General features: G+C 61.8%; 41 protein-coding genes and 3 pseudogenes (1 of these 44 running past the window's edge). 19 read left to right on the forward strand and 25 right to left on the reverse strand.

Going from position 1 to position 57,671, the window contains the following annotated elements:
- The 6 genes and pseudogenes from BRAO375_RS37695 to BRAO375_RS27550 all read right to left on the reverse strand — a co-directional run.
- Positions 1 to 183 (reverse strand): annotated as a pseudogene (locus BRAO375_RS37695) (histidine kinase); the annotation flags it as partial.
- Positions 184 to 341: 158 nt separating this feature from the next.
- Positions 342 to 1,349 (reverse strand): HWE histidine kinase domain-containing protein, encoded by a 1,008-nt coding sequence (locus BRAO375_RS27530; RefSeq protein ID WP_035642601.1) that lies wholly within the window; start codon positions 1,347 to 1,349, stop codon positions 342 to 344.
- Positions 1,350 to 1,676: 327 nt separating this feature from the next.
- A complete protein-coding gene (locus tag BRAO375_RS27535; RefSeq protein WP_175345374.1) occupies positions 1,677 to 2,543 on the reverse strand; it encodes an FkbM family methyltransferase in 867 nt (288 codons plus the stop codon).
- A 315-nt stretch (positions 2,544 to 2,858) separates the two neighbouring features.
- Positions 2,859 to 3,545, reverse strand: coding sequence for a Crp/Fnr family transcriptional regulator (locus BRAO375_RS27540; RefSeq protein ID WP_035642604.1), 687 nt, complete (start codon positions 3,543 to 3,545; stop codon positions 2,859 to 2,861).
- 565 nt (positions 3,546 to 4,110) lie between these two features.
- Positions 4,111 to 6,303, reverse strand: coding sequence for a hypothetical protein (locus tag BRAO375_RS27545; RefSeq protein ID WP_009030710.1), 2,193 nt, complete (start codon positions 6,301 to 6,303; stop codon positions 4,111 to 4,113).
- Position 6,304: 1 nt separating this feature from the next.
- Positions 6,305 to 7,318 (reverse strand): WavE lipopolysaccharide synthesis family protein, encoded by a 1,014-nt coding sequence (locus tag BRAO375_RS27550; RefSeq protein ID WP_083842548.1) that lies wholly within the window; start codon positions 7,316 to 7,318, stop codon positions 6,305 to 6,307.
- Positions 7,319 to 7,515: 197 nt separating this feature from the next.
- Between BRAO375_RS27550 and BRAO375_RS27555 the strand changes: the two genes are divergently transcribed.
- The 4 genes from BRAO375_RS27555 (at position 7,516) to BRAO375_RS27570 (ending at position 12,270) form a co-directional block, all read left to right on the forward strand.
- Complete coding sequence (locus BRAO375_RS27555; protein ID WP_139031489.1) at positions 7,516 to 9,207, forward strand: hypothetical protein; 1,692 nt, start codon at positions 7,516 to 7,518, stop codon at positions 9,205 to 9,207.
- Positions 9,208 to 9,311: 104 nt separating this feature from the next.
- A complete protein-coding gene (locus tag BRAO375_RS27560) occupies positions 9,312 to 10,292 on the forward strand; it encodes a glycosyltransferase family 2 protein (protein ID WP_175345375.1) in 981 nt (326 codons plus the stop codon).
- A gap of 2 nt (positions 10,293 to 10,294) precedes the next feature.
- Positions 10,295 to 11,566 carry a glycosyltransferase gene (locus BRAO375_RS27565; protein WP_052536151.1) on the forward strand — a complete coding sequence of 424 codons (1,272 nt, stop codon included), beginning with the start codon at positions 10,295 to 10,297 and terminating at the stop codon, positions 11,564 to 11,566.
- Positions 11,567 to 11,691: 125 nt separating this feature from the next.
- The gene (locus BRAO375_RS27570) at positions 11,692 to 12,270 is read left to right on the forward strand and encodes a DUF2939 domain-containing protein (protein ID WP_009030716.1); all 579 of its coding nucleotides are present in this window, start codon (positions 11,692 to 11,694) and stop codon (positions 12,268 to 12,270) included.
- Positions 12,271 to 12,415: 145 nt separating this feature from the next.
- On the opposite strand, the gene BRAO375_RS27575 is transcribed toward BRAO375_RS27570, so the two are convergent.
- From BRAO375_RS27575 to BRAO375_RS38740, 3 genes and pseudogenes are all read right to left on the reverse strand, one after another.
- Entirely contained in the window at positions 12,416 to 13,900 is a 1,485-nt protein-coding gene (locus BRAO375_RS27575) for an aldehyde dehydrogenase family protein (protein WP_035642609.1), read from the reverse strand.
- 33 nt (positions 13,901 to 13,933) lie between these two features.
- Positions 13,934 to 14,362, reverse strand: a pseudogene (locus BRAO375_RS38735) (zinc-binding dehydrogenase); the annotation flags it as partial.
- A gap of 12 nt (positions 14,363 to 14,374) precedes the next feature.
- Positions 14,375 to 14,884, reverse strand: coding sequence for an NADP-dependent oxidoreductase (locus BRAO375_RS38740; RefSeq protein WP_009030719.1), 510 nt, complete (start codon positions 14,882 to 14,884; stop codon positions 14,375 to 14,377).
- A 167-nt stretch (positions 14,885 to 15,051) separates the two neighbouring features.
- On the opposite strand from BRAO375_RS38740, the gene BRAO375_RS36620 reads away from it, so the two are divergent.
- The 7 genes from BRAO375_RS36620 (at position 15,052) to BRAO375_RS27610 (ending at position 23,617) form a co-directional block, all read left to right on the forward strand.
- Positions 15,052 to 15,453, forward strand: a complete 402-nt coding sequence (locus tag BRAO375_RS36620) for a molybdopterin cofactor-binding domain-containing protein (RefSeq protein WP_009030720.1) — start codon at positions 15,052 to 15,054, stop codon at positions 15,451 to 15,453.
- Positions 15,443 to 15,601, forward strand: a complete 159-nt coding sequence (locus BRAO375_RS38745) for a hypothetical protein (protein ID WP_244423320.1) — start codon at positions 15,443 to 15,445, stop codon at positions 15,599 to 15,601. Before BRAO375_RS36620 ends, BRAO375_RS38745 begins: the two co-directional genes overlap by 11 nt.
- A gap of 72 nt (positions 15,602 to 15,673) precedes the next feature.
- Positions 15,674 to 16,891 (forward strand): zinc-dependent alcohol dehydrogenase, encoded by a 1,218-nt coding sequence (locus tag BRAO375_RS27590; RefSeq protein WP_009030722.1) that lies wholly within the window; start codon positions 15,674 to 15,676, stop codon positions 16,889 to 16,891.
- 220 nt (positions 16,892 to 17,111) lie between these two features.
- Positions 17,112 to 18,002, forward strand: a complete 891-nt coding sequence (locus BRAO375_RS27595; RefSeq protein ID WP_175345376.1) for an outer membrane protein — start codon at positions 17,112 to 17,114, stop codon at positions 18,000 to 18,002.
- Positions 18,003 to 18,768: 766 nt separating this feature from the next.
- Positions 18,769 to 21,033, forward strand: coding sequence for an ATP-binding protein (locus tag BRAO375_RS27600; protein ID WP_009030726.1), 2,265 nt, complete (start codon positions 18,769 to 18,771; stop codon positions 21,031 to 21,033).
- The gene (locus tag BRAO375_RS27605; RefSeq protein WP_009030727.1) at positions 21,030 to 21,488 is read left to right on the forward strand and encodes a response regulator; all 459 of its coding nucleotides are present in this window, start codon (positions 21,030 to 21,032) and stop codon (positions 21,486 to 21,488) included. Before BRAO375_RS27600 ends, BRAO375_RS27605 begins: the two co-directional genes overlap by 4 nt.
- Positions 21,485 to 23,617: a PAS domain-containing protein gene (locus BRAO375_RS27610; RefSeq protein ID WP_009030728.1), complete on the forward strand. Its 2,133-nt coding sequence runs from the start codon at positions 21,485 to 21,487 to the stop codon at positions 23,615 to 23,617. Before BRAO375_RS27605 ends, BRAO375_RS27610 begins: the two co-directional genes overlap by 4 nt.
- 220 nt (positions 23,618 to 23,837) lie before the next feature.
- On the opposite strand, the gene BRAO375_RS35755 is transcribed toward BRAO375_RS27610, so the two are convergent.
- From BRAO375_RS35755 to BRAO375_RS27655, 7 genes are all read right to left on the reverse strand, one after another.
- The gene (locus BRAO375_RS35755) at positions 23,838 to 25,160 is read right to left on the reverse strand and encodes a polysaccharide biosynthesis protein (RefSeq protein WP_009030729.1); all 1,323 of its coding nucleotides are present in this window, start codon (positions 25,158 to 25,160) and stop codon (positions 23,838 to 23,840) included.
- Between the two features lie 40 nt (positions 25,161 to 25,200).
- Entirely contained in the window at positions 25,201 to 25,998 is a 798-nt protein-coding gene (locus tag BRAO375_RS35760) for a Crp/Fnr family transcriptional regulator (RefSeq protein ID WP_009030730.1), read from the reverse strand.
- Between the two features lie 575 nt (positions 25,999 to 26,573).
- Positions 26,574 to 27,260: a Crp/Fnr family transcriptional regulator gene (locus tag BRAO375_RS27630; RefSeq protein WP_009030731.1), complete on the reverse strand. Its 687-nt coding sequence runs from the start codon at positions 27,258 to 27,260 to the stop codon at positions 26,574 to 26,576.
- A 65-nt stretch (positions 27,261 to 27,325) separates the two neighbouring features.
- Complete coding sequence (locus BRAO375_RS35765; RefSeq protein WP_175345377.1) at positions 27,326 to 28,531, reverse strand: acyltransferase family protein; 1,206 nt, start codon at positions 28,529 to 28,531, stop codon at positions 27,326 to 27,328.
- 14 nt (positions 28,532 to 28,545) lie between these two features.
- Positions 28,546 to 29,694 (reverse strand): glycosyltransferase, encoded by a 1,149-nt coding sequence (locus tag BRAO375_RS27640; RefSeq protein ID WP_009030733.1) that lies wholly within the window; start codon positions 29,692 to 29,694, stop codon positions 28,546 to 28,548.
- Between the two features lie 418 nt (positions 29,695 to 30,112).
- Complete coding sequence (locus tag BRAO375_RS27650; RefSeq protein WP_009030735.1) at positions 30,113 to 31,051, reverse strand: glycosyltransferase family 2 protein; 939 nt, start codon at positions 31,049 to 31,051, stop codon at positions 30,113 to 30,115.
- A 51-nt stretch (positions 31,052 to 31,102) separates the two neighbouring features.
- Positions 31,103 to 31,807, reverse strand: coding sequence for a sugar transferase (locus tag BRAO375_RS27655; RefSeq protein WP_009030736.1), 705 nt, complete (start codon positions 31,805 to 31,807; stop codon positions 31,103 to 31,105).
- Between the two features lie 273 nt (positions 31,808 to 32,080).
- Here BRAO375_RS27655 and BRAO375_RS27660 point away from each other — a divergent pair, with 273 nt between their 5' ends.
- Entirely contained in the window at positions 32,081 to 33,391 is a 1,311-nt protein-coding gene (locus tag BRAO375_RS27660; protein WP_009030737.1) for a hypothetical protein, read from the forward strand.
- Between the two features lie 11 nt (positions 33,392 to 33,402).
- On the opposite strand, the gene BRAO375_RS27665 is transcribed toward BRAO375_RS27660, so the two are convergent.
- Positions 33,403 to 34,236, reverse strand: coding sequence for an aldo/keto reductase (locus tag BRAO375_RS27665; protein WP_009030738.1), 834 nt, complete (start codon positions 34,234 to 34,236; stop codon positions 33,403 to 33,405).
- Positions 34,237 to 34,324: 88 nt separating this feature from the next.
- Here BRAO375_RS27665 and BRAO375_RS27670 point away from each other — a divergent pair, with 88 nt between their 5' ends.
- On the forward strand, positions 34,325 to 36,022 hold the full coding sequence (locus BRAO375_RS27670) for a GMC oxidoreductase (protein ID WP_009030739.1): 1,698 nt from the start codon (positions 34,325 to 34,327) through the stop codon (positions 36,020 to 36,022).
- Positions 36,023 to 36,033: 11 nt separating this feature from the next.
- Here BRAO375_RS27670 and BRAO375_RS27675 read toward each other — a convergent pair whose 3' ends face one another.
- Together BRAO375_RS27675 and BRAO375_RS27680 are read right to left on the reverse strand one after the other, a co-directional pair.
- Positions 36,034 to 36,942, reverse strand: coding sequence for a glycoside hydrolase family 26 protein (locus BRAO375_RS27675; RefSeq protein WP_175345378.1), 909 nt, complete (start codon positions 36,940 to 36,942; stop codon positions 36,034 to 36,036).
- A 103-nt stretch (positions 36,943 to 37,045) separates the two neighbouring features.
- Positions 37,046 to 38,290 (reverse strand): polysaccharide biosynthesis/export family protein, encoded by a 1,245-nt coding sequence (locus BRAO375_RS27680; RefSeq protein WP_009030741.1) that lies wholly within the window; start codon positions 38,288 to 38,290, stop codon positions 37,046 to 37,048.
- A gap of 182 nt (positions 38,291 to 38,472) precedes the next feature.
- On the opposite strand from BRAO375_RS27680, the gene BRAO375_RS27685 reads away from it, so the two are divergent.
- The 3 genes from BRAO375_RS27685 to BRAO375_RS35770 are packed head-to-tail and all read left to right on the forward strand — an operon-like array spanning position 38,473 to position 42,446.
- Positions 38,473 to 40,335, forward strand: coding sequence for a Wzz/FepE/Etk N-terminal domain-containing protein (locus tag BRAO375_RS27685; RefSeq protein ID WP_083842552.1), 1,863 nt, complete (start codon positions 38,473 to 38,475; stop codon positions 40,333 to 40,335).
- 48 nt (positions 40,336 to 40,383) lie between these two features.
- Entirely contained in the window at positions 40,384 to 41,394 is a 1,011-nt protein-coding gene (locus BRAO375_RS27690; RefSeq protein ID WP_175345379.1) for a Gfo/Idh/MocA family protein, read from the forward strand.
- Positions 41,391 to 42,446 (forward strand): NAD-dependent epimerase/dehydratase family protein, encoded by a 1,056-nt coding sequence (locus BRAO375_RS35770; RefSeq protein ID WP_009030744.1) that lies wholly within the window; start codon positions 41,391 to 41,393, stop codon positions 42,444 to 42,446. The genes BRAO375_RS27690 and BRAO375_RS35770 overlap by 4 nt, the downstream gene beginning before the upstream one ends.
- 10 nt (positions 42,447 to 42,456) lie before the next feature.
- Here the strand turns inward: BRAO375_RS35770 and BRAO375_RS27700 are convergent, their stop codons facing one another.
- Positions 42,457 to 43,113 carry a Crp/Fnr family transcriptional regulator gene (locus BRAO375_RS27700; RefSeq protein ID WP_175345380.1) on the reverse strand — a complete coding sequence of 219 codons (657 nt, stop codon included), beginning with the start codon at positions 43,111 to 43,113 and terminating at the stop codon, positions 42,457 to 42,459.
- Between the two features lie 344 nt (positions 43,114 to 43,457).
- Between BRAO375_RS27700 and BRAO375_RS27705 the strand changes: the two genes are divergently transcribed.
- Both BRAO375_RS27705 and BRAO375_RS27710 read left to right on the forward strand, forming a co-directional pair.
- Positions 43,458 to 44,798, forward strand: coding sequence for an efflux RND transporter periplasmic adaptor subunit (locus BRAO375_RS27705; protein WP_009030746.1), 1,341 nt, complete (start codon positions 43,458 to 43,460; stop codon positions 44,796 to 44,798).
- Position 44,799: 1 nt separating this feature from the next.
- Positions 44,800 to 47,949 carry an efflux RND transporter permease subunit gene (locus BRAO375_RS27710; protein WP_009030747.1) on the forward strand — a complete coding sequence of 1,050 codons (3,150 nt, stop codon included), beginning with the start codon at positions 44,800 to 44,802 and terminating at the stop codon, positions 47,947 to 47,949.
- A 66-nt stretch (positions 47,950 to 48,015) separates the two neighbouring features.
- Here BRAO375_RS27710 and BRAO375_RS36625 read toward each other — a convergent pair whose 3' ends face one another.
- Positions 48,016 to 48,723, reverse strand: coding sequence for an NAD-dependent epimerase/dehydratase family protein (locus BRAO375_RS36625; protein WP_009030748.1), 708 nt, complete (start codon positions 48,721 to 48,723; stop codon positions 48,016 to 48,018).
- A gap of 1 nt (position 48,724) precedes the next feature.
- Between BRAO375_RS36625 and BRAO375_RS27720 the strand changes: the two are divergent.
- Positions 48,725 to 49,033 (forward strand): annotated as a pseudogene (locus BRAO375_RS27720) (NADH-quinone oxidoreductase subunit D-related protein); the annotation flags it as partial.
- A 196-nt stretch (positions 49,034 to 49,229) separates the two neighbouring features.
- Here the strand turns inward: BRAO375_RS27720 and BRAO375_RS27725 are convergent.
- The 4 genes from BRAO375_RS27725 to BRAO375_RS27740 all read right to left on the reverse strand — a co-directional run.
- The gene (locus BRAO375_RS27725) at positions 49,230 to 50,519 is read right to left on the reverse strand and encodes a tyrosine-type recombinase/integrase (RefSeq protein WP_009030750.1); all 1,290 of its coding nucleotides are present in this window, start codon (positions 50,517 to 50,519) and stop codon (positions 49,230 to 49,232) included.
- A 355-nt stretch (positions 50,520 to 50,874) separates the two neighbouring features.
- Entirely contained in the window at positions 50,875 to 51,435 is a 561-nt protein-coding gene (locus tag BRAO375_RS27730) for a DUF4399 domain-containing protein (RefSeq protein WP_009030751.1), read from the reverse strand.
- Between the two features lie 286 nt (positions 51,436 to 51,721).
- Positions 51,722 to 53,191: a formylglycine-generating enzyme family protein gene (locus BRAO375_RS27735; protein WP_064742424.1), complete on the reverse strand. Its 1,470-nt coding sequence runs from the start codon at positions 53,189 to 53,191 to the stop codon at positions 51,722 to 51,724.
- 37 nt (positions 53,192 to 53,228) lie between these two features.
- Positions 53,229 to 57,671, reverse strand: partial view of a DEAD/DEAH box helicase family protein gene (locus BRAO375_RS27740; RefSeq protein ID WP_502688970.1) — the 3' portion only. The gene runs 315 nt beyond the window's last position; the window shows 4,443 of its 4,758 coding nt (coding positions 316-4,758); its start codon lies beyond the right edge, outside the window; its stop codon occupies positions 53,229 to 53,231.

The raw sequence follows: 57,671 nt of genomic DNA on the forward strand, positions 1-57,671 counted from the left end.
ACCCCAGAGGATGCTCGCAGGGCCGGGCATCGCAAGGATCATGTCCAGGGCTGTCCGCAGGCTTTGCGGCCAATTGTCGATCGGGCCGAGCGGCGTTATCGCCCAATGATGGGCGCGGATGCGCTCCGCCATTTCGCCGTCTCCTGCCGGCCAGACTGCCAATTGCCGCAGTGCCTTCTCCATTTTTGGACTCCGAGACTGGTGTGAACCAACGCCCTGCATCTCAGGAGTTCCAGTAGGAGTGGACAGGCCGTCACCTCGTCGGTGAGGGCCACAACAGAACTCGTCCCATCTGCCGCCACGAGCAACTGCCCTGCGCCCGATCGTTACCTTCAAGCTCTTCAGCCTGCCTCAAGAGGCATCGCGATGGGGATGAGGAGCGTTGCTCGCAGGCCATCCTGCTGAAATCTGAACTCGGCCTCGCCGTGCAAGCTGAACTTGGTCATCTCCGCGATGATCAGCGTTCCAGTCCCCGTCCGGGCGGGTGAAGCGATAGGCTCAGGGCACCTCTCTCGCCATACGAAGCAGAGACAGGGGCGATTGGAGCAGTCCGAATTGATCTGCCAGCTCACCTCGACAGTGCCACGGCGTTGCGCGAGTGCCCCGTACTTGAAGCTGTTGGTCGCGAGTTCGCTCAAGATCATCGCAACCGGCACCACCTGATTATACGGCAGTGAAAAGGGCGGTCCTCCCGAAAAGACCAGCTGCTCGTCTTTCAAGGATGACAACACCTGCGGCAACAGACCAGCCAAATCGATTGATGAGCTGCCGGCAGCCATGATCGACTGAGCCTTGGCCAGGGCGTGAACGCGCGCCAGAAACGTTGCCTTGTAGTCTTCGGCCGACCTGTCTTCAGTCTCGATCTGGTTTGCGATAACCTGCACGACTCCTAAGAGATTGATGAGCCGGTGACGGAGCTCTGAATATAGCAGCGAGCTCTCACGCTCCTTGGTGCGTCTTTCCGTCACGTCCGTGAAGACGATGACGAGATGCGTACTATTGTTGTCAGGCCTGGATAGGCGCCTTGCTGTGATCAAGAATGTGCGAGGGCCAATGGCCGGGAAGTCGTGGGCGACCTCATAGTCGATCACTGCAGCGGACCTAGGGATGACCTCCGAGATCAAACGCTTGAGTTCGGGAATATTCCACTGGCCGTTGCCGAGGCGATCCAAAGAAACGCCGATGGTGTCGTCCCGCTCCGCGAGAAAAGTGACGAAGAAAGCGCGGTTGGCCTCGATGACAGCGCCACTTTCGTCGAGCACGAGAAGCGGCTCGTCGATTGTATCGACAATTCCTTGGGCTTGAACATGGCTGGTTCGGAGAAGTCGATACAAATCTTCAAGGTTCATCGTAGAAGCTGCGAATACGCAGCTCTATTCGACGACGCGCGCTCTCGCACCCGTCGCACTGCATGTACGGCAGTGTGCGTCAAACATGTCCGATATGCAACAGCGAGACCGCTTAGCGCGGGCATCGCTTAAAGCATTGAGCGGATCGCAGAGCATCGCTGCCTGAGTGATCGAAAATGGGCCCCGCGATCAATCCGGATCGCCTGGGTCACCTTCGAGTTCACGATCCAGGCGCTACTAGCGCTGCGTCCAGGACGATTGCACGGGACGGCGCCAAAGAGTGAGATCCGACCCAGATCAATACTGTTAGAAAATGATAGTGCCCGCTTAGCGTGGATAGCAGATCACGTTGAACAGATCTGGAAATCTCGATTCATCCCGTAATAGACTCGCCTGGACGACTGCCCCTGCTTCGTTCGGTTCGAACCAACGGACCTCATAATCATAGGAGTTCCAAAGATCTACATACTCCTCGGCACTCGAAGAACCTGCATTGCGAAGTGCGGCAGGGAAGACTTCGCTCGTGGCGATGGGGCGGTACTTTCGAAAGAAGCTCCTGCCGCCGCGCAGGACCTTGGTCTCGAAACCTTCCACATCGATTTTCAGAACGTCGACCGTCTCTCCGAAATCGATCTCATCCAAAGTTGTGAGCACAATGCTTTCGTCTTCTGGGCTGGTATCTTCGAGCACGAAGCTCGCGCCCGGATTGAGATCGAAGTGTCGCATCCTGCCCAAGGATTCCTTGTCGCTTAGACCCTTATTGAAAATGACGCAGCGGTCTGCCAGACTGTTTTCCTCGATCGATCTACTCAGCATATGGAATGTATCGACGCGTGGCTCGAAGCAGAACACTCGTCCTTCGGATCCGACGTGTCGAGCGACCCGTAACGCATGGGCGCCGACATTGGCACCAATATCGACATAGACACCGCCCGTCTTGAGCTGCTTGGCAATGATCGCCAGGACCTCATTCTCATAATGCCCTTCAAGAATCGTCCTGGCGATATAGTTGTCGTGCAGATTGATCCATATCCTCAGGCCGTCGAGGTCCGTTGCCACCCATTTGTCAGACGGCCAGATCGGCACCAGCTGTCGGTCCAGATCAAGCCGCGCCTTGATGTCCCGGAAGCCGTTGGCAATCTCATGTTCGATCGATTTCTGACATCTCGCCAGTTCATTGATCTCCTCGGCCAACCTCTGAAGACTCAAGAACGATCGCAAGGCCCGAAGCAAACAACTCTCCTTCCGTACTATTTTCAGCAGTTTCGGGCATGTCCGCGCGCTCCAGCTGGCTGTCGGGGCGACGAAGTATCAATCCGTCAGAACCCTTCTGCCTGCCCCACCGGTCGCTCCATGGACGGAGCCCGGCGCGCTCAACGCGCAGAGCGTGACGGGCGCGTTCTGGGCTAGCACATGGCCCCATGTCCCTGATGTGGCTGATCTGAAGCGGCTCACAGATGCCGATCTCAAGCGCTCAGCGACAGCTCATCCCCGCAATGGCGGAACGGATCAGCTGCTCAAAAGGCGGCTGTATTGCAGTTTGACGGCTGTGTAGCATTCACATGCGCACTCTTCGAGTGCCTCCAGATCGAGTATCGTTATACTGCCTCGGGCATACCGAATCAGGCCGGCCTCCTGCATCAGGCGGGCTTCGGTGGTCACGCTGGAGCGCGTCACCCCGAGCATCACCGCGAGATATTCATGCGTAAACTGAAGGTTGCGATCGCCTGAGAAGTCGCGGGCCCGTAGCAGCCAACGGCACAAACGGGCCTGAACGCTATGCGTTGCAGAACAGGCGACGGACTGCTGAGCTTGCGCATAAACAGATTGATCATGCCGTATGAGTAGGGACATGACCTGAGCGCTATTCATTGCGACCGTTCTCAGGTCCGCGACGTCGCAGACGAGCACGTCTCCAGCGAGCTTGACGACGCCACGGCTTAGCGCTCCCGCGCCGCTCAGAGCTGAGGTGGCCCCGACTGCTCCATCCGATCCGACCATGGCTGCTTCGATCGTTTCGCCGGTTGCAAGTTCCGCAACCAACGAGATGACTGCGCTGATAGGAAAGTAGACGACCTTCATAGGCTGGTCAGGGTGGAACAGGACCGTGTGCTGCTGTACCGATTGATACTTCAAAAGAGGCGCCAATTTCGCCAACTCGGCTGGCGGAAGCTTGCTCAAAAGGGCGTTTTTCATACCATGCTGTCGGCCAGGGGGAGGCGCCCCCTTACGAGGGGCGCCAGAACAAAAAACCGGGAAAGCGGCCCCAGCTCTCAAAGTGATGATCCCCGCGTGGCAAGCTACATGAGCATGATACCTCGCCTTGATTCCGCCGCCATAACGCAAGTTAAACGCCAGATTGTATTATTGAGCGCCCCTCGCAGAGGACGATGAGGATCGAACGCTCGATATGAGTCCGGCTGCATCTAGCACCGATCCTGGATCCCCGGGGTCGCTAGAAGAGCGGGCAAATCAGTTGTTAGAAGTTGCAGCAATGTAGGCTCGTAGTCCCTCGAGGGGAAGTTCCGATGTCCTGCGAAGTTCAGTTGGAATTGTCAGTGCACAATTCCCTATCAAGGCCGCGCCGTGCGACGAAACGTCGCTCGTTGATGATCGTGACAGCGCCCTGGCGCGCGATGCTGTCCGCAACGGTCCGTTGTTGCCAGCCAGCGCTAGTAGCATCGCGGTGCTGTCGGTGTAGGGCGCCCGACTAGACCGGCACGGTCACCTTGACGAGAACAAGGCTCTAAGCTCGTTTAACTCAAGGAACGGGGCGGCTTACCAGCCTTGCGTAGCGCGATCCCACGCGCTTCAGGCGCCGCAATACACGGACCATATCGGCCCGGACCGATTTGGCCACTTCAGTGATAATGTAGGCCGCGCGGGCCAGACCGCGGCTGGGCGCTCGCGCGGAGGGAAGGAGCCCCGAAATGGCCTCACGCCGAAAGCGTCGACCATCATAGTGCCAGCGTGCGAGATGGAATCCGGATGGAGTCTTGGACAAGAAGTTGAAAGTTCTGGCTTGCTTCACGGACCACCCCGGTGCTCGAAAGACCGGCCAATGGAGTCCAGCAATCTGCTTGAAGTCAATTACGCGGGCATCTGGGTTGTAGTCCTCGATCCAGGCCTGACCGACGTAGGGAGCTGATGATGAGTGCTCGAAGACCAGGGAATTTGGGATCACCTTTCGCAGAATGCCCTCGGCTGCGGCCAGCTTGTCGGAAAAGAATGCCGTAACGTCGACCAGGACCGGCAGTTGATCCGTGCGCGACCACCATATTCCTTCCTGATCATGGAGGTGATGGTGGACGGAATCGATCCTGAAGGGCTCGTCTCGCATCAGTGCGTAGGGCATGTCGAGCAAAGCGATCTGCGCGCCGTTTTCCAAAAGGTTACGCAGCAGCACCATCTCAGGATTGAAGGCCAGCTTGTCGATATTTTCGAGAATGAAGTCGAACGTCCGGAAGTATGTCCTCATAACCTCGTGCCCACCCAGCGCGAACTGATCATTCAAGCCCTTGGACTGGAAGCCGCGCGGCACATACACTGCGTCGGGAAGGAAGTCGCCATGATCGCTGATCTCGAACATCAGCTCCTTGAGCGAGCTGTTGCAGCAGATGTCTGGGCGGATGCGCACGATATGGTCATAGTCCGCAGTATTTTCGATCAACTCGAAGCAACGCTGCATCCCATAGAACATCGCCAGGGAGCCCTCGTCGCGTCCTGGCTTGAGCTTCTCCTCGTGGACGGTAATCCGGCCGGCAATGGCTGCAAAGCATGGCCTGGGCTCGAACAGCCACGCTTTCGGCTGCAATTCATGGATGATTGCCGCTTCGCTCGTATTGCACCAGCCGTGCACGTAAATGTCGCAATCGACCCCCGCCAAAAATCCGGCGAGATGACGGAGATGGTGTTCTGGGGTCCGGTGAACCGAATGACGGAACTGCCCACTGACGCAGATCGCGACCCGGCCCTTGAGCCACATGAAGTGATGTGAGGACACCGTGGCGACGAAACTGGGAAGCTTCTTGAGCTCGATGATGTACCGGTGATCCAGGAACGGTGGTTCAAGTCTTACGAACGGCAGCCGGTACTTTGCGAACAATGCGCCAAGGAACTGTACCTCCTCAGGGCGGAGAATATTCAAGAGGTACTCATTCCCGAACAGTGCAAACGGCAGCTCGCTGAGCACCATACGGCCGCTAATCTCCGGCGGGAGGGTCTCCTGGACCAGAGCATGGAAGTCGATGAATTGATACTCGGCCGAGTGATGCTTCTCGAGAAAGAGATAGAAGAGGATATTTTCGAAAAGATCGCCTGGCGTCCCCTGCCTGATCGCTCGCCAGCATGCCGCAGACAGTCGATGATCGACCAGCTCACGCACCTTGTCGATCTCGTAGAACCAATGAAAGTATTCCATGTACCAGCGGTCGCCGCCGCTCGCCGAGATGGCTTCTGCACAATTCCGGGTCACCGCGTGCCCGAGCGAGTCCCTCCAGCGCGCTCCGCGCGGATCCGTCTCAGTGAAGAAGACATATCTTTGCCCGACGTAGTCGGCCAACAGGGTCGCGGCTGAGAAGGGCTTGTGAAACAGCGTTTCGCTGTCCATCACGAGCGCCCATTCATCCTGCACTCGCAGCAGGCCTCCCAATTTCTTCATCGTTTGAAAGGTGAACTTTCCGACACGATTGAGGAAGGCCGGCGAAGAATCCGGAATCTCAAAGCTGTCGAGAATGGCCTCGGTAGTCACCAAACGAATGCGAACAGATGGGTGCCGCGTGCATAAACTGGAGAACAGCTCCCGATTGACGGTTTCAATGACGACCAGCAGCGTCAAGAAGCTCTTATCTAGGCAGAAGCTGTCGATACTGGCGACGAAGCGCGCGAATTGCTGATAGTGCTTCTCGTAGCTTGGCGTAACGATCGTGAGGCCACTGAGGACTTCTGGGCGCATCTTACCACCCTGTACGCATGATAGCGGCGGTGAACTTCTTCATGGGGGTGCGATAGATAATTCCGCCCATGGGGTCGATAGCTCGGCTGATCGTCCGGAAAAGCCACTTTTTAGCGCGGCGACGGCGCCCGCCCGCTGGTGGGCTGGCCAAGTCGAGGTTCATCCGCCAGTCCAGATGGCTTACGCAATTCAGATTCTGAAATCCCGAGCGCACGGCCCAGTCGTATTTGGGGAAGTCGAGTTTGATGTCGGCAGCGTCGAGTACGACCACACGCTCGCGCAGGAAGCGATCATGATCGCGCATGACGTGCGCAGATGTGTCGTTATGGAAGGCCGGAATCCTGTACCCAAGACGCGCGGCGTAATGTGTGGCAATCGACTGTTCGACGGCCAGGCGGCACCTGAACTTGCGATCCATATAGCTTGAATGCGCAGCGAAAGGCTGACGTTCGTAATATGTCGCGTCCTCCAATGTCACGAACGGGCAATCCCAGAGCTTTCGCAAGGTGTCGGTTCGTCCGAATTGAAACCAATCGCTGATGTGAAAAGGCAGCTGCTCGAACATGCGCGGGTCTACCGTGAACAGGCTACACACGACGATCGCATCCCGGCTCAGCACGTCACCGCGCCACGCCAAGAAGCCAAGATCGGACAACCCGCAATCGGAGCGCAGCTTAACGGCCAGCGGTGTAACAACCGCTGCCATACCGGCGGCGGTGCTCCGGATCTGTCGGTTGACATTGTTATCGGCGCTTCCCGCAAGCCGGATGTCAGGAAGGGCGGCCACGTCGTCGGACTGTACAACGAGGTCCACATCCAGCTCCGAGGGGACAATGGCGGATCTCCACGTGCTGAAGATGATAGTGCACCCAGGGCAAAGCCTGCGAAGGTTCTGCACCGTGACGCGAAGTCGAGTCTGTCCCGTCGAGGGAACGCTTCCCTGCAAGACAAAAGTGATGTCCGATCCGTTGCAGGTGATGTCTTGCGCCAATTGCGTCCGGCTCCGAGTTGGCAACCTGTCGAACGTCTACGTGATCGATGCGAGCGACTCCATCGAAAATTATGGGTTCCTTTGTCGGCTACTAAGCAGACGACGGCGGCCGCAATATTCTACTGATGGAGTGAGTTATTCAGGGGGCGGATGTGAGCACAGAGAGGCCGTCGAGAACGGTGCTGGTGGTACTTGCCGCTGGAGTCGTTACGCATGACTTCGTGTCCGTGTTCAACGCGACGACGCCAGTGCTGCTTCCTTACGAGGGACGACCACTGATCTACCGAGTCGTCGTTAACTACCTGAAACGCTTCGGTGGAGAGGTCGTCGTGGCGGTTCGGGAAGGGGAGACCCGTGTGGAGGAGTTTCTTCGCGCCGCCTTTGGCGGGCGCGTCGATTTGTTCATCACGCGTGTTGCATCGGCAGAAACAGCGTCTCCGACTGACACGCTGAAATCTGCGCTGCAAGACTATTCGTCAAAGCGGCCTCACGACGGTGCTGTTCTGATCGTTCATGGAGACATCTATTTCGAGGATATTGCGGAAGCCCTGCCGCGGGAACCTACAGCCTACGTCGCTCCGTTCATCGAATCCGACAAATATTCGTATTTCAGGGTCGATGGCGATGGTGTGACGCACTGCAATCTTAGTCGTGATGAAGTGACTGACGCAGGTGAACCGGAGCTAAAAACCGATATCGGGGCCTACTGGGCGCCCTCGATCGCAACTCTGAAAGCAGCGCTCACGTCGTCCGACAAGCCGTCGACCGTAGGTGGGCTATTTGCGAGGACGTTTCCCGCTCTGAAGCTCTGCGATCAGGTTGTCTGGTGTGATCTTGGTCATCTTGACACGGCGACGCAGATCCGTACGCGACTGATGGGGACGCGAGAGTTCAATTCGTTGACCATAGACGAGCGGCGCGGGCTTCTGACGAAGAAGTCCACGCGCAATACGAAGCTGATGCAAGAGATCAATTATTACGCGCAGTTGCCGCGGCCGCTCTCGATATATTTTCCGCGCATGCACGAGTTTTCCATCGGTAACTCGATCTCATACAGCATGGAGTTCTATAGCTACCGGACCCTGTCGGAATATCTCGTCTTCTTCGATCTCCCGGAGCGCATCTGGCACCGCGTGCTTCAATCGGTCCTGGAGATTCGGAAGGAGTTCACCGCCTATGCAGGCGAAACCGTGAGCCTGAATGATCATGTTCAGTTCTATATCGGGAAGCTCAACGCCCGGATGGGGCAGCTCGATCCAGAAAGCCGCATCCACGAGATCGTCAGTCGTGAAGCAGTCATCGTCAACGGGCAGGAGCGCCGTGGATGGAGAGCTTATCTCTCTGAGATCGAGGAGATCATCGTCGAGATGGGCGCGGATTATCGTGCCACGGTTGTTCATGGCGATCTCTGTTTCAGCAACATTCTCTACGATCCGCAGACCAGCATCTTGAAGCTGATCGACCCCCGGGGCGAATTCTTCCGCGAAGGGTGCTTCGGAGATCCGCGGTATGATCTTGCGAAGCTGCTGCACTCCTTTCACGGCGGATACGATTACATCGTCCACGAGATGTACGAGTTGTCGGTTGAGCCCTGCAACATCGCGTTCACGCGTTTCCAGTCGCGGCAGTCCGCGCAGCTTGGACAAAGCCTGCTCGCGTGGGTTGCGCAAAAAGTGGAATATCCGATCCGGGATCTGCTGGTGCTCGAAGCCATGCTGTTTCTGAGCATGCTGCCGCTTCACGGCGACGATGAGAAGCGTCAGATCGCGCTGTATCTGACAGGCATAGAGATCTTGAACGAGGTGTTGCCGTGCGGCTCTGCATCGATCTGGACGGGACCATCTGCGAGTTCCGAGCACCTGGCGCATCCTACGGCTCGGTCCGGCCACTTCCAGGCGTCTCTGCTTTCCTGAAAGCCCGCCGTCGCGAAGGGCATACAATCATCATCCATACCGCCCGGCACATGAAATCGTGCGGCGGTAATGTCGGTCTGGTGCAGGCCCGCGAAGGAGCGTCGTTGCACGACTGGCTTCGGGCGCACGACATCGAATTCGATGAGCTCGTATTTGGCAAGCCGCACGCGGATGTCTACATCGACGACAACGCGCTTCAGTTTCAGGGCAACTGGCCGCAACTTGAGACATCCGGTGGGTGGCGGCGAACTCCAATAGAAGCCTCTGGGTTGATGAACATCGTGATCACGATGGCCGGTGAAGGGCGCCGGTTCGCAGATGCAGGATTTGCGGCTCCCAAGCCGTTGATTCCGGTTCTCGGCGAGCCGATGTATCGTCATTCGGTGCGATCGTTACCGTTGCACCGGAGCGCAAAGCTGATCTTCGTTATCCTTCGCGACCGGCATACGGAGCGGCTGCGAACGGATATCGAGGAGGCGTTCGCGGTCTATAGGCCGGAGGTCGTCGAGCTGGATCGGGTGACGCGCGGACAGGCAGAGAGCGTTCTCGGCGCGCGCAATTGCGTCGCGTATCATCATCCGACACTGGTCCACAATGCCGATAGCGCTTTTGTGAGCGGAGGCGCTGACGGCGATATGTTCGGCGGCGTCGAGGGAGCGCTCCTTGTTTTCGACTCGGCTGAGAGACGCTGGAGTTACGCGAGAACCGACGAAGCCGGACGGGTTCAGGAAGTGCGCGAGAAAAGCGTCATCTCGTCGCATGCGTCCACCGGAACCTATTACTTCCGGTCGACCACACAGCTCTTCGCGCTGATCGATCGCTCAATTGAACAGCAGGACATGGAGGGAGGCGAGTTCTATATCGCGCCACTTTACAACAGGATGATCGCAGCGGGTCAGCATATCTCGATCGTCCCGGTCGCTCAATTCATGTGCTTCGGAACGCCGTCCGATCTCTCGGCGACCTTGGCGAATCCGGAGACAACGCTCGCGCTGGAGGGTCTCAGGCGGTGTCCCGGCGGCCAGAGCGGCGCAAGACTGCAGCCTCATCTCAGGCGAGACGTACGCCCTCGCCAACGAGCCTGATCATGAGTGCAGCGCGGCGCATCAAGGTTGTTCAGGCCTACAAGGTCTACCCACCAGATGTCGAAGGCGGGATCCCGTCCGTCATCCGCAATATCGTGAACGCATTGAGTGACAAGTGCGAATGCCACGTCGTGGTTGCTCGTACGGCTGGTCGGTACGTCAAGGAGATCATCAATGGCGTGAAGGTGCATCGGATCGCATCTCTTGGCACCCTGTGGTCTCTGCCAATATCGCTGTCTTGTCCGTTTGCTCTTTTCCGACAGGTGAGAGACGCCGATGTTCTCGCGCTGCACGAACCATATCCGTTGGGTTCGATTGTCGCCGCATTCGGTCTGAAAAGATCGACGCGGCTTGTCGTGCATTGGCACTCCAACATTGTCAAACAACGGGTGCTGTTGCCGCTTCTCCGGCCACTGCAGGAGAGAATGTTGAAGCGCGCTGACGCGATCGTCATTGCAGACGGCAGCTTGATGGAGGAGTTTCAGGCCTTGGCACCGCACCGCGATAAGGTGCGGATCATTCCGTTCAGCGTGGATGTTCAGCGCTGGTCGTGGCGAGATCAGGACCAGCTCGGCGCTATCGCTGCACTGAGGCGATTGCACCCACGGCTGATCGTCGGCGTAGGTAGGCTCGTCGGATACAAGGGGTTCTCGGTACTCGTGGAGGCGATGGCGTCCGTCGATGGTCATCTTGTGCTGTGTGGCGCTGGACCGGACGATCGTGAGCTGCTCCGCCAGATACGTGAAAGGGGACTTTCGGATCGGATCACCCTTGCGGGTTCGCTCCCGTTCAAGCAGCTGCGGTCGCTGATACAAGCCGCCGATGTATTTGTGCTTCCATCCGTCACCACCGCTGAGACGTTCGGGCTGGTTCAGCTCGAGGCGATGGCGTGTGGTGTGCCTGTCGTCAACACTCTGCTCCCGACAGCTGTGCCGCATATCTGCCGAGATGGATTCGAAGGACTAAGCGTTCCGCCGGGTGATGCAGGCGCGCTTGCGACCGCCATCAAGATGTTGCTCGATGATCCCATGCTGGCGAGTCGTCTCGGCAAGGCCGGAAGAGTGCGGGCACAAACGTGTTTTACGACAGAGAAATTCGCCGAACGTATTTGGCATTGCTACGTGTCAGAGCGTGGCGGGTCGGAAGGGTCCATCGCAAGAGGCGACGCAGGTCCCCATGAACTTGTGCCAGGTGAAGCCGCAGCTTCGGCCATGTCTCTCGTCGTTGATGCCCGTCATGACCGGAGTCCGCCGGCAGAAGCCCGGAGCGCTTAACTCTCATCGGCAGAAGCGCAGAGGGTTTGACGCGATGCTGCGCAGTCTGAGATGGAGAGGTTCGACATTAACGCGACGTCACCATGCTCTTCCAAGGGAGCCTCATAAGGACGAAGAACGTATTCATGCGCTGGATGCTGTCTATCCTTGTCATTGTCGTGTTTGGAACAGGTATCTATGTCGGATCCGCTGTGGTGTCGTTGGTAGGCCTCGCGGAGGCGGTTCGCATCGGTGATGGGACCGCAGTGCTTGATCGCACCGACGTTCCTCGTCTTCGGCGGTCGTTGGTCGAGCAGGTGGTTGGAGCTTATCTAAAGCGGGTTGGCGCTAATCGCACCGTTCGGCCGCTCGAGCGGTTGGCCGCCAATACATACGGGGCGTCGATCGCCGATGCATTTGTCGATCGACTTATCCAAGAAGGGCAGCTTAACCGGTTACTGAAGAGTGGCGCGCTCGTCCTGGATAATGACGAGCTTGGTGCGATGCCGAGCCTCGGAGATCTCGATACATCGAAGTGGTTGGCGTTGCTGGGGCGCTTCCAGCCGATCAAGCTCGTCGAGTTCAGGATCCGACTCGGAAGCAAGGAGGCCGACGGGGGGATCGTCATGCACTTCGAAGGTCGCGAATGGAAGCTCTCAGGCATCCAGCTGCCTTCAGCTCTGACCGATCACGTCGCTAGCAGGCTCATGAACAAGGATCGATGAGGACGAAGACTGCATAAGGGCAGGGGGCTAGAATTGGAATAGGAGGTCTTTTGTCCCAGGCGTCACAGACGCGAGCGTGACATAGCCGATGCTGGCACGGCTGCTGTCGCGCGCAGCCTGAGAGCATGAGAGCGTCTGCATGATTTCATTGAGTGGCCGTGTCGGACGGATAGGTTCGCGGCAGGTGCTGCACGGTGATCCATTGATCTGTCGTAAAAGCCGCGACGGCCCACTTGCCGCCGAAACGGCCGATGCCGGAATTCTTGACGCCGCCGAACGGATTGTTCGGCAGATCGAGGACAGGCTGGTCATTCACGTGAGCCATGCCCGCTTCCATCCGCTCGGCAAAGCGAGCACCGCGTGCGAGATCCCGGGTAAACACAGATGCGCTCAAGCCCTGTGTGGTTGCATTGGCGGTCCGCAGCGCATCCTCCTCATCGCGTGCGTGGATGAGCGGTGCGACAGGTCCGAAGATCTCGTTCGCCGCGATCTCCATGTCGTTGGTGACATCGGCGAAGACGTGCGGCGGGATCACGAGACCGTCCGGGTCGCCTCCCACGAGCTCCCGGGCGCCGCTGGCGCGGGCCGAGGAGATCAGCTTGTTGACGGCCTCGAATTGGCGAGGGTTGATGATCGGGCCGATCATCGTGTCGGGCTGCTGCGGATCTCCGACCTTGAGATGGCGGACCGCCGCGGCAAATCGCTCAGAGAATTCGTCGTAGACAGCGTCGACCACAATGAAGCGGTTCGTGATCATGCAGATCTGCCCCTGGTGGAGGAACTTGCCGAACACCGCAGCCCGCACCGCCAGGTCGAGATCGGCGTCGTCGAGTACGACGAACGGACCGTTACCGCCAAGCTCCAGTTCGACGCGCTTGATAATGTCGGCCTCTACCATTGCCAATTTGGCGATGCCGCGGCCAACGCTGGTGGAGCCGGTGAACGATATGACGCGTGCGGCCGGGTTCTTGACCAGGGCAGAGCCGATCCGTCCGCCCGAGCCCACCACGACGCTCAGAAGACCGGACGGCAGGCCGGCCTCCTCATAAATCTTCGCAAGCAGGATGCCCCCGCTGACCGGCGTGTCGCTGGCCGGCTTGAGAACCACTGCGTTGCCGACCGCCAAGGCCGGGGCCACGCTGCGGTTCGAGAGCTGCAGCGGCCAGTTCCACGGGCTGATCACGCCGACGACCCCGACGGGCTTGCGGTAAACGCGACATTCCTTGCCAGGGATATCGGCGGGCAGGATCGCTCCCTCCACCATATAAGGCATCGATGCAGCAGCAAGCATGACGGCCTGCGCCGCCTGCCATTCCAGATTCGCCTTCAGCCGGGTCGAGCCGGCCTCGCGGATGAGCCAGTCAACGATCTCATCGCGGCGTTTGACCATGACGTCAGCCGCGCGCTGCATGACCGTAGCGCGTTCGGAGGGCAATGCGGCAGCCCAGTCGCGTTGAGCTGTGACGGCGGCCGAGTAGGCGGCCTGCACGTCGGATTCGTCAGCTTCAACGATCTCCAGCAGCGTGTCGCCCGTGAACGGATCCTTGTCTGCAATGCGATCCGTCCCGTTTCCGGCGCGCCACACACCGCCGATCAGCATACGGTCGAGTTCATTAAGATTGGCTGTCAACGGGAGTCCTCCGGAACCGATCTGTCGCGGGTGTCACTGACGTGAACGTGCTATCTCGCCCGCGACCTGCAACACGACCTTACCGTGCACATGCTCGTGTTCCATGTGCTCGTGTGCCTTGCCGACGTCCTGCAGAGGAAAGATCGAGTCGATAACGACGGTCACCTTGCCCGTCTCGAGCAGGCGCGCGATCTCCGCGAGCTGCGCTCCGCTCGGCTCGGCCATGTAGTTGGTCGCACGGACGCCGCGACGCTCGGCTTCGTCCGGATCGGGCTTCTGCAATGTCGAGACCAGGACGCCACCGGGCTTCAAGACCGCCCAGGACCGGTCCTGAGTGTCGCCTCCGATCAGGTCGAACACCAGATCGATGTCCTCAACCAAGTCTTCGAACTGTTCGTTTCGATAATCGATGGCCTTGTCCGCGCCGAGCTTGCGCACGAGCTCGACATCTGGATCGGAGACCGTGGTTGCAACTCATGCACCGGCGTTCTTGGCAAACTGGATGGCGAAATGCCCAACGCCACCCGCTCCGCCATGGATCAGCACCTTCTGGCCAGCCTCAAGGTGGCCATGATCGAACAGGCCCTGCCACGCCGTCAGCGCAGCAAGAGGGACGGCCGCGGCCTCGATGAAATCGACGCCATCGGGTACTTTAGCAGCATCACCCTCATGGATGCGCACAATTTCGGCGTAGCCGCCAACGTCGCGATCGAGCATGGCGAACGCAGCATCGCCGGTGCGAAATCGTGTGACGGTTCTGCCGATACGCTCCACAACTCCGGCCACGTCCCGTCCGAGGACCTTCGGCAACTGCTCCTGTGTGACCGCCGGGTAGCTACCGGAACGAGTTTTGTAGTCGACCGGGTTGACGCTCGCTGCCCGCACGCGGACGAGTACGTCGCCTTCGCCGGGCTCAGGCATCGGAATGTCATCCCACACCAACTCCGAGGGGCCGCCGAACGTGTGGATACGGATCGCGTGCATGATCGGAAGCTCCTCGACGGATAACCGACAGGTTCTGGGGCCCAATGAGCCGGAGTTGAAGCCGTTCCTAACCCTTCGAGGGCCGGCGCTGATCCGCACGCCCTTCGCTCGCAGCAGGGCAGGCTGATCGGACAGGCAGAGCGAGCGAACAGCTGTCGGACGCCCTGATGCGGTTGAGCCCCGGCGCGCTCGAGGCCTGTGCCGAAAACACCCTGATAGGTATAAAGCCCGAAGCGCTCGATCAGCTCTATAGTGGCCAGCCTCCAATGTCGCGCGGCCATAGCCGCCAGGATGTCACCGCCTATGCGTTCGGCGCGCATTTCGCGGAGGTGCGCGTCCATCGCCGCACCTGTGAGATCCGCGTGCCGCGGATGGTCGGCGCCTTCGCCTGTGGGACCATCGTCAATCCGTTGACGGCCTACAGCCAGTTCATGGGAGGCATGATCCGCACCGGAGGAGAAGACGGAGATCGATCCCGTCGCGGCGCGCTACGTCAACACCAACATCGCCGAGTATCTCATCCCGGTGAATGCCGATGTGTGCAAGGTCGATGTGCTGATGTTGCCTGAAAGCGATGACGACGTGAATCCGCTCGGAATCAAGGGCATTGGCGAGATTGGGATCGTTGGTAGGAATGCGGCGATTGCCAACGCTGTTTTTCACGCCACCGGCCGGCGTGTAAGCCGGCTGCCGATCCGCATCGAAGATCTGCTGTAGCTTGGGCGGATAGGAACGGCGCCTTTCAAGTCCCGTTGCCCGGTGATTGTCTCTGGCGCGCGGAGAGCTGACATGAAGGCGGTAGTCTATCACGACAAGGGCGACATCCGGCTCGAGGAGGTCACCGATCCCACGATCGAGCAGCCGACCGATGCCATCGTTCGGCTCACGGCGTCGGCCATCTGCGGCACCGATCTCCACTTCGTCCGCGGCTCGTTTTCCGGCATGGAGCCCGGTACGATCCTGGGCCACGAGGGTGTCGGGATCGTCGAGCAGGTCGGACCCATGGTCCGCAACTTCCGGCCGGGCGATCGTGTCGTCATCGGCTCGACCATCGCCTGCGGCAGCTGCTCATACTGCCGCGCTGGCTATTTCGCGCAATGCGACAACGCCAATCCCCATGGCAAGCGTGCCGGGACGGCCTTCTTTGGCGGCCCGGGACCGACAGGGCCCTGGAATGGATTACAGGCAGAGAAGGCGCGGATTCCTTACGCCCACATCGGCATGGTCAAGATTCCCGAGAATGTCACCGACGATCAGGCGATACTCGTGTCCGACATCTTCCCAACCGGCTATTTCGGTGCCGATCTCGCAGACATCCATGAAGGCTCGACAGTCGCCGTATTTGGTTGCGGCCCGGTCGGCCAATTCGTGATCGCCAGCGCGCGGCTGATGGGCGCGGGCCGCATCATCGCCGTCGACCACCATCCCGATCGGCTCGAGATGGCGCAGCAGCAAGGCGCCGAGATCGTGAATTTCGACAACGAGGATCCGGTCCAGGCGATCGTCGAGATGACCGGAGGCATCGGGGTGGATCGCGCGATCGATGCTGTCGGCGTCGACGCCGAACACGCCCATCATGATGCGGGAGCGGTCCAGGAAGACCTCGAGACGGCGCTCGACTCCGCCGCGCATGCCGTAGAGCCGAAATCTGCCGAGACGCATGCGCATGCGTACAAGCCGGGTGACGCCCCCGGGCAGGCGCTGGACTGGGCTGTGCAGGCGCTCGCCAAGGCCGGAACGCTAGCGATCATCGGTGTCTACCCGCCGACGCAGCGCGAGTTCCCGATCGGTGAGGCGATGAACAAAAACCTCACGATCAAGATGGGCAACTGTCATCACCGCAAATATATCCCCCATCTCCTCGATCTCATCGCATCCGGTACTATCGATCCGCTCAATATCCTGACCAAGACCGAGCCGATGGGGTCGGTCATCTCAGCCTACGAAGCCTTCGATGCACGTCAGCCTGGATGGATTAAGGTTGAGCTCAAGCCGGTCGCGGCGTAACGACAGCCCCGTCGCCCGACTCTCGCTCTGATTCGGGCTTGCCGGGGCGCTCGGAGAATTCATCTGCATTATAAAGAAGCATTTCGCTTAACATGTGATAGTCGCCAGCAAGCACATGTTATTAGTACGTCGCCGCCAAGCGCGAACATGGGTGAACCCCGAGACGCTTGTCTTAAACGAGCTCTCCCAGCTTGTTGCTCGTTTACCACGAAATAGCGCGATGCCGTTGGTGAAAGCTATCGAAGTAACATGTGTAGTCGTCATTGATCGACCTGCGAATATCGTGAGCCCGCTCGCAACTTGGGAGGGCTTCATGAAATCGCACTTAAGTCTTGTTTTTGCTTCGTTAGTCTCGATTGCCGCGATCAGTCAGGCCCCGGCGGCCGATCTCGCCGCACGGCCTTATACGAAGGCGCCACCCGCCGCGCCGGCGGTGCCTGCCGCCTACGACTGGACCGGCTTCTACATCGGCGGAGAAGGTGGCGCTGAGTGGAACCGAACTGATGGCTCGTTCTATAACGCGCCTGGCTTCGGCTGGCACACCAACAACCACACCAACTGGATCGCTGGCGGATTCGGCGGCTTCCAGAAGCAATGGAGTCAGGTCGTGCTCGGCATCGAGGGCGGCTGGGACGCGGTCGGCAGCGACTGGGGAACGTCGCTCGGCGGCGGCGCAGGCGGAAGCTGCGGCTTCGCGGCCGGCACGCAGTACTGCCGCAGCCGCATCCGCGATATCGGCTATGTCGGTGGCAAGCTCGGTTGGGCCTGGAACCGCTGGATGCTCTACGCAACGGGCGGCTGGGCCGAGGCGAGCCTACGGAGCAGCGGCTCGATCGCCGCGTCCGGCGCGACATTTTCGGAGGCAAGCCGTCGTCATGACGGCTGGTATGTCGGCGGCGGCTTCGATTATGCAGTCCTCGACAATCTGGTCCTTGGCGTCGTGTACCGGCACTACGAGTTCGACTCGAACCGTCACGACTGCTCGACCTGTCTCGGTGTTGGCAATGTCGATTTCAGAAACGTATCCGCCCGCGCCGACTCGATCATGGGACGGATCAGTTTCAAATGGAACGCGTGGCCCGGTACGACCGCAGGATCAATCGGGTTTTGAGGCCTGAAAAACGAAGTCGGCTCGCCATCGAAGTTTCTCATGAGCCTTCGATGGCGTTCTCTCGTGCGCCGACGTCGCAAGACAGTTCATGCTGCCGACGCAGGGATGTGCTGAGGTCGGTGCGCTTTTGTCAGTCACCGGGCTGGAGAACGTGGCGCGAGAGCTGTCGGCGCTACCCTGGCGATCCCGCGGGACGAATTGATTGTGCCCTTGTAACCGACCGCCTCGCCACTCGGCGAGCGTCAAGCCATGTACCATCGGCTCCATCTCGCTGCTCCCGAACTTGCGTGGCTCAGAAGGATCGACGTCGAGATGGACGGCTACCAATGAATTGAGCCGCCGCGCTGGCTCCGCTCATCCTCTCGCGGAACAGCCGGCCGACAGAATGTGATTGCGTCACGCAAATCTTGACTGCGTCCGGTGTCGAGGCCGTCAACGACCGGTTCTTCGTCGCTGCGGATGATGTCATGAAGCGTGCCCAAAATGCCCTTGACCGCGCCAATCGCGGAAGGCTCAGACGGACGCGCTGGCTTTCGGTCCACGCCAAGAGAATGGCGCACGGTCCAGACCGACGTTCTCAGTATAGTTCAGCGCAACAGTCAGCATCGTGGGCCCGCGCTCATGAGTTCAACTTGATAGCGTGACACTCAAGTTGGAAAAGTTCTTTGAAACATGCAGCCAATTACCGCTATCGACAAACATCGCCGCAAGTGACATAGATTGCGCGTTAGTTGCGAATTGTTGTTTTAACATGCGTTAGTGTGCTATGGGTGCAGCCTCCAATGTCGCGGCTAGCAATGTTGATCTGTCGAACTGCGATCGCGAGCTGATCCAGTATCCTGGAGCGATTCAGCCTCATGGCGTCCTTTTGGTCGTCGGAGAGCCCAGCCACGTCGTTCTCCAGGTTTCGGCAAATGTTGAGACTTTTCTCGGCCGGTCACAGGCCGAGGTTGTCGGCAGGCCCTTGGCGCAAGTGTTTGCCGCATCTGGTCGTCAATTGATCGCCAGGATCGAGCGAGCCACTTTGGAAAGTGATCCTGCCTATATCCTGCGCGAAGCCTTTGCGGGGCAGAGCGGCGACGTCAACATCTTCGCGCACCGAAGTGATGGCGTTCTGCTCATCGAGCTGGAAAAGGCAACCGAGCCCGAGCAGCCGCTGGCGGCAGACCTGTATTCGCCGTTGCGCACGATCATCTCGCGGCTTCAGGCGACGCCGACGCTGCAGGCCTTCTTCGATACGGCGCTCGAAGAGGTGCGAGCGTTCACAGGCTATGACCGCGTCCTTGCCTACCAATTCGCGGATGATGGCAGCGGGCATGTCATTGCCGAGGCGCGGCAAGAAACGCTTGAGCCATATCTCGGATTGCATTACCCCGCATCGGACATCCCGGCTCCGGCACGGCGCATGTTCGGTCTGGGATGGCTGCGCCACCTGCCGGATGCGGATTACACGCCGGTCCCTCTCGTGCCCGAATTGCACCCCGAGACAGGACAGCCGATCGATCTCAGCTACTCGATCCTGCGCAGCGTCTCCGTGATGTACTCGCAGTACCTCAAGAACATGGGCGTGCACTCGACCATGGTCATGCCGCTGATGAAAGCGGGCAAGTTGTGGGGCCTGATCTCGGCCATGCATCATGCTGGCCCGCGGCATGTTCCCTATGAACGGCGGATGGCCGCCGAATTCCTTGCACACATGCTGTCGCTTCTCATGGCTTCCAAGGAGGACGGTGAACATTACGAAGCCCGCCTGCGCATGCGGTCCGTGACCGAACTTCTGGCCGAGAGGCTGATGCGCAGCACGGACATCCACGAGGCGCTTGCAGGTGATGCTGATGGGGGAAGCCTGCTCGATCAAGTTGACGCGGCAGGCGGCGCCATCGTGACGGACGGCCGCGTCACGTTGCTCGGCGAAACGCCGCTGGAGCGCGACGTAAAGGCGATCGTCGATTGGCTGTACCGTCGACCCGACCAGTTTCTTGCGTTCGATGAACTGGGCAAGGACTATCAGGCGGCGACGGCACTCCGGGCGCTGGCGAGTGGCCTGCTCGCGATCCGGCTCTCGAGCCGCAAGCCCGAGTTCCTGCTCTGGTTCAGGCCGGAGCAGGTGCAGGAGGTGACGTGGGCGGGCGATCCGAGCAAACCGGTAGAGATCGACGAGCAGGATGGCATGCTCAGGTTGCGTCCCCGGAATTCCTTCGCGCAATGGAAGGAGAGCGTCGCCGGACGGTCGCGGCCATGGCTGGAGCATGAGAGGGAGGCTGCGCAGAACCTCGGCCGCGCCCTGCTCGATGTCCGGCTCACGCAATTGGAGAAGATCGAGAAGGCCAACCGCGAGTTGACCGAGCTGAATACTGAGCTGGACAGCTTCGCCTACGCCGCTTCTCACGACCTGAAGGAGCCGATGCGCGGCATCCACCACCTGGCAACGTACTTGCGCCGAGGGCTCGACGGCGTGCTCACAGACGACGCCCGACAGCAGCTCGATACGATCAAGAAGTTGGCACGCCGGATGGATGATCTGATCGAGGCGCTTTTAAGCTACTCCCAGACAGGTCGAGCGGAGCTCGCAATCGAGCAGGTCGACCTCGATCAGCTGGTTGATGAGGTGCTGCTGGCCTGTCGCGAGCGGTTGGCCGAGACAGCCACCCAGGTGCGGCGGTCGCGATCGCTCGGTCTGGCGACTTGCGATCGGGTACGCCTGCGCGAGGTATTCAGCAATCTGATCGGCAATGCCCTCAAGTACAATGACAAGCCGAGCCGGTGGATCGAGATCGGGTACGAGGACGGTACGCCGCGGCGTTATTTCGTCAGGGACAATGGGATCGGTCTGGCCGCCGCTGATCAGTCGCGCATCTTCCAGATCTTTCGCCGGCTGCATGGGCGAGATGAATTCGGAGGCGGGTCCGGCGCCGGGCTGACGATCGCGCGCAGGACTGTCGAGCGCCATGGCGGCCGGATGTGGGTGGTGTCAAGTTCAGGCCGCGGGGCATCGTTCTACTTTACGTTGGAGGCGGAGGAGCAACCATGAACTTTCGGCCGATCATCTCCATCGAGGACAGCGACGAGGATTTTGCTGCCTTGACCCACGCCCTCCGCGCCGCCGGAGTACCCAATTCGCTGGAGCGTTGCCAGAGCGGCGCGGCGGCGATGGCGCTGCTGCGATCGCCGGATGGATGCCCACTTGCTGATCGCGCCTCTCTCATTCTTCTCGATCTCAACCTGCCGGGCTCCGACGGCTTGGCGCTGTTGAGTGAATTCCGCAGCCAGGATCCGAAGCGGCTCGTCCCGGTCGTCGTCCTGTCGACGTCTGGGCACCGCAAGGAGATCGACGAGTGCTACCGCGCCGGCGCCAACGCCTATGTCGTCAAGCCGTTCGATCTCGACGAGTGGGAAAGCAAGGTTGGCAAGCTCGCGAATTTCTGGCTGCACGCGGCGGAGTTGCCGACGCGCCCGAGGGCCGATGGCGGTGGAAGAAGGGCATGACGAACCGCCAAGTGCTTGTGATTGACGACAGTCCCGAGGACCGGCGAGTTGCCTGTGACGTATTGAATGGCGCTGACTACGATGTCGTAGAGGCCGTAGACGGGCCACGTGGCCTTGATGCGGCACGGACGCTGCAGCCGGCCTGCATCTTGCTCGATCATGGCCTGCCCGACGTCGATGGCCTCGACGTGCTTCGGACGCTCTCGATCGATCTTGCCTGGCAGACGCCCGTTGTGATGATGACCGGCAGCCGCGACCCGAGGATCGGCGCCTCCGCAATCAAGCTCGGCGCCGAGGACTTCGTGGTCAAGTCCGATATCGAGATAACCCTTCTGCAGACCGTGCGGCATTCAATGGAGCGGTTTGCCCTGCGTCGCGCCAACCATGACGCTGCAACGCGGAACTGCGAGCTCGCCGCGCTTGCTTCCGCCTGTCCACTGGCGCTGATGACCGTTTCGCGGAATGGGGAAGTGCGGACATGGAATACGGTGGCGGAGCTGCTGTATGGCTATCACTCCGACGCGATCATCGGTCGGCCAGTCGAAACATTGTGGGTGTCCAGCGAACAGGAAGCCCACCGCATCCTCTATGAAGAGGCGATTCAGAACCCGCGCGGAATGGAATCGCGACATCTGAGAGAGGACGGGCGGATGATCGACGTCTCCGTGTCGGTTGCGGCCATCAAGCAGCCGGACGGCTCGGTCAGCGGATTTGCGACCTGTGTGGAGGACATTTCCCGGCGCAAGATGGGCGAACGCGATCTAGCGTTGAGCGAACAGCGACTGCGAATGGCGGCGGAGGTAGGCCGCATCGGCACCTTCGAGTGGAACATCAAGTCCGATGTCGTGACATGGTCCGATGTCATGGCACAAAATGCGGGAATGAGCCCAGGCCAGTTCGGCGGCACTCTCGCCGCCTTCAGGCAGCTGGTCGAGTCCGACGACCTTCCACGGGTCGAGAGCTGCATCGCGAGAGCGCTAGAAGACGAACAGCCCTACGAGATCGAATTTCGGATGCGCAAGCCAGATGGCAGCATTCGTTTCGCGCAGACCCGGGGCGCTGTCCTTGGCGACGAGCAGGGCGCCGCGGAGCGAATATTCGGCATCGACATGGACGTGACCTCCAGCAGGCTGGCGGAGGCCGCACTACGCGAAAGCGAACTGCGGCTGAGTATGGCGCAATCTGCGGCGAAAATCGGAATCTGGGACTGGCATATCTTGTCCAATACGACAGCTTTCAATTCTGTTTACTACGAATTGTATGGCCTGCCGCCTGACACGCCTAACAATTACGCGGATTTCCTTGCGCGGGTTCATCCAACTGACCGGAGCCACGTCGACGAATCCATGAAAGCAGCTCTCGCCAGCGAGCGGCCCTACGAGGCGGAGTACCGTATCCAGCGTGCGGACGACGGCGAGACACGATGGTTTGCCGCGAAAGGCGAAGTCCTCTTCGACCGCGAGGAAAAGCCAATCCGCGCGCTGGGTGCCGTTTTTGACATCACTGAAAGAAAGCGGGCCGAACAACATGCCAAGCTCTTAAGCGGCGAGGTGAACCATCGCGCCAAGAACTTGCTCGACGTCGTCCGCAACGTTGCGCGTCGGACAGCAGCCACAACGATCGGCGAATTTCGCGAGAAGTTTGACAAACGGTTATCAGCGCTGTCGATCGGGCAAGACCTTTTGGTCAGACGTGAATGGAAGGGCGTGAGCTTGGAAGAGCTGGTCCGCACGCAGTTGGAAGCATTCATGGATATTGATCGCGTTCGATTCGACGGACCGGATCTCGCGATCAATCCAAGGGCTTCGGAATGCATTGGAATGTCGCTGCACGAGCTTGCGACGAACGCCGGGAAATATGGGGCTCTCTCGAACCAGGAGGGAAGCATACGCATCTCATGGAGCCTGGATGCTCAGGACGACGCCCCGCAGCGGTTTTCCATGACTTGGCGGGAAATCGATGGTCCCGCGCTGGATGCGCCCAAGCACCGGGGGTTCGGCTCCACCGTGCTCGAGGAGATATCTCGATGGACGTTGTCTGCCGACGTCGTACTCGACTTTCGTCCCGCTGGCTTGGTCTGGCGTCTGTCGTGCCCGATCGACCGGGTCGTCGCGGATGCGTTCGGCTAGCCGGCTGCGGCCCGAAGCGCTGGGGCTGGGTCACCCGCCGGCGACCTGTGATGTGCCGATTGCGCTGGCCTCGTAGAGGCATGTTCTTGGGAGACTGACTGCCGCCATCCGAATTGGTGCAAGAAGCCATTCTGCGATCCCGGATGGGAGCGTGAAGATGGCGTCCGAACTGCGCGACGCACGCGCGGCATAGAATCATTGGGCCAATGAAGACCTCCACTCATGCCGTAGTGTTTTCCGGCATTGTCCTCGGCACCGGGCGCGATCGTCCGTAGACGAGAGCGGCCAATCCGGCACAGATCAGGAGCGCGAGAAAATCCCACAACAATCCAACCGGACCGGGCTTCAGCACCATGATTGTGCCCAGCGACACCGTCCCCGCCGCACCGACGATCTGAGCGAAGCGCCGGATCGCAACCGGGTCGCTCTGAAAGCTCATGAGCAGGCTTGCGGGCTGGTACAGGCCTGTCGCGATGATGATGAGAGCTGCAACCGGTCCCGCGCTTGCGGGAACGACGTTGTTGTGGCCGAGCAGCAGTGAAAACACCAACGGCGTGTCAAGCGCGACCACAGCGGCCGGTATCGCTGAGGCAAGGACGCAGAGCGCGACGAGCTGATGGAACAGGCGGTTTGCCGCAGCCGGATCGGATGCGACGACCAAGCGGCTGTGCTGCGGCAGGGCGATCTCGGCCAGCGTGCGCGATCCGGCCATGACGAGCCTCGCGACCTTCATGACGCTGTCGAAAATCACGAGCGTCGGACCCACGCCATAAGCGAAGGAAACCGCCGCATAGGGCACGTTGAGGACCATCAGGTCTGCGCAGCCCGAGAGCAATGAGGTGCGGGCGACATGAAACCGGCCTGTCCACGGGACCATGGCTTCGGTCAGCGCGCGGGTGCCGATTCTCTGGATGAGACGACTGAATGCGAATGCCGAGAAGATCGTCAGTGTGCTTGCCGCAAGCGCGGCGAACAGCAGAAAGCTGCCCGAAACCCAGAGCACGCCGAGCAAGATGAACTGGCAGCTCCGATGAAGGAGAGACCATCGGACGAACTTGCTCGACAGGTCGACCGCGAATGACGACGACTGCAGATCGAAAGCCCAGAAGTTCGTCATAAGGGCAAACAGCAGATAGAGCGCATTCGATATGGTGTAGGTCCCGCCCTGCCACAAGCTCATCAAGGCTGGAACGCCGAAGGATGCTGCAGCGATGACTCCCATCTGCGAGGCAAGCAGTAATTTCACATAGGACAGGGGAGCCTTGCCGACGGTGAAACTCTGGCGCAGTTCGGCGAACAGAACCCTGCCGACGACCTGGTCGAGCGGCTGAACGTAGACCGAGATCGCAGTCAGGAAGACCACGATTGCGTAGTCCTCGCGCGGTAGAACGCGCGAGAGGGTCAGAAGAAGAGCAAGCGAATAAAGAATGTTGGCCGCGGTGTTGGCTGAGTGCAGAACGCCGAAACTCTGCATCAGCCGTGTCAGGCGATAGCGCCCGGGCAAGGGCTGTACAGGACGGTCATCGGCGTCGATTTCCACCATACCGGAGCTTCCCCGTGGCAGGGCTCATCGCCACCATCCGCTAGTGGCGGCGGCAGGCTTGCTCGGCCATGTCACTGTGACGGGCGGGTTGGGCCGGACCCATCGGCGTTCGCCAGTCGGTGATCCCGTCATATTCGCACAGCGCCTCGAGCTGTCCTCGACGAATGACCTGCGTCCATCCGTTGGACATATCGGCGAGACCCGCCTCACGAAGCTGCTTGAGCATGCGGCTGACATGCACGACGCTCAGTCCGAGCGCGTCTGCCAGCATTTCCTGCGTGAGCGGAAGTGCGAACGCGCCATCATCGACAAGTCCGATGGCGGACAGGCGGTCGTGCATCTCGAGAATGAAGTGAGCCAGCCGCTGACAGGCATTCTGGCAACCGAGACGCCTGATCTGGTTGCGAATGTAGCCGAGCTGTTGGCGCGCCATCAGAAGTTCGAGGCGATCGAGATCATGCGGGCTGCCCATCCGGTCATCGGTCAAGGCCCTGCTCATTTCGACCAGATCGACCGAGGTGACCGCCAGAATCCCCTCAGGGGTCACGGGGCCAAGACAGCCGAACGGATCGAGCGGATCCCCTGGAAGGACGAAACCGAAAATCTGGCGACGTCCGTCAGCCAGATAGGCGTGACGAAGGGCCCAGCCGGACAGGAGGAAGCGAGACCCGCGGCCGAGGTCGCCTTGCTCGGCCAGAAGCGTTCCCTTCGCACGCCTCTCATATCGGGTCGCCAGTTTCCGGATGCGGCTTTGCTCGAGTTCCGTGAGATCAAAGGCGGAGCTGATCCGTCTTGTGAGCACATCGCCGACGACATCCCGACTCGACAACTGCGACATGATGCAACACCTCACTAGGACAATATGACCAGTTACCGCCTCACCTGACGCCTCATCCCGGCTTTTGTTTCTATTTGCATTGCATTGCGAAACGACGTTCGGAGCAAGCCGCCGCTGAACGCGGCTCGCACTGACGGCTCACGGCGCTGTGGCCGAGAGCTCTGATCAGAAGGACGAGACGTCGTCTCGCGAAATCGTCCGCGAGAGGTTTCATATGTTAACAGCACGACGCAGTCAGTGATCGCGACTGCGCAATTGAAGGGCGTTCTGCTGCAACAATGGTCATCAACAATAAGGTCTGTCGCAAGCGGCGTAGCTCGCTGCTAGGTTGTCCAGAACGGCGGTTGGTCATGAAAGCACCTCCGGCAGCGGATCAGATCCGAAATGTCGCCCGAGCGAAGTTGGACCAGAATAGAGTTTCCGCGCAATGCGCGTCGCGAATCCCTGGAGCTCAGACCAGGTACAGACGGACCCGCCGCATCGCGCGCAACTCAGAACGGCCTCGGGCGTCAGCTCCTCTGGAGGAGTCAAAGCCGAGCCGTTACACGTTCGACACCGATAGCGAGGAGGCGTCATCATTGGTCAGACCTCAGGTGGCCGAGAGCGGCCACCGGCGCATAGGTACCAGCTGCCGCCTTCTCCAGGCGTTGACGATCCACCACCAGGACGCATCGCCGCTTCGATCGGATGATCTGCTGACCCTCAAGAAGATGAAGCACCGCGGTCACCCCTGCGCGATTCGCTCCAACCTTCCTGGCCAATTCGTCCTGGGTGATGGATATCTCGTCGCCCAGACTGCGATCGTGGTGAATGAGGATGCCACGAGCGACGCGGGCCTCAAGCGAACCGAACGTCGTCGCGACGACGGCGTTGTAGGACTGCAACAAAGCCTGGTGAATGTAGAACAACATCCGGCTTCTCAGGACCGGAGTTTGAGGCAGAAGTTGTATCAGAACGCTTGCTGCGACCCGACGTCCCCGTCCGTCGGTCTGCATGATGCAGTTGTTGGTGTCCGCTGCGACGCCGAGCAGGATGCAGGCACCGACTACGCCCTCCGCGCCGACGACGGCAACCTCAACCGGTCGCATGCTTCCCGTCGACATCACCGATGCCCAGCCTTCGTCGAGGAAAACGGCGTGAATGATCGGCTGGTGCTTTTCAATCAACCGCTCGTTTGCACGCAGCTTGACCGGATGGAGTACGGGACCGAGCGCGTCCAATTCATGGCCAGGGAGCTTGTCGAGTAGCGCATTGCGCGACATTGGTGACGATCTCTGCCCGGTCGTCAGAGACGGCTCTGAATTCTGGAGGGTGGGCGCAGGTCGGTTCATTGCGTCTCCGGAGTGACGCCGACGACAGAACCCGGGCGGACGAGCCCGGCAGTCGTGTGCGACTTCGATCGCTGGAGCCGAGATTGATCGCGCAATTGTAGAAATGGTCGCTCCACCGCCCAGGAGAGCGCGACGGCGGCGCAGATCACGATGACGAGACAGAGGATGAGACTGCCCGCAGTTACCATTGCCGACACATAGGGGGGAAGCGCTGCCGTCGACCAGTCCGAAGCGAGCACGCCGTGACGCGCGGCGATCGCGGCGAGGCGCTGCGGGATGTCAGATGGGACATAGTCGTTGATCAGATAGATCGCGTAGCTGAGCCGGCCCATTGCGGCGATCGCCGACAGTTCGAGCACGGACACGAGCGAATTGGTCTGTCCGGAGATCACGTTTGCCAGGACGAAGAGGGCGACGGCGCCGCCAATCACGTAGGACAACTGCAACGCGACAGGATGTGCCGAAAGCAAGGGCGTGGTCGTCGCAGAAAGGACCAGGAAAACCGCGAGAGCCGTCCAGCCCGCTGGTCCTCGGTCGAGTCCCGCGTGAACCATCCATGGGCCTAGGCGATCGAACAGCAGATAGAGCGCTCCACCAGCCGCGAGCAGGCCGACGTTGACGAAACTATCGATATAAATCCGAAATGGGTCGACGCCTTGCGCGGTCAGTATGATCCTCTGCAGGCAAGAGACGGCGATGATCAGGAGGCAAAGCGGCAGCGCCGACCGCCGCGCCGTCAGGAGGAGCAGGGGCGCCGCCAGGAGATAGAACTGCTCCTCGACGGCAAGGCTCCAGAAATGCGCCCAGGTGGTGTGGAATTGCTCCATATTGTGAGAGAGATAGATATTGGACAGATGGAGCGCATAATAGATCGTGCCGTGAAGCTCGCGGCTCGATAGGACATAGTAGAAGCTGATCAGGATCAGAACGGCATAATACGCCGGAAAGATTCGAAGCGCGCGCCTGCGCCAGAAGGACAGCAGCTCCGAAAGTCGGCTGGACCGACCCGCTTCGATCCGTTGCTGCGCGGCATGAAGCTGCCCGATGATGAGATAGCCGCTGAGCAGAAAGAACAGCCAAACCCCATAGAAGCCCATCCGTGAGTCGGTGCCGTACTCGGTCTTGTGCATCACGAGCACGAGTGCCACGGCGATGGCGCGCAAGCCATCCAGGCCGCGGATGCGATGCTTGGCGTCAGGCATGGTCGCGGTCCCCATCATGTCGCGCGCCTGACGGTTGAAAGCGGCTGCCAGGTCTGGAAGCGATCGCCACGCAGTGATCGCCAGACGCCGACGCCGGGTCCAAGGAGACCGAGAAACATCGATCGCAGCTGCGCGACTAGGCGACTATTTCCGAACGCGATATAGGCCGAGAGCGCCATGGCCGCGAACAGGAGCGCCATGAAGTATTGGATCGGGACGGCGAGGAACATCGCCCAGGCGAAGAACGTCGCGAACAGGCCCAGATTGTAGATCGTGAGCCATTTCAACAGGCGGTGCGACACATAGCCATAGAGGATCGCGTTGGACGAGGTCACGGCTGGCCAGATCAGGCGATGGACATTGAAGGCCTGACAGGCGATGCGGATCTTGCGTCTGAATTCCTCGCGGTTGTCCGATGCCGTGCGTTCGAATGCCAGCGCCTGTGGCTCGCGCACCACGCGATAGCCGGCCAGCAGGATCCGCATGCTGATATAGAAATCGTCGATGATATCTGGTGGAACCGGCTGATGAAGTGCGCGACGGATCGCGAACAGCGAACCATCGGCGCCGATGATGCCGATCGTGTCGCTTTCGAGCTGCTTGATGCCTTCTTCGATCCGCCAGTACAGGCTTCCAGCCGATGCCGCCGCTGTTTCGGAACCGTTGGTGTAGAGCAGGTGTCCGCAGACGCAGCCGATGCGAGCGTCCCTGAAACGCGCGCCAATCCTCACGAGCGCGAGATGGTCGATCTCGACATTGGCGTCCGTGAACACCAGGAGGTCGGCAGTCGTCCGACCGACGAGTTCGTTCAGCCCGTGCGACTTTCCATGCCGCTCCGTTCCGACCACGAGCGTGATCTGATCACGATAGGTCGACAGAAGGTCGGCGGTGCGATCGGTCGCGGCATCGACATAGATCAGGATCTGGCACTCTGCCACGGTCGACTTCAGCTCGAGAAGATTGGCAATTTTCCGGACGATGATCGCTTCCTCGTTGAAGGCTGACATGCAGATCGCGAAGCTGGGCTCCCGGGCAGAGGAAGGCATGTCGCGCGCAGGGCCGCGCAGATATCGGACCAGCCGCAGGCTGAGCGGATAGGTCACGAATGGGTGCTGCGCAAGCACGAGAAACAGCAGTGAAAGCGCCAAGGCCGTGAGGATCATCGAGGTTCCATCCAACTAACAATTGCGGATCGGGGTCATCTCAGATAGGCAAGGAACCGCGCCATGGATCGTCCATAGCACTGGTGACTGATCGCTTCGGTCGAGCCCCGGAGAAGGCCAATGTTGTTCTTGCTCGCCGTATTCGCGGTTGTCAGCGGTGCAGCCTTGTCCAGGCTGTCATATGCGGCGCTCGTGGCGGCAGGCGCCGTCAGCTTGATGCTGTGGGCTGCGCTTCTGGCTTTTGGCGGATGGAGCGCCGGCGCTGTCATTGGATTTTGTGCGCTCGGCCTCGCGCTGCAGCAGGCGGCGTACCTCGCGACTCTAAAGTGCGATTGGACGGGCGCGGATCGGAAGTCTGTCCCGACCTCAACGGGTCCCCGTCCTGACCGACCGTGCTGAACCGATGTGAGGGCGGCGGTCATTTCCAGACCTGTCCGCCGCACGCTCGGATGTAGCTGATCGCCCCGTCTCCGATCGGCGATCGGCGGCCACGGTTTTGATGGACCCAGCCGACGAACTGCCAGAGCGAGCGGGCCACATTGATCCGGCCCTTGTTGAGGATGAAGACATAGAGCGAGAAGCCGAGCAGATTGATCGGAAGATAGGCCAAGGGCATGTATTTCCATGAGATGATCATCTTGTTGGTCAGACGCATCTCTTCGACCGTGCGGGTCGGAAGCCGGCCGCCGGGATCGTTGTATTCGTCGATCCAGATGTCCGGCTGGTAGATGATCTCGAAGCCGGCCTCGATGACGCGATAAGCGTAATCGATTTCCTCCAGGCCATAGAAGTAGTCGTCCGACATGCGGCCGATCGCGGCGAAGGCGTCGCGGCGCATGGCAAAGCCATTACCCTGGAAACGGAATGTCTTGAATGGACGGTCCTGGGGCAGGCTCTTGTCGGTGTGCGGAAACGCTTCGCGCGGTGTCCGTCCTGTCTTGGCGTCGATGTGCCGGGCGGTCACGATCGCGGCGTCCGGATGATCCGCGAAACTCTGCCGATATCGCGACAGCGCGTCCGGCGGATTGAGCAGGGCATCGTCGTCCACGAAAACGATGAAGCGCCCGGTCGCGACCGCAGCGCCGTCATTGCGCGCGGACACGCCCTTATTGATGCCAAGCTTCAAGTATTGATGGTGTGTAAATGAGGCGAGCATCGGTGAACGATCGACCTCGTCGGGATTATTATCCACAAGGATATATTCGACATCCGTGCGGCCAGCTGCGACCTGCGCGAGTTGGCGAATGGAGCGCTGCAAAATGTTGTCACGCTTATACGTGACGGTGACGATCGAGAATTCGAGCGGCTCTGCCTCGTGTTGGATCGCGGTACGATCGATGTGCGATAAATCGCCCATGCAAAGAAGCCTTATCCGGTAAAAAACGGAACTTCAGACGCAAATACTGCGCTAGCAGCTTCCCTCGCGCCGCACGACGACGACGACGGTCTTGCAAATGATCCAGCAGTCGCGCATGACCGACCATTCGCGCGCGTAGGCGTGATCGAGCGCAACGCGCTGTTCGTAGGCGCAGTTACTGCGGCCGCTCACCTGCCAGAGGCCAGTAATGCCCGGGCGGCACGAGCGGTACGAGCCGAACACCTCTCCATAGCGCTCGATTTCGGCAGCGACGATTGGCCGTGGTCCCACGATGCTCATCGATCCCGCGAGCACGTTGATCAGTTGCGGCAGCTCATCGAGGCTTGACGACCGAAGCACGCGGCCGAGCGGCGTGACCCGCGGGTCATGGCGCAATTTGCGCTCGGCCTCCCATTCGGCCCGCGCCTCGGGAAACTCGGCAAAGTGCCTGGCCAGGACCTCGTCGCCATTGCTGACCATGGTCTTGAACTTCAAACAACGGAACGATCTGCCACGGAAGCCGATACGCTCGTGACCGAAGATCGGACTGTCTCCGGTGCTCAGCCTGATGAACGCCGCGACCATGATCAGGAGAGGCGTCAGGATCAGCAGAGCGGATACCGCAATCAGGATGTCCATGAGGCGTTTGAAGTCGCCTCCGGTCGGGAACTCGGCATTGCTGCCGACGGTACTGTCGAGCAGGGCAGGTACGAATGAAGTATGCGGTGCGCTCACGGCGGTATGATCGGGACCCATTCATCAACTCCAAATTGGTGCATCGCGTGGAGCCGTTGGCGTTGTCCCCGAAACGCCTGTGTTCCCCTGGTGTTGTCGACCCACGTCACGCGCTGCAATGCGAAGGCATCGTAGTCGGTCCGGTCCTCGATCCCTTAGCCAAAGTTAATTCGGTTTGGACAATCCTAGTGAAGGTCGCGCCATTCGCACCCCGCGTAAGCTGCTCTTTCAGAGGTCGGCTCCAGTGAGCCGGCACCGACGGGCGCACGATGATTGCGCCGGGGATAGACCACTATGCATGGCAGTCTTGCTGCGGTTTCAGCGGATCAGGTCAAATTATCGCCCCTTGCAGACGAGCGGCGCACGGTCGACCTGCTCGCGCTCGAGTTCGCGGTGATCGTCTTGACGCAGAAGATCGCGGTCCCGCTCGGAAGCGGGGACAGCCAGGTCGCAGTGGCACTGCTCATCCATTGGGCGACGCTGGCGGGATTGGTCGTCGCGGGACGAGCCCGAATTGATCCGATGCGGCTGCTGCTGTTCTGTATCGTATCGATCACTGCGCTCGCGGCTCAAATCGGAAGGATGACGGACAGCTACTCGATGCCATCCTTGGCGTTGATGCTGATCACGTTGTCGCTGCTGGTGGTCGTGGTGCCGTTGCACCGCGTAAGCTACCTGAGGCTGCTGAAGTACTTTGCGTCCCTCACCGCCTTGGTCGGTGCGGTCGTGCTGCTCGACTGGCTGACCCAGTTCGTGGGTCTTGGTATGCCCAATCTCGAGGACGTCATCCCCGAGCCCTACAGATACCTGGAATATGTCTACGTCCAACCGCTGCGATGGGATTCGCCCTGGTTGAAGCCCAACGGTCTGTTCTTTCTCGAGGCGTCGCACGCGTCCCAATTCCTTGCGATGGGGCTGGTGGTGGAACTCGCCTTTTTCAGGCGGCCATGGCGGATCGCGCTGAATGCTGCTGCGCTCGTCCTGACGTTCGGTGGAACCGGGCTGATCATCGTGGCTGTGGCACTTCCATTTCTGATCAGAGAGGTGCCGCCCGGCCGGCTCATCACGCTGGCTGTGCTCGCGGCGATCGCGCTTGTGACAGCAGATGCCATGGGGCTTCTGTCTGCCTTCACCGACCGTGCAGTGGAGTTCGATCAATCCAATTCAAGCGCGTACAACCGCTTCATCATGCCGGTGGAACGGTTCCTCGCCTTTCTGCACGACGAGCCGACGCGTTTGTTCGCGGGGAGCGGAGCCGGCACGATGCCGAAGGCGGTGAACAATCTGGCGCAGCTGACGTTCGGCCTGACTTGGCCACCTTACGTCAAGATGGCGGTCGAGTACGGGCTGCTCGCGTTCATCTGCTGGATCGGCTTCATCGTCTACGCCATGTTCGGAGGAGGCGCGCCGTTCATCGTGTGCTGGATTGCTTTCGTGCAGTACCAGTTTTTGAACGGCTCGTTGAATGTTCCCGTTCACACCGTCTACTGTTGGCTTCTGGCCGCCGGCTATCTCATCTCCGCTGACCGCGGCGGCAGGAGGCTTCCTGTTCTGTCGCAATCGCCGTCGTCGCCAACCATCGCTGGTGAGGCGATCTCGAGGTGAGGCGTGGTCGCTCATTGAACTGCGCGCGCAAGCTCCGTCAGGTGAGCGGGCCGGCTGGTGCCGGCGACCACGCAAGCGATGTCGCCCGGCTGCAGCACCTCCGATACCGCGTCCGCGGGTGCCAGAGTCGGTCGCAGCGCGATGGCCTCGCGAGCGATGATGCCGATCCGTCGGCTCGTGATCTGCTGCCAGAGTTCGGCCCTTCGGCAGGTGTCGATGAGATCGACGGGCAGTTCGAGCAGCGAAAGCCCGTCGAACGCCAGCGCCGCTGTCAGGCTCGCGATGTCATCGCACGACACGCCGTAATATCGGATCTTTCCGTCGCGGCGGAACCGCTGCAGCTGCTGTTCGAGATTGGCGGCGGCGAGCTGATCGGACGACGGGCTGTGGAGGAGCAGCGCGTCGAGGGTCTCTATCTGCAATCGACGCAGCGAGCCGTGCAGGGCTGTCTCGAGATAAGCTGGATCAAAATTGGCGCGCATGTTGTCGCCACGGCGTGCCGAGACGGTGCGCCGCGCGCCAGCCGATTGCGCGATCAGCGAGCGCAGCATCGGCTTGAGGGGGCGCAGGGCGCGCATCTTCAGCGAGAAGCGCTTGCCGATCTTAGAGATGATGAACGGCCGCTGACCGCTGCGCTTGAGCAGCCTGCCCAGCGTAAGTTCGCTGTCCCCTTGACCATAGACGTCGGCGGTATCGAATACGTTGATGCCGAGTTCGAGCGCGAGCTCGACGGTCCGGTGGATCTGTTGCGAAGGCGTCGCGTTTCCGAGCGAGCCGATGCGGCTGCACCCGAGCCCGAGCACGGACAGCCGCTCTTGCTCCGGGCCGAAATAGCTGAACCGCATGCGTTCTCCTTTACGAGATCTATCGAGCCAACCATAGGTGCGCGTGTCGCCACTGCCTTAACTCATGTTGTCAAAGGACGTCTCGGCAATGATCGTCGATAGTTCAATCCTCAGTCGCCACGATCAATCCTTTGATCTGATCGTGATCGGCGGCGGCGCGGCTGGTCTGACCCTGGCCCAGGCGGTCGGCAGCAAGGGCTTGCGTGTGCTATTGCTCGAAGCTGGAGGACCGCGCGAGACGCGCGAAGGACGCGCGGCGCTGTCAGGCGAGCTGGCGGCGCCCGCGGTTCATCCGGCGCTGGATCTCTATCGGACGCGGGCTCTGGGCGGAACGAGCCGACTCTGGGGAGGGCGATGCATCCCGCTCGACCGCATCGACTTCGATCGCCGGGACTGGATCGGCAAGTCGGGTTGGCCTGTAGGCTATGAGGAGATTGCGGCCTATTATCCAGCAGCAATGACCGCGGCCGAAGCCGGCGCGAACGAGTTCGATCCTGCCAGCGTGTTCGCCGGTTCACGATCCGAACTGGCCGCCGGGCTCGACGGTGACCTGGTCAGGACGACGATCGAACGCTTCAGCCGGCCGACGGATTTCTGGCGGAGGTTCGGCATCGAGCTCGCATCGTCCAACCGGATCTATGTGCTGCCCCATACCAGATTGCTTTCCATTCGGCTGACTTCGAATGGCTCGGTCGTCGAGAAGCTTGTTGTGGCCGATAGAGCCGGCCGCCAATTCCTTGTCCGCGCGTCCACCTATGTTCTCGCGCTCGGCGGCCTGGAGGCGACGCGCGTGCTGCTGGCGTCGCGCGACGTCAAGCCGGGCGGGATCGGTAATGATTTCGATCAGCTCGGTCGCTATTACATGAGCCACTTTTGCGCCAATGGCGGAACGTTGGACATGTCGTCATCACCGGCCGCGCTCGCGTTCGACTATCAGCGGGACAGTGAGGGAATCTATCTTCGGCGGCGACTTTGGCTGACCGAGACGTCTCAGCGGCTGTTCCGCTTGCCGAACATCACCTTCCGAACGCACCTGCCGGATCCAGGCGATCCCGCGCACCGCAATGCGATTCTCTCCGCGATGTTCCTGTCGAAGTCGTTCGTGCAGAAGGAATATGCGGCCAAGTTCAGCGAAGGCATGATCACGCGGGTCGACTATCTCAGGCACGCCAGGAACATTGCCGTGCAGCCCGCGGCGCTGTCGCGGTTTGCCGCGATGTGGCTGAGGCGGCGCATCCTGACGCGACGCAAGCTACCGTCCGTGGTGCTGGCGTCGGCGGATCATCGCTACCCGCTCGAATTTCATGCCGAGCAACTGCCCAACTCGGATAGCCGGGTCACGCTGTCTGAGCGTCGCGACGCCGACGATGTTCCCCGTCTCAAGGTGGACTGGCGGGTGCTCGATGCGGATGTCGAGGGGATCGTCCGCGCGCACCGCCTGTTGAAACGCGAGGTCGAGCGCACCGGAATCGGCCATCTGTCGGTCGATGAAGCGGCGCTGTCGTCGTGCATCCGCGACCGCAGCATTGTCGGGGGGCATCACATCGGGACGACGCGGATGTCCGTTACGCCGCAGCATGGCGTCGTCGATCCCGATTGTCGCGTGCACGGCGTCGACAATCTGTTCATCGCGTCAAGTTCTGTGATGCCTACCTCAGGGCAGGCGAACCCGACATTGACGATCCTCGCCCTTGCCTTGCGGCTGGCCGACCACCTGCACATGCGCAGCCGGTCGACCGCTGCAGGGTCGGTGGACACGAGCCGCCGAGCGGCTGCGCTACGCTAGCATGGGCGCGATCAGGGGCGCGCCGCGGCGTCTGGCCCGAATTGCTTGACGAACTCGGCTGCGGCGCGCGGAAACTGCCCATTGGACAGCATCGTGTTGAACTCAGGTGACGGATTGTCCCAGTAGCTTTGATACAGCGGTTTGTTGGCGGCAAACCAGCTCGCCATGCCGCGGATGAACACCGGGTTGTCGGCGCCGCCCGTGCCGTGCGGATTCCTTCCCGTGCCCCATTCGGAAAATGCGATCTGTTTGCGGTGCTGCGCGGCGAACGTCTTCTGCCACTCGAGCCCGAACGGCTGATAGACATATTTGGTCCAGCGAGATGTCGGGTCGCGGTCGAGCGGCGTCCAGGACTCGTCGTAGACGTCCATTCCGATGACATCGACGACATCGTCGCCTGGATAGGCCTCGGTGGGATCCATCTGGTGCCGGCCGTGGTTCGGACACCATTCGAAGCTGAATCGTTGTGACGGGGTTTCCCGCATCAGGCCCACGATCCGACGGAAATACGTGACGAATGCCGCGGGGTCTTTCGCAGCCGACCAGGGCTGCCAGTCACCGTTGAACTCCCACCCGATCCGGATCGTGGCGTCATCTCGTCCATGTGCGACCAGGGTCCGTGCGACGCGCCGGAACGTCTCGTCATACTTGCCTGCGGCCCCCTCCGCCAACGTCGCCGAGCGGTCGCGCGTCAGCATGGGCACGGACAGCGTCAGCTTGACCGGCACCCCGTCCCAGCAGCCGATCACCCAGTCGATGCTGGACTCGAGATCGGCCCAGGTCCGCTGATCGAGCGCGTCCACCGTCCGCTCGACCTTGCGGCCGGCGAACTGCTCGAAACCTGGAAGCCGCTTGGCGCCGTCACAGCCGGCGCCGACGTAGGCGCCGAACTCCGTGGCCTCGGCGGAAGGCGCCGCCACTGTGCCAAACAAGGCAAAGAGTGCAAGTCCGAGACAGAAGCCGTGACGCTTCGTCGTCGATAGGAAAAGGATCATCAGGACGGAAGACTTTCTGACGGAGGCATCATTGGACAGGCCGGTCGTCAAGGTCCAGGCTCAGCACGATGTCCACGACGTCAGCCGGCTCGAGGCGCGTGTCGAGGGTCGATGCCAGCGAACGGCCTTCCCTGACGATCTTGATCTTTGTCTCGGTGGTGCCCTGTCGTCCGAGAGATTTCCGCATGCCGACATAGCTCAACTTGTCGCCCGCGACGCGGATGTCAGACCGCAATGTCTCCAGGCTGATGTTGGCGTCACCAAGCTCCCGCAGCAGCTTCGCCTGTCGCGCATTCTCGACCTTGCCGATTTCCCAGGATCCCTTTTCTAGGTCAGTCTTGGCCCGCTCCAACTCGACCGCGGACTGCAGCGATTGGATCGAGGACAGCAGGACGATGCGCCTGGCATCGGCCATGCGGGTGTTGGGAGCGAGGCCCTTCTTGAAGGTGTCCTGGATCCGCGCATATTCGTCCTGGTCGGCCTGCATGCCCTCGGTTTCGGATTGGCTGCGCTGGGCCATCATGTTGCGGCTTTCCTGCAGGCGGTCCTGCAGCCGGACGAGATGGTTGCGCTGCATGTCGTGATCGGTCTGATCGATCCTGAGCTGCGCGTTCTCGATCTGGGCGATGGTCGATAAGGCCGCTGCCGGCAATGGGACGGCGGCAAGCTCCTTGTCTTCGTTCTCGACGGCCTGTCCGAGCTCGAGCTTCAGACGCCGGACACGCGCGAGTCCCTTTGCATAGTCGAGCCAAGCCGTCGTGTATTTGCCCTGCAGATCGGCGGACTGCAGGATGGGGTCCTCGATCCGCGACCGCAGCAGATCGTAGCCACCCGCGAGACTAAGCGCCTGGCGCACCGTCAGTCCCGGCCGGTATGGCTGGCTGCCCGGCTTCGATACATCACCATTGACATACACCGGACGATACTCGGCAATCGTAACCACGATCTCGTCGCCCCCGATCACGTCGCGCTCGATCTTGTTGTAACCACGCTGACGAAACTCGCGCTGCGACAGTACTCCCGCCAGTTTCGTCCGAAGATCGGACAAGGTCAGACCGGCGGCGGCGATCGTGCCGGCCAAAGGCAAGGTCAGGTTGCCGTCGATGTCCACGGCCGATTTCTGCTTCAGGTCGGGCACGCCTGCGACCGAGAAGTCGATGACATCACCCGGCGAAATCTTGTAGTCGGCCCACACCGGCGTCGCGTGCAGAGCCCCGGCCACCAAGATCGCGGCGAAGCTCAGACCTCTCAAGCGGGTTTGGTATGGACGCATCCAACCTCCTGAAGAGTGGCCGCGGGCGTGCTGCGTCCACGCGGACAACGATGCGTCAGCATGCGTGATAAGTCCGCCGCGCGACTTATCAAATGATGGCACGGGGCGCCTAAAAATGGGCGATGGAGAGCACGGCCGTCCTTGCTGATTTTTGCTGAGTACCGTGCAAACCCGGTGATGCCTTGAACATCGAAAGTCGCTCCCATCTCTTCAGCTATCCCATACGGGACGCTGTCCGTAGCTCGCAATGGGATCTGCGCGCGTTCGTGGCGCTGTTATCCCGTCGCCGGGCGCTTTTCATCACGATGATTGGCGCTGCCCTCGCTGCGGGATTGTTGTTTGCTCTCCTGGCGACGCCGGTGTTTACCGCGGAAGGCACGGTGCAGGTCGATCCGCTGCGCTCGCTGCAGCCGGCCGGGGCGATGCGGGCGGGCTCTCAGGAGACCTTGTCTCTCGATCTCGCCGCAGTCGACTCGCAGGTCGAAAAGCTGAAATCGGAGCAGCTGGCGCGGGACGTGATCACGCAGCTCGGGCTGGCCACAAATCCCGACCTCGTCGCTGAGAGCGCGGTTTCGCGCGCTTTTGCGACGCTACGAGCGATGCTGCGGCCTGCGCCGGCCGTGAACGGCGATATTCCCGCCGCGACCGTTCGTGAATTCCAGAACCGGCTGGACGTGCGGCGCGTGCGCGAGACCTACATGATATCGCTGCGCTTCTCGTCGACGTCGCCCAGGCTCGCCGCCACCGTGGTGAACACGCTGATGCAGACGCATCTCGATCGTGAGCGCGACGCCCGGCGCAGGTCGATCCAGTCCGAGATCGATTGGATGGACGACCGGCTCGCGCGTCTGCGCAACGACATCGCCGCGGCCGACGAGGCCTTGAAGCAGGCGACGCTCCGCGGCGCCCAGCGGCAGGAGACGAGCAAGCTTGAGCAGCAAGCTGCAGCCAACCGATCGGTGTACGAACATCTGCTCGACCGCTACACGACATCGGTCCAGCAGCTGTCGTTTCCGTACCAGCAGACCACGATCGTGACCGGCGCGCGGGTTCCGCAGGAGCAGAGTTTTCCAAAACTGTCCATCGTCTTACTGCTGAGCGGACTGTGCGGCCTGCTGCTCAGCCTCGCTCTCATCGCCTATCGTGAGCTGAGCAATAATGGCTTTCGTTCGGCTCGACAGGCCGAGGCATCCTTGGGCGTGCCGGTGATCGGTCTGGTGCCGAAGCGCCAGCGGGCGTCCGCTCGCATCAGCCGCGCAGGTACATCGAGGACCCCGTTGGATCAGCTGCGACCTCTGTGGTCGAATGCAAGGTTGAGCCGTCGCGAAAGGCCGTGTACGTCGATGTCGCTGGATAATTTCGGCGACTGCCGGTACGTGCTCGACAAGCCGATGTCCCGCTTCACCGAAGGTCTGCGCAACGCGAAGGTCGGCGTCGATCGGTCTGTACCGCGAGAGGATCGCGGACGGGCTGTCGGGTTCACCTCGGCGCTTCCAGGCGAAGGAAGCGCCGTCATCGCCGGCAACTTCGCCCATTTGGCTGCGGCGTGCGGCAAGCGGACGCTCCTGATTGATGCAGATCTCCGAACCGCCGCGCTGACGGCCGCCATCGTGAATGATGGAGCGCGCAGTCTGACCGATGTCCTATCCGGACGCGCGACTCTGGCCGATGCGACCTATATGATCACCGATGATCTGGCCTTCATCGGCGCGGGGGATCCGTCGCGATCCGCCCTGTCGCGGTGCGCGGTCGAAACTCCCGATATTCACGGTCTGATCGAGCGTGCAACTGCGCTGTACGACTATGTCATCGTCAACCTGCCTGCGGTGGCGCCACTGGCCGATTTGCGTACTCTAGCCCCGGCGCTCGATGCGGTCGCACTCATCGTCCGCTGCGAAACGACACCCCAGCAATCCGTGCGCGACGCCATCGGAGTGCTGGTCAGCGCGCCAGTGCGGCTTGCAGGGGTCATCCTGGCTGATGCGGATCTTGAGGAGTACGGCGTCCGGTCCGCCAGTCGTACTGAATGCCTGTTTGAAGAATGAATTTCGAAGGCGTCCAGATATCGCAAGATGGCGCCCATGAGGTTGCAGATGAGTAATGTCCAGATTGCCATGATCGGCTGCGGCGCCATCGCCGACCAGTACTACTTTCCGGCGCTCGCAGCCGACAAGGCGCTGCGGGCGGCGACCTGGATCGTGGATCCGTCGCCGGAGAGCCGAAGTCGGGCGATCCGCAAGTTCGGCTTTGCGGAGGCGCAGCAACTGTCATCGTCGGCGGATCTGCCTGACTCCATCAGTCTTGCGATCAATGCGACGCCGAGCCATCTGCACGTGACCACGACCATGCCGCTGATCGCACGGGGCATCAACGTCATTGTCGAGAAGCCGTTCGCGGAGTTCTCCGACCAGGCGCTGTCGATGGTCGACGCTGCCACCGGGAAATGTCTGCTCTCCGTCAATCAATACCGGCGTCTCGCGCCGTCTTATGCGAAGGTGCGCGCGCTTATCGAGAATGACGAGATCGGTGAGATCAGGCGGATCAGCTGGTCGGAAGGACACAAGTTCGATTGGCCGACGCAATCCGGGTTCTACTTCCGCCGTCCGTGGGGCACGGGTCGTCCGCGCGGCGCGCTTCTTGACATCGGGGTGCATGTCCTGGACCAGATCTGCTGGTGGATCGAGGACACGCCCACGCCGCTGTCGGTCGTCATGGACGGCTATGGCGGTCCCGAAGCGTTCGTCCTGGCAAAAATGGCCAGCGGCAACATCGAGATTGATCTCGGGATCAGCTTTCACGGCAAGCTCGCCAACAGCTTCGTAATTGAGGGAAGTAAGGGCACGATTAAGGGGTCGACGCATGATTATGCGAGGATGGAGCTGAAGACCGGCAAGGGCGGGTGGCGATCGATTCCGGCTGTGGGCGCGACCGGATGGCCGGCGATGGCAACGCGCCTGGTCACGAACGTGACCGAGACCATTGCGGGCCGCGACAAGCTGCTCGTCGCCGCCGCTGACGTCATCCCGTCCCTCGTCGCAATCGACTCGCTCTATGCTGCGGCAACCGAACTGTGGCCGGACAGCTACAAGGAGTGGATGGCATGATGCCGCGGGTCCTGGTCACGGGAGCCGGCGGGTTCGTCGGCGGGTGGATGGCCGAAGCGTTTCATTTGCAGGGCTGGGCGGAGGTACGGGCCGGGATCAGCCGATGGTCGAGCGCCGCACGGATCGCCCGGTTTCCGATCGAGATCGTCGAATGCGACGTCATGAACGAGACGTCGATGATGGCCGCGCTGGAAGGCTGCGACTACGTCGTCCATTGTGCGCGCGGGCGAGGTGATGACAACACTGTTACCGTCGAAGGGACGCGCCTTCTGTTGCGCTGCGCGGAAGCGCAGGGCGTGAAGAAGCTCATCTACATGAGCTCCGTCGCGGTCTATGGTGCCGCCGTCGGCGCGATCGACGAAGACACCCGCCCCGTGCTACCCATCACGCAATATGGCCAGGGCAAGCGCGAGGCGGAGGAAATATGCCGTGCAGCCGCGCATCCCGGTTTTTGCATCGCCGCCATCCGGCCGACGCTCATCTACGGTCCGTTCAGCGAGCAGTGGACCATTCCCTACATTCAGCGTCTGGTGTCCGGACGCTGGCGGGCGCTGGGACGCGCGGGCGAGGGGCGATGCAATCTGGTCTATGTCGGCGATCTGGTGCGGCTCGCTCGTTTCCTGATCGACAGCGACTTCGGCAGCTATGATGTGTTCAACGCCAACGGGCCGGAGATCCCGACCTGGAATTCCTATCTCGAGCGCCTCAATGCGGAGCTCGACCTGCCGCCCTTGGCGCCGCCGGACCGCGCCTTGGGTCTGCGCGTCGCGATGCGCGTGCCCGTTCGCAAGCTCGGAAAATATCTGCTGGCGAACCACAAGAGCCTCGTCAGCGCGGTCGCTCAGCGGAGCCCGCAACTGAAATCGGCGATGCTGAAGACAGAAGCGGATCTCCGGTTGATGCCGAACGCCGACGAGATCGAGCGTTTCGCCACCGAGGTGACCTATTCCAACGCGAGGGCAGCGGGCCTGGGCTTCGCGCCGACCACGTCCGTGGACCGCGGCATTGCACTGACGGTGGATTGGGCGCGGCAGCTCCGCTTCGTGACGTGAGGCCAGCCGGTCACTCGGAATATTCCGACAGCTGCTCCAGCCGCTTCCGGTTCAAGATCTGCAGCTTGCCCCCGGTCTGTTGCACGAGCCCCGCCGAGCGCAGCTGCTTCATCACCCGATTGACGTGGACGACGCTCAGTCCCAGCGCATCGGCCAGCATTTCCTGCGTCAGAGGAAACTCATATCGTCCGTCCGACGTCAGGCCGACCCGCATCAGCCGCGAGTGCAGTTCGAGGAGGAGATGCGCCATCCGCTGCACGGCGCTGTGACAGCCGAGACGGATCATCTGATTGCGATAGAATTGCAGGTGGTCGCGCGCGACCGTGAGGTTGAACCGCTCGATGACATCGAGCAAGCGTGCCGACCGCGGGCCGCCAATATGGGTTACGTCGACGATTTCGACCGGCGTAATCGCCACGATTCCGTCGGACACCGGCTCTCCGAGGTAGCTGAACGGCGCGAGAGGATCCCCGGGGATCAGGAAGCCTGAGATCTGCCGTCGGCCGTCGGCCAGGAACTCCTGCCGAAGCGCCCATCCGGAAGCAAGGAAGCTCGATCTCCTGTGCTCGCCATCTTCCGCGATCAGTGAGCCCTTCTCGCGGAGCTCGCTGCCTGCCGTCCGGATCTGCTGTTGCTCATCGTCACTCAGCGCGACAACGGCTGACATGCCTTTCAGCAGGGTCTCTCGTCGACGAATCGACAGGTCGTGGGCCGCACGCATACAAAGCCTCTCACGCACTGTGAACAGGTCATCAAACGACGCTCTGACCTCATGTTGCTACAGGCTCAATGATCATTCCGCACGTACATGTGTTAATGGGTCGGCACGTGCGGTGACGCATGGCGACCCTTGTAGTCGCGGCCTCCACGCGTCGATCGCTCCGGCATCATCAGCGCCTTCTGCTCGGTCGACATTATGAACCTTTGTTGATGCGCCGCGTTTGCAGCCGGGTCGCTCGATCCATCAGTGTCGCTGGCGCGGGCCGTCCGAGGGCGAGCGGGAGGGAAACGATGCCGGGACGCTACCGCCTGCTTTGCGCGATCATTCTGTGGGCGGGTTCGGCGCATTCGCTGGCCGCGCAGGGCAATCCCGGCGGCGCTGTTGCTGTTGGCGTCATCGCCGCGGCGGAGCGCCCGATGACCGAGACCGAGCAGTTTCTGGGACGCATCGAAGCCGTCCGTCGCGTCGACCTGGTCGCACGCGTCACGGCCTTTCTCAACAAGCGCTCGTTCACCGAAGGCGGCGAGGTCAGAGCGGGCGACAAGCTCTATGAGCTGGAGAAAGGACCGTTCCAGGCTGACCTCGCCGCGAAGCAGGCTGTGGTTGCCCAGCTTCAGGCGACGCTTGAGAACGCCCGGCTCACCACCGAGCGCGCGAAGGCGCTGCTCAGCGGTCCTGCCGGATTGCAGTCCAACTACGACGCGGCCATTGCCACCCAGCGGAGCCTGGAAGCGCAGATCAACGCCGCCCAGGCCCAGGTCGAGGCGTCGCAGATCAGCCTGAACTATACCGACATCACCGCGCCGATCGACGGCAAGATCGGCCGCACGGCGGTGACCGAGGGCAATGTCGTCAGTCCTTCATCGGGTGTGTTGACGACGATCGTCAGCCAGGATCCGATGTATGTGACGTTCCCGATCGCCGTGCGCGAGGCGCTGGCGCTGCGCGACCGCTATGCGCCGAAGGGCGGATTCGACGCGGTCGCCATCCGTATCCGTCTGCCGAATGGGCGGCTGTACGGTCAGCGCGGACAGCTCAATTTCGCCAGCAACACCATTACGACCAACACCGACACCATCACCGTGAGGGGTCAGATCGCCAATCCGCCGATCTCGGGCGGCCAGGATGGCTCAGCGCCCAACCGTGAACTGGTGGACGGCGAGTTCGTCACGGTTCTGCTCGAGGGCGTGCAGCCCGTGGAGGTCCTGGCGGTGCCGCGCGCAGCTGTGCTGTCCGACCAGCAGGGCAGTTACGTTTTCGTGGTCGGGGCGGACAACACGGTCGAGCAGCGCCGGGTGCAACTCGGGCAGTCGACGCCAACGCTCGCCAGCGTGACGCATGGGCTCGAGAAGGGCGAGCGAGTCGTTGCCGAAGGCCTGCAGCGCGTGAAGGCCGGCGCCAAGGTGTCGCCGGGGCCGGCGAGCGCGCAGGTCCAGGCGACCATGTCCGACGATAATCTCAACGCAGCTGGAAGCGGCAATGCCGGAAACCAGTCTGTCGGCGCGGCCACGGGTGCATCCAGCGGCGGCAGCAACAACGGCATGAGCAGCGACACCGGCAAGCCGACAGCCGCCCCTCCAGCCAGCGGGGCGGGCGGCATGCCTGCCGGCGCGTCCAACAGCGGCCGCTGACATGATCTCCTCCGTCTTCATCGATCGTCCGCGGCTCGCCATCGTCATCGCGCTCGTGATCAGCATTGCCGGCGCCCTCGCGCTGCTGCGCATTCCCGTCGCGCAATTCCCCGACATCGTGCCGCCGCAGGTGACGGTGTCCGGCAATTTCCCAGGCGCCTCGGCCTCCGTCGTGGAGGCGAGCGTCGGGCAGCCGCTGGAGGCGCAGATCGTGGGCGTCGACCAGATGCTCTACATGAAATCCACCAGCGGCAATGACGGCAGCTACAGCCTGACCGTATCCTTTGCGCTGGGCTCGGACGCGAACATCGACACCGTCAACGTCAACAACCGCGTCCAGACCGCGCTGTCCCAGCTGCCTTCGGAGGTCCAGGCACAGGGCCTCTCGGTGCAGAAGAAGTCGTCGTCGGTGCTGCAGTTCCTGGTGCTCTACAGCGCCAATGGCGAGCAGGATCCGCTGTTCATCACCAACTACGCCATCATCAACGTGCTCGATGCGATCGCGCGGACACCTGGCGTCGGGCAGGCCAACCTGTTCGCCCGCATGAACTATTCAATGCGCATCTGGTTCGACACGCAACGGCTGACCAGCCTCAATCTGGCGCCGAGCGACGTCGTCAATGCGATACGAAGCCAGAGCGTTCAGGCGCCGGTCGGACGCATCGGCAGCCGGCCGATCGGCCCCGATCAGCAGTTCCAATTCAACGTACAGACGCAAGGCCGGCTCGCGAGCGCCGAGCAGTTCGGCAACATCGTGCTGCGGGCCAATCCGGATGGTTCGGTGCTGCGCATCAGCGACGTCGCGCGGGTCGAGATCGGCGCACAGAACCTCGACACGGAAGCTCGCATCGACGGTCAGTCCGGCGTGCCGATTGGCATCTACCTCGCGCCAGGTGCCAACGCTGTGACGACCGCGAACGCCGTCGCGGCGACGCTGCAGCGGCTCTCGGAGCGTTTCCCATCGGGCCTGACCTACCGGGTCGTGCACGATTCCACGACCTTCGTCCGCGAGACGATCGGCGAGGTGCTGCGGACACTTGCCGAGGCTTTCGTCCTAGTCGTCATCGTCGTGTTCCTGTTTCTCGGCAATCTGCGCGCCACGATCATTCCCGCCGTCGCGGTGCCCGTCAGCCTGATCGGTGCCTTCGCGGTGCTGCTGCTGGTCGGCTATTCCGCCAACACGGTGTCGCTGCTCGCGATGGTACTCGCCATCGGCATCGTGGTCGATGACGCCATCGTAGTCGTCGAGAATGTCGAGCGCGTGATGGAGAATGAGCCGGAGCTGTCACCAGCCGATGCCGCCAAAAAGGCGATGCGGCAGATCACGGCGCCTATCATTGCCATCACGCTCGTGCTGCTCTCGGTGTTTGTTCCGATTGCCTTCATTCCCGGCATTTCGGGCACGCTTTTCCGCCAGTTCGCGGTGACCATCAGCGCAGCCATGGTGATCTCCGCGGTGAATGCGCTGACGCTGTCACCCGCGCTTTGCGCGGTGTTCCTGCGGCATACGGGCCCCCGGCGCGGGATCATGCAGCGTGTGCTGGCCGGGATCGACTGGACGCGGGACCGCTATGCCGGCGGCGTCCGGCGGCTGCTGCGGATTTCGGTTCTCTCGGTCGTGCTGGTGATCGCCTGCGGGGCCGGCATCTTCGGCATGTCGCTGATCACGCCGACTGGCTTCCTGCCCGAGGAGGATCAGGGCGCCTTCTTCGTCATGGTACAGCTTCCGGACGGCGCATCGGTCTCGCGCACCAGCGAGGTGGCCGGACGCGTGGAGCAGGATCTGCGCAAGCTCGACGGCGTCGACCACGTGCTGTCGATCATAGGCTTCTCGCTGCTCGACGCAGGCGCCGAGCCGAACGCGGCCTTCATGGTGGTCCGGCTGAAGCCGTTTGCGGAGCGGACCAGCGTGGCGCAATCGGCGCAGGCGCTAATCGCCAAGGCCGCTGCAGCCGGCAGCCAAATTCAGCAGGCAAACGTCCTGCCCTTCAACCTGCCGCCAATCATCGGCCTGTCGACCAGCGGCGGCTTCGAATATCAGCTTGAGGCGCTGGAAGGGCAGGACCCGACCGCCATGAACAGCGTGATGAACGGCCTGATCGCGGCGGCCAATCAAGAAGCGCGGTTGGCGCGGGTGTTCTCGACCTTCAGCGCCAGCAATCCGTCGATCTATCTCGACATCGACCGCGCCAAGGCGCAGGTGTTGGGCCTCAACCTGAGCGACGTCTTCACGACATTGCAGGCAACACTTGGCGGCATCTACGTCAACAATTTCAACCTGTATGGCCGCACCTGGCAGGTCAACGTCGAAGGCGAGGCCAAGGATCGGCGTGACATCCCGTCGCTCTGGCAGATCTACGTCCGCAACGCCCGTAATGAGATGGTGCCGCTCCGCTCCATCGCGAGCGCCAAGATGGTGCAGGGACCGCAGGTCATCACGCGTTACAACAACTACCGGTCGATCACCGTCAATGGCGGGCCGGCGCCCGGCGTCTCCTCGGGCGCGGCGATCGCGGCGATGCAGGAGATCTCCAACCGGACGCTGCCATCTGGTTATTCGTACGAATGGACCGGCACCGCCTATCAGGAACAGCAGGCGGCTGGGCAGACCGGCGTGATCATGGGATTGGCCGTATTGTTTGCCTATCTGTTCCTGGTGGCGCTGTATGAGAGCTGGATGATTCCAGTCCCAGTGCTGCTTTCGGTCACCGTCGGTGTCCTCGGCTCCTATGTGGCCGTTCGTCTCGCCGGACTCACTCTGGATCTCTACGCCCAGATCGGGCTCGTGGTGCTGATCGCGCTGGCCGCGAAGAACGGCATTCTCATCGTCGAGTTTGCCAAGGAACAGCGCGAGCAGGGCAAGGACGTCGTCGACGCCGCGGTGCTCGGCGCCCAGATGCGGTTTCGCGCCGTCATGATGACCTCGATCGCATTCATCCTCGGGCTCGTGCCGCTTGTCATTGCGACCGGCGCCGCGCAGATCAGCCGGCGGGCGGTGGGCACGGCGGTGTTCGGCGGCATGCTCGCAGCCAGCACGATCGGAATCATGCTGATCCCGATGCTCTATGTCACGTTTCAGAGACTGCGCGAGCGCGGCAAGCGGGCCATGCTGGAGAGGTCGTCGACCGAACCATCGCCACCGGCTGGCTGAGACCAGCCCTCATAGTCGCGTTACCTCGTATCGCTGAGCAGGGACAGTGACTGGACCGGAAGCGGTTCAGTCGTCGAAAGAGGTGACCGAGCGTCTACGCCCGTGCGTCTTGATGTTGTTCGGCGTATCCGTCGGGATTGAGCGACTGCCAGCGCCAATGACGGCGCACATGGTGGCTAACGAACGCTTGGCTGACCATCCAAGGGACGATTGAGCCGCATCAGTTGCCGCATCGTAGCTGTCGAGATCGCCCGGACGGCGCTCGACGAACTTGAAGGGAAGCGGCTTGCCACTCGCTAGCTCGAACGCGCGGATGACGTCGAGAACGCTATGACCAAGGCCGGTGCCGAGATTGAGCGCGGCGCATCCGGGTTGGTCCAGCCGGTCCAGGGCGGCGACATGGCCTTCCGCCAGATCCATGACGTGGACGTAGTCGCGGATTCCCGTACCATCAGGCGTGTCGTAGTCATTGCCGAACACTTTGAGATGATCCCGACACCCGATCGCAACCTGGGCGACGAAAGGCAGCAGATTGTTAGGCACGCCGAGCGGATCCTCGCCGATCAGCCCGCTGTCATGGGCGCCGACGGGGTTAAAATAGCGGAGGAGAGCGGCGCTCCATGATGGATCGCTTGCGCATTGGTCGCGCAGCATATCCTCTATGACAAGCTTGGTGCGTCCGTACGGGTTCACGGGCGCAAGCGGGTGATCCTCCGTATAGGGCAGGAATTGCGGCTCGCCGTATACGGTCGCTCCCGTCCTGATCCAGGACAACAAGGTCGCCCCGCCGCGCCGAGGCGAGATGAAGCGCTCAATGGAGGCCCTGATCCATCACTTCAAGCTGTACACCGAAGGCTTCCATGTCCCGCCCGGCGAAATCTATGTCGCGGTGGAGGCCCCGAAAGGTGAGTTCGGCGTCTTCCTCGTATCCGATGGCAGCAACAAACCCTATCGGTGCAAGATCCGCTCCCCCGGCTTTGCCCATCTGCAGGCGATGGACATGCTGTGCCGCGGCCACTTGCTCGCCGACGTATCGGCCATTCTTGGCTCACTGGATATCGTGTTCGGCGAAGTCGACCGTTAGGGTTTTTGTCCAATGTGTCGACCCCGCCGGCGTATAAATCGAGCGAACGACAGATCGGGCGACCCTAGGCACGGGCAGTCACCTCAGATGGCAATAGCAAGCGAATGTCGGAATCGGTGGTTGCGCCTCCCCGCAACCACCGATGAGTAAGTCCTGTGTGACAACGGCTCGGTCGCTTGCCTCCGCGACATTGAGTTTACGGATCGATGCCGGAAGAAGCCTCTCGTGCCGGACCCTCTCTATTTGCGTCGACTGCTTCAATATCTCGAACGACTCGGTCTACATGGCTTGCCCAAGCGGTGAGCGCGGCGCGCATTTCTGCTTCGTATCGGGCATGATTGTAAACGCCGGCTACTCCTGCCCGATGACCGCTAACGTGGTTGAGCACCGCCTCGATGATATGCGGCAGCACTCCCAGCCGATCAGCCATTACTGTCGCGGCGGTACGTCGAAGATCGTGCAGCCACCATTCAGGTAGGGGAGCGATTGTTTCCCCGGCTCCGTCCCTATCTTTACGCTTGGCGAGCAGCCGCTCATCGAGCGCGGCCTTGGATTTCGACCACCCGGAGAAGCCGCGCGGCTGATCGCCCTTCCGTCGCGGCCCGTCGCCGAAAATATGCTCTCGGCCGATTGAGAGCGCGGGAAGCAGCGTCATGGCTGCTTCCGTCAACGGAAGCGGGTGCTCGCGATGGTTCTTCGTTCGAGAGCCGGGGATCGTCCAGAGACACCTTGAGCAGTCGATTTCGGCCCAACGCATTCCGCCGACTTCGTCCCTGCGCTGGCCAGTCAGGATGAGCAGCTTGACGATGCGTCCGTAGTCGTCGTCCTCAAGGCCGGTCCAGATCTCCGCCAGTTCCGCATCGGTCAGGACCCGCTCCCTCGATCTCGGAGCGGCCGGGCGGTTGGTCCCGAGCACCGGGTTCGCCGGTATCTCAAGGCCCTCTCGAATGGCCCAGTTGAACATGGCTGACAAAGCCGAGCGTGCGCGTGCTGCCGTGACCGCTCCATTTTTAGTCGCGATATCGCCGACGCGAGCGGCAACATGTCGACGGCTGATTTGCGACATCGGGATCGGGTGGAGCGGCTTCCACACGCCGAGCAGATAGCGTTCAATCTCCGAGTACGTCCGGGGGCGCTGCTTTTGCTTGGCTGTCTTCAGGTACTCGCCAGCAACCTTTCGGAACGTGTCGGCCGTCCGCAACGTCAAAAGTTCCCGTTCGGCAGCCGGATCCTTTCCCTGAGCAACCAGCCCGAGCAGGCGCTTCGCTTCCTTCCGCGCCTTCTCAGGCGTCCAGGGGGATCCGTGGGGACCAATGGTAAAGAAGCGCTGTCGACCGGATGCGCGAAACTTCAAAATATAGACTGGCGTACCGCGCTGACGCCGCACGCCAAATCCTCGCACAGCCTCCTTGTGATCCGCATCCCAAATCGCTTCACCGGGACCGAGCGATTGCACCGTTCGGACCGTAATACCCAAATTCGCCATCGCTTACCTTGGTTGCTAGCTACCACGTAGCAACCACCGTAGCGGAAATTGGAGCGTAGGTATGGCGGGCCTCGGCGGTGTGATGCATTGAAATAATTGAGAGTTTCGTCGTTTCGGATACTCTGTCGTAGGCTCGGCGGGACGAAAAATCTGTCTGTGGAACAGGAGGTCGGTGGTTCGAGCCCACCCAACTGTACCAATTAAATCGAGATCTTAGCCGGAGCTCATCGCTTGGTCGCCTGCAAATCTGCGGGGGATCGAGGCTGCCGGCGACCACATTGGTCGCAACGGGCAGCCGCCCGGATGCCGCTGCACGACGCGCCTGTCGCGCCTCTCGGCGGATCATGGTCGGGGGTCACTTCGGAGCAGAAAACAGGCCCTTGAGGAAATCGACGGCTCCCGCCGACTTCGACGGGTCGGCTGGCGTGGCCTCGGCCGTCGATGTCTCGACCGGACGCGCCTGGCGCTCGTGAGCATGCCGCGTCCGCCGATGAGTCCGCTCGGCAGTCCGGCCGTGTCGCTGCGAGCCTTCGGTGATGGTGATCGTGATCTTCTTCGACATCAGCGGCGGATCGAAGTTGAAATGCATGCCGTCGCCCATCAAGAGCTGCAGGGTGTGCTTGCCCGGAGGAAGCTCGATCAGGGCCTCAGTCTCGCCCCCGCCATAGTGGAGATGCTTCCTGTCCTGCGGAATCGGCTCACCCGGGCTGATCGGTTCGTTGGAGTCGATCAGGAGATGATGATGGCCGGTATTGGAGAAGCTGTCTCCGGCGTGTGTCACGCCCATGTTCCGCAATCCGAAGCGGCACCAGAACGGGCTCTTCACGGTGGCGCCGTCCTCGGGCGAGATGAAGTAGAGATAGGCATCCTTGGGAGCCGTCCTCGCCTGCGCCGACGCGTGGGCCGGCAGCAGCATCATCGCAGCGACGAAGGCGAGCGCCGTGACCGATGCATGATGCGATCTTCGCGTCGATGGCGGATCGGCTAGCGGCGCGTCCAGCGCAGAGCTCTCACTCCTCATAACTCCCCAACTCACAAATGCAGACTATGATGGCAAATATCGAACGATCGAGCCGATCGATACAGCGATCGTAGCAAGGCAAAATTGAGGTTCCGCGGGTCTCCTCGCGCGATTCCCGATCAGAATCAAACTAAACTCGCACGGCAGGAGGTGATGCTTCGGAGCTTGCCGAACGTCCGCGTCACAGCGAAAGGGCGATGCGGAAGCCGTGGGTCGGATACCTCACCCGCCCGTCATAGCGGTCGCGGCTACCGCTGCGCGCGTAGCTCGCATCCTTCTTCCACGAGCCCGAGCGGATGACGTGGATGAAGCTCTGCTCCTCGAGCCAGGCCGAGCCGTCGGATGGCGCCCCCTGATACGATTTGTGCCAGTTGTCGGCGACCCACTGGTCGACGCCGCCGCCCATGTCATAGAGCCCGAAGGGATTGGCCGGAAAGCTTCCGATCTTCATCAGCTGTGCTGGCGCGTCGGCCTCGCCACATCGGCTGCAGTTGGCCATGCCGGGGCGCATCTGATCGCCCCACCAGAACTTGGTGCTCGCCCCGCCGCGCGCGGCATACTCCCATTCGGCCTCGGTGGGGAGCCGGAATGGTTTTCCCACCGTTCGCGACAGCCACGCCAGATAGTCCCGGGCATCGTCGTAGTTGACGTTGGTGACCGGGTTGTCATCCGGGCCGCTCGTTACGTCGGCGCACGCCTTGTCGGCAACGCATTCCTTCCACTCGCCAATGGTGACCGGGTATTTGCCGAGGGCGAACGGCTTGATCGTGACGCGGTGAAGCGGAAGCTCTGCGCTTTCGGTGCCACCCATGGTGAACGTGCCGCCGGGAATCATCACGATGTCGGGCAGGCGAACTTTGGTTGTCTCCGGACTCTGCGTCGGCGCTGCGGGCATCGCATCGGCAGCAGGAGGCACGCTCTGTTCTTGCGGCGGAGGCGCCTCGTTGATGGCGGTTTCCGAGACCGCATCTGCCGCGGCCCCTGGAGCGGGCGCGGCGGAGACGGACTGCACGGTGACCATGCGGAAGGACGGTTCGGCTTGAGGAGGATCAGCTAACGCACGGGACGCCTCGGTCGTTTGCGGCTGCGATGGTGGAGCGGGAGCAGGTTCTCGCGCGACGAAGAACCAGAGGCCGGCCGCCGCGAGCAGCAATGCGCCGAGGCCGGCGCCGGCGCGGGCCCAAACGCGCGGACCACGCTCTGCCGCTGCCGCCGCCTTGCGAAGACGGCGGGCCAGCTTGTCGAAGCCGTGGGCTTGCCAGATCTCGGCGCGTCTGCGCGCCTCATCCGTGTCGTACTGAGCGATCGAGACGCCCGGAATGCTGCAGACGACCCGCCCAGTCCCGCCGTTGGCAGGCGTGCTCGCCTCGACTTCCGCAGCATCGCAAACAGCCGCGAGCGACTGTTTCAACGAACCGCACATCATCAGGAGCAGGTTGCCGTCCTCCTTGCTTCGGCGCTCTTGAATCTCCGGACACAAGGCCTGCTCAGCGACGTGATGAAAGCTCGGGGCGCGCAGCGCGTTCAAGCCGACGCGCACGACGCGCCCGCACCGCTCGCAAGGCACGGGATAGGTGACGGTGGTCAACGCGCCTTCGTCCGCCTCAGGCGGCTGAGGTTGCGAGGATTTGAGGACGTCGAGGCCGGTCATCGTGGGTGAGCCACCCTGCGTCGGCCGCGCCGGCGCATCATTGTCCCCAGGCAGTAAACGCATCCGCGAATGCGCGCTCACCGTCCGCTCCTTTCTCGATCGCCAGCACGGCCCGGCTGCCGCCATTGTATACGATCGGAATATCGATCCATTCCTTGCCTTTCAGCAGCAGAACGTTGCGCGTCTTGTCGACCTCGTTGGCCGACAGCGCAATCATGAAGAACTCGGGCGTGACCTTGGCCGTCAAGGTGGACAAGGCGGAGCCGCGGCCTGCTTCCCTGGCCTTCATGCTGACGCCCTTCAACGTATCGACGCCGGCGTGGCCCGGATCGTCCGGCCAGTTGAACTTGACCTCGAGGATGTGGCTTGCCGGCATGTCGGCTTCCTTGTTCGGCCGCAGTGACAACGTCGCCTTCATCTGCTTGTCGATCTCGACATCGCCTTTGATCGAGGCCGGCACGCTGCCCGCGGCACGCTCGACACGCCAGGTCACTTTGCCGAGATAGCGCTTGCCGAGCGGATCCTGCGGATCCTCCTGATACAGCACGGCATGCGATATGATCGGCTCGACCGCGCTGCCGGTCGTGGCGCTGGCGCCGTCGCGGGCAGCCGTGCTCTTGGCGTCCGGCGTCATTCGCTCGGCTGTGACCTTGCGCGGCTCGGTGCCGGCCGGCAGCGCCGCTGCGGGCGAGGCGGCATTCCATGAGACCGCGACCTGGCTCGTCACGGTCTGCCAGGCAGTCGCGAGCCGGCCGGCGGCTGGTTGCCAGTAGATCGAGGCGCCAACCATCGCCACTGTCACGACCGCGGCTGCCGCCATGATACGCCGCCGCAGCGCGCGGCGCGGCAGGGCCGCGTGCTCGAGCGCCGGATCTCGGCGTGCCGACAGCGGCGGATGCTCGATCACCGCGGCATCGCGTCCGCGCTCGACCGTGGCGCTCGTCGTCGACTCCGGCGTTTCAGGCTCCTTCGCGGGCGTGCCGACGAAGGCTTTTGCAGCGTCGTCCGACGCCAATGTCGTTTGGGTGCCGGGCTGCCTCTCCGCATCCGCCATCGCGGCATCTTGATCTATCCACGGCGGCAGCGACGGCGCGGACGTCTCAAACGATGAGACCGTGGCGTCGTCGGCTGCACCGTCGTAGGCCGTCCGGCGCGCCGCATGTGCTTGGCTCGTCGCCATGTCGCTCTCAGCACGGCTACGCAACCAGTCGGGGGCCGGGCGCTGCATCAGCGTGGTCGATGGGGCGCGCTGCTCCTGTCGGGCGAGCGACAGGTTTTCCGCCACCGTGGCGATCTCGTCCTCCAGCGAATAGGCCGGCCGCGATGGCCGGGTCGGGAGGGCACTCGTCGAGCCGCTTGATGCTGCAGCATCGGCGCCGACGACCGGCGCCTGCGGTCGTACGATCGGCAGCGGTGAGCTGGCCATTGGCAGCGCGACCGGCTCGTCACGGCGGGCATGCTCTCGAAGCCGAATCATCCGGTCGGGAAACAGCAGCTCGAGAAGATCGCAAAGCACCGCCTTTGGTGGCATGAGCTGGCGGATGAAGGCCGGAACGCCGCCGAGACCGGTCGGCCCGCCGCTTCCCGTCGCGCCATGTAATTCAGAAATGCGTTGGCCTTGCCCGATCATCTCCTTGGCCGGGTGGTCCTCGCCCATGGCGAGAACCTTACGTCCTCGGAGCAAGACGGTGAGCTCGCGCAGGTCAGATTGCGAGGCGTGATCGATGACGACGAGATCGAATGCGCCCAGTCGCGCCGGCAGTTGCTCGGCGACGCGCCAAGTCGGCATCAGCTGACAGGGAATGCCTTCGTGGCAGCTTTCGAGAGCCTCCCGCGCGACCTGACGCAGCCGGAACGCGCTGGGGCCGGAGCAGGTCGCGGCCATCTTTCGCCATGTCGTCATGAACCTGGTGAACGCCTGTCGCACCGCGCTGCCGGCGCTCTGGGCCAATGCGAGATGCATCCGCGCCACCACGACCTGCTCGAACAGCCGCCGTAGCCTGGTTTCCAATGTCACGCGCTGGTCGGATAGATCCTGAAGCAGCCGCTGCTGCCCGAGACCTTCGGTCTGATGCATCAGCACCGCCCAATTCCAAGCCATCATCCAATCTGCCAGCAGCACCTGATCCTCACCGTCGGCAACTGCCGGTTCGGTCTTGAGACGTCGGGCGAATGCAGGCGCTCCGGCCTCGGTCATGGCCTCATGGAGCTCGTTGATCAGTTCGATGTCGTGGCGACGCTCGTGCAGGCCGTGCAGCCAGGTGCGAATGGCATTCCAACGGATCGCGAGGTCGTCTGCGTCGACCTCATCGCGGCCGATCTGCGACAGTACCTCCGCCCGAACCCGCGCCGCGATCGCACCGCAGCCCTCAAACAGCTCGTCCAGTCTGATGAGCTCGTTGCGCTGCTTGCCGATGCGGACGGCTGTGCTCCTGATGGCGGATGCAAGCGCTGTCAATCGCTGACCGTCGTACAGCAAGCCGGCAATCTCCGCTTCCAGTAGCGGCAGCTTCGAAGCGGTGGCCAGAATATTGCGCCTGGCCAGAGTCGCCGCCACGAGCGCGACTTCGACGCTCCTGACGAGGCGCTCGTGGCCGGTGAGCGAGTGGGAGGGGTTCGGCTCCGGCGTGGGCGCGCCGAGTTCTGCTGCCAGGGACCGCCACCGGACGTCGAGCGAATGCAGGTGACGGCGCCACGTGAGATGGTCGCGCACATGCGCCCAGTCGGCCGCGCTCTTCGGCGCGAAGCCCGCCACCCTGATCGTATCCAGAGTCTGCTTCAAAGCGCGCCCGGAGAGCGAGAACGCCGCAAACGGTCGTTCGCCCGCGGCCAGCCGCTCGACCGTTCTCAGCAGCTCCTCGCTGACGAACGCGTCCGCGGGCATTTCCACCGGTCTAACGAGAAAGCCGGCCCGTAGCGACAGCAAGGACGATGCATCGCGGGCATAATCGATCAGGATGTTGCCGTCGATGGAGGTCTCGCTTGACGTCGAGCCGACCGGCGACAACGCTGCGAGCCATGGCTCCTCGGCTATCACGCCATGCGCTGCGGCGAGCGCATCGAGATCGTTCGCAAACTTATCCGCGCCCTCCGGATCGAGCTGCTCGATGGCCTCGCGGGCCAACCGTCCGTCGCCGCTGTTCTCTATCCGTTGAAGGTCCAGATGCAGACGCGTCAGAGCTGCGGCGTCAGGAAGAGCCGCGATGTCCGGCTGCTGGTCGTCGAGATATCCGAGATCATCACCAAGTCGCAGCCGCGCTGCCCGGGCCTGGTCGACCGCCGCCACGATCAGGTCGGTCTCGCCCAGAAATCGCAGGGGCCGATCGGCGAACCATGCATAGGTCTCGCGATCGGCGATCAGGGTTGCCAAGGCATCGAGCGGCAGGCCCGAGCTGCCTGAGCGCAGCATCGTGCGGTTGGCAATGTCGGTGACCTCATCGTCGAGTCGGGCAATCTCGCGGCTGGCCGCGATGATCTCGCGCTCGAGTTCGTTGACGTGCTCGGCCTGATCGTGCAGGTCCGTCGTGTCGATGATCGACAGCAGTCTGCTGACGACGCTCTCGGCGTGCTTCAACACGTCCTTGTCGGAGCCGGTCAGATCGACGGTGAGGTCGCGGACGGGCAGGGGCAGCTTCTCGGAGAGCAGCGACAGCCCGGCTTCGCTGCGAGATACGACGAGCACCCGCAGCCCCAGCGCGAGATGATGACAGACCACGTTGGCGATCGCCGACGCCCGATCGCTCGCAATTGCGCCCTTCACGACAAGCCCGTCCGACCGTTGAAGCTGGCGCACCATCTCCATCTGGTCGGAGTTCGTCGGCAGCGGAAAGAACAGATCGCCGCGGTCGGCTGCAATCTGCGCCGCGGGCGCGATGTCGATCGGGTCGCCGATTACGCCAGGGAGACGCCGCCGCGTGCCGTCGTTGGAGTCGTCCGGAGTCCCGCGCAGCAGGTGAGCCAATGCAGCCAGACAACCTTCGTTGCCCGGCATGTAGTCCAATGCGCGCTTGAGGCGCCTGATGTCGCGCAGCAAGAGCGCGTCGGAGCGCGGTCGCGCAAAGATCACCCATCGATCGGAGACGACCAGTTGTTCGTTTTCCTCGGGCAGCAGCAGCGCCGAGTCCGGCATGGTCGGACAGTAGATGCCCTGCGGGTCGAGCTGCGACCCGATGGCGCTCAGGATCGGCTCGAAGCTTGCGGGCTGGAATGGCGACAGCTCGGCGCCGCGCTCGAGCAACTGCTCGGCCGTGTTGCCCGCCAGCTTGGCTGCCGGCGTGAGCGGCTCGAACGCCTTCAGATTGGCCGTTGCTCCGACCATGCGCGGCCGGATCCGGATCTCGGCCTCGGAGCTGTCGAGGACCTCGATCTCGACGAGACGTTCAAGCAGCGGCAGGTCGAGCTCGCGGCCATGACGCCGCCATCGGGACACGCCGATGCCCCAGACGATCTCGTAGTTCGCGTCGTTGCGCGCGGCACCGGT

The sequence above is a fragment of the Bradyrhizobium sp. ORS 375 genome, assembly GCF_000239775.1.
Classification (GTDB): Bacteria; Pseudomonadota; Alphaproteobacteria; order Rhizobiales; family Xanthobacteraceae; genus Bradyrhizobium.

Coding starts and splice junctions, on each gene's coding strand:
- BRAO375_RS27530 (WP_035642601.1), bottom strand. CDS start 1,349: ATGAACCTTGAAGATTTGTATCGACTTCTCCGAACCAGCCATGTTCAA.
- BRAO375_RS27540 (WP_035642604.1), bottom strand. CDS start 3,545: ATGAAAAACGCCCTTTTGAGCAAGCTTCCGCCAGCCGAGTTGGCGAAA.
- BRAO375_RS27545 (WP_009030710.1), bottom strand. CDS start 6,303: ATGCGCCCAGAAGTCCTCAGTGGCCTCACGATCGTTACGCCAAGCTAC.
- BRAO375_RS27565 (WP_052536151.1), top strand. CDS start 10,295: ATGAGTGCAGCGCGGCGCATCAAGGTTGTTCAGGCCTACAAGGTCTAC.
- BRAO375_RS27570 (WP_009030716.1), top strand. CDS start 11,692: ATGCGCTGGATGCTGTCTATCCTTGTCATTGTCGTGTTTGGAACAGGT.
- BRAO375_RS38740 (WP_009030719.1), bottom strand. CDS start 14,884: ATGCACGCGATCCGTATCCACACGTTCGGCGGCCCCTCGGAGTTGGTG.
- BRAO375_RS36620 (WP_009030720.1), top strand. CDS start 15,052: ATGCGGTTGAGCCCCGGCGCGCTCGAGGCCTGTGCCGAAAACACCCTG.
- BRAO375_RS38745 (WP_244423320.1), top strand. CDS start 15,443: ATGTTGCCTGAAAGCGATGACGACGTGAATCCGCTCGGAATCAAGGGC.
- BRAO375_RS27590 (WP_009030722.1), top strand. CDS start 15,674: ATGAAGGCGGTAGTCTATCACGACAAGGGCGACATCCGGCTCGAGGAG.
- BRAO375_RS27595 (WP_175345376.1), top strand. CDS start 17,112: ATGCCGTTGGTGAAAGCTATCGAAGTAACATGTGTAGTCGTCATTGAT.
- BRAO375_RS27600 (WP_009030726.1), top strand. CDS start 18,769: ATGGGTGCAGCCTCCAATGTCGCGGCTAGCAATGTTGATCTGTCGAAC.
- BRAO375_RS27605 (WP_009030727.1), top strand. CDS start 21,030: ATGAACTTTCGGCCGATCATCTCCATCGAGGACAGCGACGAGGATTTT.
- BRAO375_RS27610 (WP_009030728.1), top strand. CDS start 21,485: ATGACGAACCGCCAAGTGCTTGTGATTGACGACAGTCCCGAGGACCGG.
- BRAO375_RS35755 (WP_009030729.1), bottom strand. CDS start 25,160: ATGGTGGAAATCGACGCCGATGACCGTCCTGTACAGCCCTTGCCCGGG.
- BRAO375_RS35760 (WP_009030730.1), bottom strand. CDS start 25,998: ATGTCGCAGTTGTCGAGTCGGGATGTCGTCGGCGATGTGCTCACAAGA.
- BRAO375_RS27630 (WP_009030731.1), bottom strand. CDS start 27,260: ATGTCGCGCAATGCGCTACTCGACAAGCTCCCTGGCCATGAATTGGAC.
- BRAO375_RS35765 (WP_175345377.1), bottom strand. CDS start 28,531: ATGCCTGACGCCAAGCATCGCATCCGCGGCCTGGATGGCTTGCGCGCC.
- BRAO375_RS27640 (WP_009030733.1), bottom strand. CDS start 29,694: ATGATCCTCACGGCCTTGGCGCTTTCACTGCTGTTTCTCGTGCTTGCG.
- BRAO375_RS27650 (WP_009030735.1), bottom strand. CDS start 31,051: ATGGGCGATTTATCGCACATCGATCGTACCGCGATCCAACACGAGGCA.
- BRAO375_RS27655 (WP_009030736.1), bottom strand. CDS start 31,807: ATGGGTCCCGATCATACCGCCGTGAGCGCACCGCATACTTCATTCGTA.
- BRAO375_RS27660 (WP_009030737.1), top strand. CDS start 32,081: ATGCATGGCAGTCTTGCTGCGGTTTCAGCGGATCAGGTCAAATTATCG.
- BRAO375_RS27665 (WP_009030738.1), bottom strand. CDS start 34,236: ATGCGGTTCAGCTATTTCGGCCCGGAGCAAGAGCGGCTGTCCGTGCTC.
- BRAO375_RS27670 (WP_009030739.1), top strand. CDS start 34,325: ATGATCGTCGATAGTTCAATCCTCAGTCGCCACGATCAATCCTTTGAT.
- BRAO375_RS27680 (WP_009030741.1), bottom strand. CDS start 38,290: ATGCGTCCATACCAAACCCGCTTGAGAGGTCTGAGCTTCGCCGCGATC.
- BRAO375_RS27690 (WP_175345379.1), top strand. CDS start 40,384: ATGAGTAATGTCCAGATTGCCATGATCGGCTGCGGCGCCATCGCCGAC.
- BRAO375_RS35770 (WP_009030744.1), top strand. CDS start 41,391: ATGATGCCGCGGGTCCTGGTCACGGGAGCCGGCGGGTTCGTCGGCGGG.
- BRAO375_RS27700 (WP_175345380.1), bottom strand. CDS start 43,113: ATGTCAGCCGTTGTCGCGCTGAGTGACGATGAGCAACAGCAGATCCGG.
- BRAO375_RS27705 (WP_009030746.1), top strand. CDS start 43,458: ATGCCGGGACGCTACCGCCTGCTTTGCGCGATCATTCTGTGGGCGGGT.
- BRAO375_RS27710 (WP_009030747.1), top strand. CDS start 44,800: ATGATCTCCTCCGTCTTCATCGATCGTCCGCGGCTCGCCATCGTCATC.
- BRAO375_RS27725 (WP_009030750.1), bottom strand. CDS start 50,519: ATGGCGAATTTGGGTATTACGGTCCGAACGGTGCAATCGCTCGGTCCC.
- BRAO375_RS27730 (WP_009030751.1), bottom strand. CDS start 51,435: ATGCTGCTGCCGGCCCACGCGTCGGCGCAGGCGAGGACGGCTCCCAAG.
- BRAO375_RS27735 (WP_064742424.1), bottom strand. CDS start 53,191: ATGACCGGCCTCGACGTCCTCAAATCCTCGCAACCTCAGCCGCCTGAG.